The organism is Yokenella regensburgei ATCC 49455 (assembly GCF_000735455.1).
Taxonomy (GTDB): domain Bacteria; phylum Pseudomonadota; class Gammaproteobacteria; order Enterobacterales; family Enterobacteriaceae; genus Yokenella; species Yokenella regensburgei.
This window is the reverse complement of sequence record NZ_JMPS01000079.1, coordinates 1-57,157: the sequence shown is the minus strand read 5'-3', so window position 1 is coordinate 57,157 and position 57,157 is coordinate 1. Positions and strand designations below refer to the sequence as shown.

Annotated in this window: 57 protein-coding genes and 2 pseudogenes (1 of these 59 cut by a window edge); 36 read left to right on the top strand and 23 right to left on the bottom strand. The window is 56.1% G+C overall.

The window, feature by feature from the left end:
* Positions 1-573, top strand: the 3' portion of a protein-coding gene (locus tag GYRE_RS20245; protein ID WP_038257878.1) for a helix-turn-helix transcriptional regulator. 402 nt of this gene lie to the left of the window's left edge; 573 of the gene's 975 nt are visible here — the last part of the coding sequence; its start codon lies off the left edge, out of view; the stop codon is at positions 571-573.
* Here GYRE_RS20245 and cobO read toward each other — a convergent pair.
* On the bottom strand, positions 545-1,135 hold the full coding sequence (cobO, locus tag GYRE_RS20240) for a cob(I)yrinic acid a,c-diamide adenosyltransferase (protein ID WP_038257876.1): 591 nt from the start codon (positions 1,133-1,135) through the stop codon (positions 545-547). The two genes, GYRE_RS20245 and cobO, sit on opposite strands and share 29 nt — an antisense overlap.
* Positions 1,132-1,893, bottom strand: a complete 762-nt coding sequence (locus GYRE_RS20235; protein ID WP_038257873.1) for a YciK family oxidoreductase — start codon at positions 1,891-1,893, stop codon at positions 1,132-1,134. The genes cobO and GYRE_RS20235 overlap by 4 nt, the downstream gene beginning before the upstream one ends.
* Positions 1,894-2,150: 257 nt before the next feature.
* Between GYRE_RS20235 and sohB the strand changes: the two genes are divergently transcribed.
* Positions 2,151-3,197 carry a protease SohB gene (sohB, locus tag GYRE_RS20230; RefSeq protein ID WP_038257870.1) on the top strand — a complete coding sequence of 349 codons (1,047 nt, stop codon included), beginning with the start codon at positions 2,151-2,153 and terminating at the stop codon, positions 3,195-3,197.
* A 34-nt stretch (positions 3,198-3,231) separates the two neighbouring features.
* On the opposite strand, the gene GYRE_RS20225 is transcribed toward sohB, so the two are convergent.
* The gene (locus GYRE_RS20225; protein WP_006819712.1) at positions 3,232-3,483 is read right to left on the bottom strand and encodes a YciN family protein; all 252 of its coding nucleotides are present in this window, start codon (positions 3,481-3,483) and stop codon (positions 3,232-3,234) included.
* Positions 3,484-3,875: 392 nt separating this feature from the next.
* Here GYRE_RS20225 and topA point away from each other — a divergent pair, with 392 nt between their 5' ends.
* The 5 genes from topA (at position 3,876) to acnA (ending at position 11,377) form a co-directional block, all read left to right on the top strand.
* Positions 3,876-6,473: a type I DNA topoisomerase gene (gene topA / locus GYRE_RS20220; protein ID WP_038257868.1), complete on the top strand. Its 2,598-nt coding sequence runs from the start codon at positions 3,876-3,878 to the stop codon at positions 6,471-6,473.
* Between the two features lie 187 nt (positions 6,474-6,660).
* Entirely contained in the window at positions 6,661-7,635 is a 975-nt protein-coding gene (gene cysB / locus GYRE_RS20215) for an HTH-type transcriptional regulator CysB (protein ID WP_006819715.1), read from the top strand.
* 340 nt (positions 7,636-7,975) lie between these two features.
* Positions 7,976-8,125, top strand: a complete 150-nt coding sequence (locus GYRE_RS24035; protein WP_475556569.1) for a YmiA family putative membrane protein — start codon at positions 7,976-7,978, stop codon at positions 8,123-8,125.
* A 308-nt stretch (positions 8,126-8,433) separates the two neighbouring features.
* Complete coding sequence (gene ymiC / locus GYRE_RS25065) at positions 8,434-8,535, top strand: small membrane protein YmiC (RefSeq protein ID WP_237723264.1); 102 nt, start codon at positions 8,434-8,436, stop codon at positions 8,533-8,535.
* A gap of 166 nt (positions 8,536-8,701) precedes the next feature.
* Positions 8,702-11,377, top strand: coding sequence for an aconitate hydratase AcnA (gene acnA, locus GYRE_RS20210; protein WP_006819719.1), 2,676 nt, complete (start codon positions 8,702-8,704; stop codon positions 11,375-11,377).
* 55 nt (positions 11,378-11,432) lie between these two features.
* On the opposite strand, the gene ribA is transcribed toward acnA, so the two are convergent.
* Positions 11,433-12,023, bottom strand: coding sequence for a GTP cyclohydrolase II (ribA, locus tag GYRE_RS20205; protein ID WP_006819720.1), 591 nt, complete (start codon positions 12,021-12,023; stop codon positions 11,433-11,435).
* A 181-nt stretch (positions 12,024-12,204) separates the two neighbouring features.
* Between ribA and pgpB the strand changes: the two genes are divergently transcribed.
* The 5 genes from pgpB to yciH all read left to right on the top strand — a co-directional run bounded on the left by pgpB (position 12,205) and on the right by yciH (position 15,853).
* Positions 12,205-12,972 (top strand): phosphatidylglycerophosphatase B, encoded by a 768-nt coding sequence (gene pgpB / locus GYRE_RS20200; RefSeq protein WP_038257866.1) that lies wholly within the window; start codon positions 12,205-12,207, stop codon positions 12,970-12,972.
* A gap of 148 nt (positions 12,973-13,120) precedes the next feature.
* A complete protein-coding gene (locus GYRE_RS20195) occupies positions 13,121-13,429 on the top strand; it encodes a LapA family protein (RefSeq protein ID WP_006819722.1) in 309 nt (102 codons plus the stop codon).
* 6 nt (positions 13,430-13,435) lie between these two features.
* Positions 13,436-14,605, top strand: coding sequence for a lipopolysaccharide assembly protein LapB (lapB, locus tag GYRE_RS20190; protein WP_006819723.1), 1,170 nt, complete (start codon positions 13,436-13,438; stop codon positions 14,603-14,605).
* Between the two features lie 184 nt (positions 14,606-14,789).
* On the top strand, positions 14,790-15,524 hold the full coding sequence (pyrF, locus tag GYRE_RS20185) for an orotidine-5'-phosphate decarboxylase (protein WP_038257863.1): 735 nt from the start codon (positions 14,790-14,792) through the stop codon (positions 15,522-15,524).
* Between the two features lie 2 nt (positions 15,525-15,526).
* On the top strand, positions 15,527-15,853 hold the full coding sequence (gene yciH / locus GYRE_RS20180; protein WP_006819725.1) for a stress response translation initiation inhibitor YciH: 327 nt from the start codon (positions 15,527-15,529) through the stop codon (positions 15,851-15,853).
* Positions 15,854-15,980: 127 nt separating this feature from the next.
* On the opposite strand, the gene osmB is transcribed toward yciH, so the two are convergent.
* From osmB to yciZ, 3 genes are all read right to left on the bottom strand, one after another.
* The gene (gene osmB, locus GYRE_RS20175; protein WP_038257900.1) at positions 15,981-16,199 is read right to left on the bottom strand and encodes an osmotically-inducible lipoprotein OsmB; all 219 of its coding nucleotides are present in this window, start codon (positions 16,197-16,199) and stop codon (positions 15,981-15,983) included.
* A gap of 311 nt (positions 16,200-16,510) precedes the next feature.
* The gene (yciT, locus tag GYRE_RS20170) at positions 16,511-17,260 is read right to left on the bottom strand and encodes a DNA-binding transcriptional regulator YciT (RefSeq protein ID WP_006819727.1); all 750 of its coding nucleotides are present in this window, start codon (positions 17,258-17,260) and stop codon (positions 16,511-16,513) included.
* 24 nt (positions 17,261-17,284) lie between these two features.
* Positions 17,285-17,467, bottom strand: a complete 183-nt coding sequence (yciZ, locus tag GYRE_RS20165) for a protein YciZ/DeoL (protein WP_038257897.1) — start codon at positions 17,465-17,467, stop codon at positions 17,285-17,287.
* Between the two features lie 200 nt (positions 17,468-17,667).
* On the opposite strand from yciZ, the gene GYRE_RS20160 reads away from it, so the two are divergent.
* Entirely contained in the window at positions 17,668-18,537 is an 870-nt protein-coding gene (locus tag GYRE_RS20160) for a crotonase/enoyl-CoA hydratase family protein (RefSeq protein WP_006819729.1), read from the top strand.
* Here the strand turns inward: GYRE_RS20160 and pdeR are convergent.
* From pdeR to fabI, 4 genes are all read right to left on the bottom strand, one after another.
* Positions 18,534-20,525, bottom strand: a complete 1,992-nt coding sequence (gene pdeR / locus GYRE_RS20155; protein ID WP_006819730.1) for a cyclic di-GMP phosphodiesterase — start codon at positions 20,523-20,525, stop codon at positions 18,534-18,536. The genes GYRE_RS20160 and pdeR overlap by 4 nt on opposite strands.
* Positions 20,526-20,698: 173 nt before the next feature.
* On the bottom strand, positions 20,699-22,633 hold the full coding sequence (locus GYRE_RS20150) for an exoribonuclease II (RefSeq protein ID WP_038257895.1): 1,935 nt from the start codon (positions 22,631-22,633) through the stop codon (positions 20,699-20,701).
* A gap of 49 nt (positions 22,634-22,682) precedes the next feature.
* Positions 22,683-23,609 carry a CMD domain-containing protein gene (locus GYRE_RS20145; RefSeq protein WP_051861008.1) on the bottom strand — a complete coding sequence of 309 codons (927 nt, stop codon included), beginning with the start codon at positions 23,607-23,609 and terminating at the stop codon, positions 22,683-22,685.
* Between the two features lie 194 nt (positions 23,610-23,803).
* Positions 23,804-24,592: an enoyl-ACP reductase FabI gene (fabI, locus tag GYRE_RS20140; protein WP_006819733.1), complete on the bottom strand. Its 789-nt coding sequence runs from the start codon at positions 24,590-24,592 to the stop codon at positions 23,804-23,806.
* A 257-nt stretch (positions 24,593-24,849) separates the two neighbouring features.
* Between fabI and GYRE_RS20135 the strand changes: the two genes are divergently transcribed.
* On the top strand, positions 24,850-25,530 hold the full coding sequence (locus GYRE_RS20135) for a DUF1275 family protein (protein ID WP_134436951.1): 681 nt from the start codon (positions 24,850-24,852) through the stop codon (positions 25,528-25,530).
* Here the strand turns inward: GYRE_RS20135 and sapF are convergent.
* From sapF to pspF, 6 genes and pseudogenes are all read right to left on the bottom strand, one after another.
* A complete protein-coding gene (gene sapF, locus GYRE_RS20130; RefSeq protein WP_006819735.1) occupies positions 25,527-26,333 on the bottom strand; it encodes a putrescine export ABC transporter ATP-binding protein SapF in 807 nt (268 codons plus the stop codon). The two genes, GYRE_RS20135 and sapF, sit on opposite strands and share 4 nt — an antisense overlap.
* A 1-nt stretch (position 26,334) precedes the next feature.
* On the bottom strand, positions 26,335-27,327 hold the full coding sequence (sapD, locus tag GYRE_RS20125; protein WP_006819736.1) for a putrescine export ABC transporter ATP-binding protein SapD: 993 nt from the start codon (positions 27,325-27,327) through the stop codon (positions 26,335-26,337).
* Positions 27,327-28,217, bottom strand: a complete 891-nt coding sequence (gene sapC / locus GYRE_RS20120) for a putrescine export ABC transporter permease SapC (RefSeq protein WP_006819737.1) — start codon at positions 28,215-28,217, stop codon at positions 27,327-27,329. The genes sapD and sapC overlap by 1 nt, the downstream gene beginning before the upstream one ends.
* The gene (gene sapB, locus GYRE_RS20115) at positions 28,204-29,169 is read right to left on the bottom strand and encodes a putrescine export ABC transporter permease SapB (RefSeq protein ID WP_006819738.1); all 966 of its coding nucleotides are present in this window, start codon (positions 29,167-29,169) and stop codon (positions 28,204-28,206) included. The genes sapC and sapB overlap by 14 nt, the downstream gene beginning before the upstream one ends.
* Before the next feature lie 4 nt (positions 29,170-29,173).
* A pseudogene (gene sapA, locus GYRE_RS20110) lies at positions 29,174-30,820 on the bottom strand (ABC transporter substrate-binding protein SapA); the annotation flags it as partial.
* 103 nt (positions 30,821-30,923) lie between these two features.
* Positions 30,924-31,910 (bottom strand): phage shock protein operon transcriptional activator, encoded by a 987-nt coding sequence (gene pspF / locus GYRE_RS20105; RefSeq protein WP_167829705.1) that lies wholly within the window; start codon positions 31,908-31,910, stop codon positions 30,924-30,926.
* A gap of 152 nt (positions 31,911-32,062) precedes the next feature.
* On the opposite strand from pspF, the gene pspA reads away from it, so the two are divergent.
* The 7 genes from pspA (at position 32,063) to caiF (ending at position 36,829) form a co-directional block, all read left to right on the top strand.
* Positions 32,063-32,728: a phage shock protein PspA gene (pspA, locus tag GYRE_RS20100; RefSeq protein ID WP_006819742.1), complete on the top strand. Its 666-nt coding sequence runs from the start codon at positions 32,063-32,065 to the stop codon at positions 32,726-32,728.
* A 61-nt stretch (positions 32,729-32,789) separates the two neighbouring features.
* Positions 32,790-33,011 carry an envelope stress response membrane protein PspB gene (gene pspB / locus GYRE_RS20095; RefSeq protein ID WP_006819743.1) on the top strand — a complete coding sequence of 74 codons (222 nt, stop codon included), beginning with the start codon at positions 32,790-32,792 and terminating at the stop codon, positions 33,009-33,011.
* Between the two features lie 2 nt (positions 33,012-33,013).
* On the top strand, positions 33,014-33,373 hold the full coding sequence (pspC, locus tag GYRE_RS20090) for an envelope stress response membrane protein PspC (protein WP_038257855.1): 360 nt from the start codon (positions 33,014-33,016) through the stop codon (positions 33,371-33,373).
* Positions 33,374-33,402: 29 nt separating this feature from the next.
* A complete protein-coding gene (gene pspD / locus GYRE_RS20085; RefSeq protein ID WP_006819745.1) occupies positions 33,403-33,633 on the top strand; it encodes a phage shock protein PspD in 231 nt (76 codons plus the stop codon).
* A 128-nt stretch (positions 33,634-33,761) separates the two neighbouring features.
* Entirely contained in the window at positions 33,762-35,159 is a 1,398-nt protein-coding gene (locus GYRE_RS20080) for a YcjX family GTP-binding protein (RefSeq protein WP_038257891.1), read from the top strand.
* On the top strand, positions 35,156-36,205 hold the full coding sequence (locus GYRE_RS20075; RefSeq protein WP_038257853.1) for a YcjF family protein: 1,050 nt from the start codon (positions 35,156-35,158) through the stop codon (positions 36,203-36,205). The genes GYRE_RS20080 and GYRE_RS20075 overlap by 4 nt, the downstream gene beginning before the upstream one ends.
* 231 nt (positions 36,206-36,436) lie before the next feature.
* A complete protein-coding gene (gene caiF, locus GYRE_RS20070; protein WP_006819748.1) occupies positions 36,437-36,829 on the top strand; it encodes a carnitine metabolism transcriptional regulator CaiF in 393 nt (130 codons plus the stop codon).
* Between the two features lie 46 nt (positions 36,830-36,875).
* On the opposite strand, the gene caiE is transcribed toward caiF, so the two are convergent.
* The 6 genes from caiE to caiT all read right to left on the bottom strand — a co-directional run bounded on the left by caiE (position 36,876) and on the right by caiT (position 43,919).
* On the bottom strand, positions 36,876-37,472 hold the full coding sequence (gene caiE / locus GYRE_RS20065; RefSeq protein ID WP_038257850.1) for a carnitine operon protein CaiE: 597 nt from the start codon (positions 37,470-37,472) through the stop codon (positions 36,876-36,878).
* Between the two features lie 17 nt (positions 37,473-37,489).
* Positions 37,490-38,275 (bottom strand): crotonobetainyl-CoA hydratase, encoded by a 786-nt coding sequence (gene caiD / locus GYRE_RS20060; RefSeq protein ID WP_038257847.1) that lies wholly within the window; start codon positions 38,273-38,275, stop codon positions 37,490-37,492.
* Between the two features lie 25 nt (positions 38,276-38,300).
* The gene (gene caiC, locus GYRE_RS20055; protein WP_038257845.1) at positions 38,301-39,854 is read right to left on the bottom strand and encodes a crotonobetaine/carnitine-CoA ligase; all 1,554 of its coding nucleotides are present in this window, start codon (positions 39,852-39,854) and stop codon (positions 38,301-38,303) included.
* A gap of 59 nt (positions 39,855-39,913) precedes the next feature.
* Positions 39,914-41,134, bottom strand: coding sequence for an L-carnitine CoA-transferase (gene caiB / locus GYRE_RS20050; RefSeq protein ID WP_038257842.1), 1,221 nt, complete (start codon positions 41,132-41,134; stop codon positions 39,914-39,916).
* Between the two features lie 89 nt (positions 41,135-41,223).
* Positions 41,224-42,366: a crotonobetainyl-CoA dehydrogenase gene (gene caiA, locus GYRE_RS20045; RefSeq protein WP_038257840.1), complete on the bottom strand. Its 1,143-nt coding sequence runs from the start codon at positions 42,364-42,366 to the stop codon at positions 41,224-41,226.
* 38 nt (positions 42,367-42,404) lie between these two features.
* Positions 42,405-43,919, bottom strand: coding sequence for an L-carnitine/gamma-butyrobetaine antiporter (caiT, locus tag GYRE_RS20040; protein WP_006819754.1), 1,515 nt, complete (start codon positions 43,917-43,919; stop codon positions 42,405-42,407).
* 324 nt (positions 43,920-44,243) lie between these two features.
* Here caiT and GYRE_RS20035 point away from each other — a divergent pair, with 324 nt between their 5' ends.
* From GYRE_RS20035 to GYRE_RS19965, 15 genes and pseudogenes are all read left to right on the top strand, one after another.
* Positions 44,244-45,017 (top strand): electron transfer flavoprotein FixA, encoded by a 774-nt coding sequence (locus GYRE_RS20035; RefSeq protein ID WP_038257839.1) that lies wholly within the window; start codon positions 44,244-44,246, stop codon positions 45,015-45,017.
* A gap of 12 nt (positions 45,018-45,029) precedes the next feature.
* The gene (locus tag GYRE_RS20030; RefSeq protein WP_038257838.1) at positions 45,030-45,971 is read left to right on the top strand and encodes an FAD-binding protein; all 942 of its coding nucleotides are present in this window, start codon (positions 45,030-45,032) and stop codon (positions 45,969-45,971) included.
* Positions 45,972-46,012: 41 nt separating this feature from the next.
* Positions 46,013-47,299 carry an FAD-dependent oxidoreductase FixC gene (gene fixC / locus GYRE_RS20025; protein ID WP_006819757.1) on the top strand — a complete coding sequence of 429 codons (1,287 nt, stop codon included), beginning with the start codon at positions 46,013-46,015 and terminating at the stop codon, positions 47,297-47,299.
* Positions 47,296-47,583 carry a ferredoxin-like protein FixX gene (gene fixX, locus GYRE_RS20020; protein ID WP_006819758.1) on the top strand — a complete coding sequence of 96 codons (288 nt, stop codon included), beginning with the start codon at positions 47,296-47,298 and terminating at the stop codon, positions 47,581-47,583. The genes fixC and fixX overlap by 4 nt, the downstream gene beginning before the upstream one ends.
* Positions 47,584-47,674: 91 nt before the next feature.
* On the top strand, positions 47,675-49,000 hold the full coding sequence (locus GYRE_RS20015) for an MFS transporter (RefSeq protein ID WP_038257837.1): 1,326 nt from the start codon (positions 47,675-47,677) through the stop codon (positions 48,998-49,000).
* A gap of 173 nt (positions 49,001-49,173) precedes the next feature.
* Positions 49,174-50,301 (top strand): hydrogenase 2 small subunit, encoded by a 1,128-nt coding sequence (gene hybO / locus GYRE_RS20010; protein WP_038257834.1) that lies wholly within the window; start codon positions 49,174-49,176, stop codon positions 50,299-50,301.
* Positions 50,302-50,304: 3 nt separating this feature from the next.
* A complete protein-coding gene (gene hybA, locus GYRE_RS20005) occupies positions 50,305-51,324 on the top strand; it encodes a hydrogenase 2 operon protein HybA (RefSeq protein ID WP_038257832.1) in 1,020 nt (339 codons plus the stop codon).
* Positions 51,311-52,510 (top strand): Ni/Fe-hydrogenase cytochrome b subunit, encoded by a 1,200-nt coding sequence (gene hybB, locus GYRE_RS20000; RefSeq protein ID WP_038257830.1) that lies wholly within the window; start codon positions 51,311-51,313, stop codon positions 52,508-52,510. Before hybA ends, hybB begins: the two co-directional genes overlap by 14 nt.
* The gene (gene hybC / locus GYRE_RS19995; RefSeq protein WP_038257828.1) at positions 52,488-54,182 is read left to right on the top strand and encodes a hydrogenase 2 large subunit; all 1,695 of its coding nucleotides are present in this window, start codon (positions 52,488-52,490) and stop codon (positions 54,180-54,182) included. The genes hybB and hybC overlap by 23 nt, the downstream gene beginning before the upstream one ends.
* A complete protein-coding gene (locus GYRE_RS19990; RefSeq protein WP_038257826.1) occupies positions 54,182-54,682 on the top strand; it encodes a HyaD/HybD family hydrogenase maturation endopeptidase in 501 nt (166 codons plus the stop codon). The genes hybC and GYRE_RS19990 overlap by 1 nt, the downstream gene beginning before the upstream one ends.
* Positions 54,666-55,148, top strand: coding sequence for a hydrogenase-2 assembly chaperone (hybE, locus tag GYRE_RS19985; RefSeq protein ID WP_038257824.1), 483 nt, complete (start codon positions 54,666-54,668; stop codon positions 55,146-55,148). Before GYRE_RS19990 ends, hybE begins: the two co-directional genes overlap by 17 nt.
* Before the next feature lie 3 nt (positions 55,149-55,151).
* Positions 55,152-55,493 (top strand): hydrogenase maturation nickel metallochaperone HypA, encoded by a 342-nt coding sequence (hypA, locus tag GYRE_RS19980; protein WP_038257821.1) that lies wholly within the window; start codon positions 55,152-55,154, stop codon positions 55,491-55,493.
* 4 nt (positions 55,494-55,497) lie between these two features.
* A complete protein-coding gene (hypC, locus tag GYRE_RS19975) occupies positions 55,498-55,755 on the top strand; it encodes a HypC/HybG/HupF family hydrogenase formation chaperone (protein WP_038257818.1) in 258 nt (85 codons plus the stop codon).
* Between the two features lie 23 nt (positions 55,756-55,778).
* Positions 55,779-56,369: a HupE/UreJ family protein gene (locus GYRE_RS19970; RefSeq protein ID WP_038257888.1), complete on the top strand. Its 591-nt coding sequence runs from the start codon at positions 55,779-55,781 to the stop codon at positions 56,367-56,369.
* Between the two features lie 294 nt (positions 56,370-56,663).
* Positions 56,664-57,157: pseudogene (locus GYRE_RS19965) on the top strand (transcriptional regulator TyrR); the annotation flags it as partial.

The following is a 57,157-nucleotide window of genomic DNA, read 5'->3' as shown; positions in this document are numbered from 1 at the left end:
CAGCGCCTTGTGCACTTACTGGAAGCGATTATCGACTCCCATGCCCCGTTCCAGCGCATTGCTGCCATCTATCTGTTGCTTGATGCACTGACCGTGGCCGGAGAGCCAGACCAGCGCGCAGAGAGTTCGCTGCGTGAAGATGCGATGATAAAGAAGGGTATCGATTATATTAACCAGCATTTCGATCAGCCGCTCAGCCTGAGCGAGGTCGCGAACCACAGCGGCATGAGCTACTCGTGGTTCTCGCGGCTGTTCAAGAAAGTCAGCCGCTACAACTTCAAAGAGTATCTGACGCTGGTGCGGCTCAATAAGGCGCGGACGCTGCTGCGCGATACCCGCACCCCGATAACCGAAATTAGCCATAGCTGCGGCTTTCAGGAGCATAAATACCTGATAGCCGCCTTCAATAAATACTGCGGCCTGACGCCGACAGAGTACCGAAAACGCTACGTCGCGCGGCAAAACCTTCCCGATAGCGAACTGGCCTTAGGGGAAGACTGCTTGTGCCTGCCGCTGAATCAGACGCTTATTGATAAGCTAATGCCTAATAATCAATCCCCATCTGCGCCTTAACGCCGGCATCAAATGCATGCTTCACCGGGCGTAGTTCGCTGACGGTATCGGCAAGCTCGAGAATGTCGCGATGGCAACCGCGGCCGGTAATAATCACCGTTTGTTGTTCCGGGCGCTGGTTCAACGCGCCCAGAACCTCTTCGAGCGGCAGGTAGTCGTAGGCCACCATATAGGTGAGCTCATCGAGCAGGACCATATCCAGCGCCGGATCTGCCAGCATGCGCTTAGCGTGCTCCCACACTTCCAGGCAGGAGGCGGTATCGCTCTCGCGGTTCTGGGTGTCCCAGGTAAAGCCGGTGGCCATCACCTGAAACTCAACGCCGTGCGGCTCCAGTAAATTGCGCTCGCCGTTCGGCCAGGTACCTTTGATAAACTGTACGACGCCCACTTTTTTGCCATGTCCCACGGCGCGGGTAGCCGTACCAAAGGCGGCGGTGGTTTTACCTTTGCCGTTGCCGGTAAAGACGATAACAATGCCGCGCTCTTCCTGAGCTGCCGCTACGCGGGCATCCACTTTCTCTTTTACCTTCTGCTGTCGTTCGCGGTAACGTTCTTCACTCATTGCGAGATCCCCGGTTTGCGGCCCGGCTGGGCGTCAAAGGTCATGCCAGTCTTACGACGGCTGTCATCGCCCATCAGCCATAAATAGACCGGCATGATATCGGCGGGTGTTTTCAGTTTTAGCGGATCTTCCGTCGGGAACGCGCTCGCGCGCATGCCGGTGCGGGTTCCGCCCGGGTTGATACAATTGACCCGCAGATGACGGTTTTGATACTCCTCGGCAAGCACCTGCATCATCCCTTCTGTCGCAAATTTGGAGGCCGCGTAGGCTCCCCAGTTGGCGCGGCCTTCACGACCGACGCTTGATGAGGTAAACACCAGCGATCCGGATTCAGACTTCAGTAATAAAGGAAGCAGTGCCTGGGTCAGCATAAAGGTCGCGTTCACGTTCACCTGCATCACCTGTTGCCACACCTCAGGGCGCTGTTCCGCCATCGGTGCCACATCGCCTAACAGACCGGCGTTGTGCAGCACGCCGTCAAGGCGCGGAGCGTGGACGGCAACCTTCTGCGCCAGGTGCTGGCAGGACTCTGGCGTGCAGGTGAGTAAATCGAGGGTAAACCATGAGGCCGGGAGATGGCCTTCATCCTGAATCTGTTGGGCGACAGCCCGCAGTTTGTCTTCGTTACGGCCAAGCAGAATGACGCTTGCGCCGTAGCGGGCATAGGTGAGGGCTGCTTCACGGCCAATGCCGTCGCTGGCGCCGGTCACCAGAATAATACGATTTTGCAGCAAATCGCGTTGCGGTTGATAGTGCACGGGGACTCCTGTGGGGTCGCTTTTTCGACCACGCCTGGGTTCTGTTCGTCTGGCTTTCGGGCTTTATGCCCTAAACGGCGCGCTAATACAATCAGCCAGGCGGAAAGATCGTAGAGTTATTAACATTTTGCAACGGTTTCATCGGGCAGAAAAAAAACAGGAAGAGAGCTCGCAGCGTCAAATAACGCCGGAGACGGTAAGCAGGCGGTGTTGTACACTTAGCGCGAATGTTAGGTGATTTTAATCAAGGTGGAAGAGTGGAATTACTGTCTCAGTATGGGTTGTTTTTAGCAAAGATTGTCACGGTGGTGGTTGCGATTGCCATCATTGCTGCACTCATCGTTAACCTGACACAACGTAAACGACAGCGCGGAGAGCTGCGTCTGACTAACCTTAGCGAACAGTATCAGGACATGCAGGAAGATATGTCCGTCGCGATACTGGATCCCCATCAGCAGAAGCTCTGGCATAAGGCGCAAAAGAAAAAGCGCAAGCTTGAGGCGAAAGCAGCCAAAGCGAAGGCCAAACTCAACGTGACCCACGACCACGGTAAACCGCGCGTCTGGGTGCTCGATTTCAAAGGTAGTATGGATGCCCACGAGGTCAGCGGTCTGCGTGAAGAGATAACCGCCGTGCTGGCGGTGGCTAAACCGCAGGATGAAGTGTTGCTGCGTCTCGAAAGCCCCGGCGGGGTGGTCCATGGCTATGGCCTGGCCTCTTCACAGCTCCAGCGTCTGCGCGATAAGTCTATTCCACTCACCGTGGCGGTGGATAAGGTGGCGGCAAGCGGCGGCTACATGATGGCCTGCGTGGCGAATAAAATTGTCGCAGCCCCGTTCTCCATTATTGGCTCTATCGGCGTGGTGGCGCAGATCCCGAACTTTAACCGTTTTCTGAAGGGTAAAGAGATCGACGTCGAATTGCATACTGCCGGGCAATACAAACGTACCCTGACGATGCTCGGTGAAAACACCGAAGAAGGACGGCAGAAGTTCCGCGAATCGCTGAACGAAACCCACGACCTGTTTAAATCCTTCGTTAAGCAGATGCGTCCGACGCTGGATATCGATCAGGTGGCGACCGGCGAGCACTGGTACGGCGTACAGGCACTGGAGAAAGGGCTGGTTGATGAAGTACGCACCAGCGACGATCTGCTGCTCAGCCTGATTGCCGATCGTGAAGTGATAAGCGTCCGCTATCTGCAAAAGAAAAAGCTGATGGACCGCTTTACCGGCAGCGCCGCAGAGAGCGCGGATAAACTGCTGCTGCGCTGGTGGCAGCGCGGGCAAAAGCCGATGGTCTAAAAAGCAAAACGCGGGGTAAACCCCGCGTTTTTGTTTAATCAATCAGGTGATATTTTTCTGAGAGCTCGTGCGCCAGGTATTTAAACATATTGAATACCGCGGTGCTCTTCGGGGTAGGCAGCCCTTGTTCATCAAGGAAATACTCACCGCTAAAGACCAACACCCCATTACGTTGCGTGACGCCGGTGGCCTCAATGCCTGCAAGCGTATCTTCATGCTCACGAATGAGTCGGTTAGCTTCTACGAGAAGGGTTTGTTTATCGATAGGTTGGGTATTAGACATCATTCACTCCTGGAAATCTCTGCTGCTAGTTTACGCCCCAAAGGCGCACTCGGGCAAATTTTCCCTTGTCTTTACACGGACATCAAGCACGTGAGGTTGCTGGCAGGATTTGCTTTTGCATGCTAATAAAGTTGCGTAACGAATTTTATCAGGTACAGTGTGACGCTTTCGGCAATCTGGCAACAGATTTGCTTGACATTCGACCGAAAATTCTTCGTGCTATACCACCTGGCGAGAACCGTCAGTACGCTCAGCCATCTGGCACTGGCATTCTGGGGCCGTAACGCTCAGGGGTTGATATCCATTGGCGCTGCCGCAATATCAAGGCTCGTCGCCAGTGGAAGGTGAATCTGTGTGCGATGTATTCTGGAAGAATCAAATTAGGTAAGGTGAATATGGGTAAAGCTCTCGTTATCGTTGAGTCCCCGGCAAAAGCCAAAACGATCAATAAGTATCTGGGAAATGACTACGTGGTTAAGTCCAGCGTCGGTCATATCCGCGATTTGCCGACCAGTGGCTCAGCCTCCAAAAAGAGCGCTGACTCTACCTCCACCAAAACGGCTAAAAAGCCTAAAAAGGATGAACGTGGCGCGCTTGTCAACCGTATGGGCGTTGACCCATGGCATGACTGGAATGCGCACTACGAAGTGCTCCCGGGCAAAGAAAAGGTAGTTTCAGAGCTCAAACAGTTGGCGGAAAAAGCCGACCACATCTATCTCGCAACCGACCTTGACCGCGAAGGGGAAGCCATTGCATGGCACCTGCGGGAAGTGATCGGTGGTGATGAAACGCGATACAGCCGCGTGGTGTTCAACGAAATCACCAAAAACGCGATCCGCCAGGCGTTCGAAAAGCCAGGCGAGCTGAATATCGACCGAGTTAATGCCCAGCAGGCGCGCCGCTTCATGGACCGCGTGGTGGGTTATATGGTGTCTCCGCTGCTGTGGAAGAAAATCGCCCGCGGCTTGTCCGCCGGTCGCGTTCAGTCCGTTGCGGTTCGTCTGGTGGTAGAGCGCGAGCGTGAAATCAAAGCTTTCGTCCCGGAAGAGTACTGGGAAGTCGATGCCAACGTGACGACGCCGGCCGGTGAGAACCTGCCGCTGCAGGTGACACACCAGAAAGATAAGCCGTTCCGCCCGGTGACCGGTGACGAAACAATGGCTGCCGTCGCGCTGCTGGAAAAAGCGCGCTACAGCGTGCTCGATCGCGAAGATAAACCGACCAGCAGCAAACCTGGCGCGCCGTTTATCACCTCAACGCTCCAGCAGGCTGCCAGCACCCGTCTGGGCTATGGCGTGAAGAAAACCATGATGATGGCCCAGCGTCTGTATGAAGCGGGTTACATCACCTATATGCGTACTGACTCCACCAACCTGAGCCAGGACGCGGTCAGCATGGTGCGCGACTATATCAGCGACAACTTCGGCAAAAAATATCTGCCGGAGAACGCGAACCAGTACGCCAGCAAAGAAAATTCCCAGGAAGCGCACGAAGCTATTCGTCCGTCTGACGTCTCCGTTCTGGCTGAAAGCCTGAAGGATATGGAAGCCGACGCGCAGAAACTGTATCAGCTTATCTGGCGCCAGTTTGTCGCCTGCCAGATGACGCCGGCCCAGTACGACTCAACCACCCTGACGGTGGAAGCCTCTGAGTTCAAACTGAAGGCGCGCGGTCGTACCCTGCGCTTCGACGGCTGGACCAAAGTGATGCCCGCGCTGCGTAAAGGCGATGAAGATCGCACGCTGCCGGCGGTGAATAAGGGCGATACGCTGTCCCTGATTGAACTGCTGCCTGCGCAGCACTTCACCAAACCGCCAGCGCGCTTCAGCGAAGCCTCTCTGGTGAAAGAGCTGGAAAAACGCGGTATCGGTCGTCCGTCCACCTACGCGTCAATCATCTCCACCATCCAGGATCGTGGCTATGTGCGTGTGGAAAACCGTCGCTTCTATGCCGAAAAAATGGGCGAGATCGTCACCGATCGTCTGGAAGACAACTTCCGCGACCTGATGAACTACGATTTCACTGCCCAGATGGAAGATCACCTCGATGAGGTGGCTAACCATAAGGCGGAATGGAAGCAGGTACTGGATAACTTCTTCGGTGATTTTACTCGTCAGCTGGAAACGGCAGAGAAAGATCCGGAAGAGGGCGGCATGCAGCCGAACCAGATGGTGCTGACCAGCATCGACTGCCCGACCTGTGGCCGTAAGATGGGGATCCGTACCGCCAGCACCGGGGTATTCCTCGGCTGTTCAGGCTATGCGCTGCCGCCGAAAGAACGTTGCAAAACCACCATTAACCTGGTGCCGGAAAACGAAGTGCTCAACGTGCTGGAAGGCGACGACGCTGAAACCAACGCGCTGCGCGCCAAGCGTCGCTGCCTGAAATGCGGCACGGCGATGGACAGCTACCTCATCGATCCGAAGCGCAAGCTGCACGTCTGTGGTAACAACCCGACCTGCGACGGCTACGAAATCGAAGAAGGTGAATTCCGCATCAAGGGCTATGACGGTCCCGTCGTCGAGTGTGAAAAATGTGGTTCTGAAATGCACCTGAAAATGGGGCGTTTTGGTAAGTACATGGCCTGTACCAACGACGACTGTAAGAACACGCGTAAAATCCTGCGTAACGGGGATGTGGCGCCGCCGAAAGAAGATCCGGTCCCGCTGCCGGAGCTGCCGTGTGAGAAATCTGACGCCTGGTTCGTACTGCGTGACGGCGCTGCCGGGGTCTTCCTGGCTGCTAACACCTTCCCGAAATCACGTGAGACCCGCGCGCCGCTGGTGGAAGAGCTGTACCGCTTCCGCGATCGTCTGCCGGAAAAACTGCGTTATCTGGCCGATGCGCCGCAGACCGACGCAGAAGGCAACAAGACTATGGTCCGCTTCAGCCGTAAGACCAAACAGCAGTATGTCTCGTCAGAAAAAGACGGCAAGGCAACCGGCTGGTCAGCCTTCTTTGTAGACGGTAAGTGGGTGGAAGGTAAGAAGTAATTTCTGCCTGACCGGGTAGCATTTTTGTGAAAGGGCCGCTTAGCGGCCCTTTTTTTATAACAGCGTTATTATTTTTTAGTCACATCTATACAGTTCAGGTATAAATGATATAGTGGTTATAGTTAACCACCTTCTTATACTCAAATCGTCTTAAACGATGAGTCGTCAGCGCTAATCGGGTACCTGCATGAAACTACAGCAACTCCGCTATATCGTTGAGGTTGTCAATCACAATCTCAACGTTTCATCGACGGCTGAAGGGCTCTACACCTCGCAGCCTGGCATCAGCAAGCAGGTACGCATGCTGGAAGATGAGCTGGGGGTCCAGATCTTCGCCCGCAGCGGCAAGCATCTTACCCAGGTCACCCCGGCAGGGCAGGAGATCATCCGCATCGCCCGTGAGGTGCTGTCGAAGGTCGAAGCCATTAAGTCGGTTGCCGGTGAGCACACCTGGCCTGATAAAGGCTCGCTGTACGTCGCCACCACCCACACCCAGGCTCGTTATGCGCTTCCCGGCGTGATTAAGGGCTTTATCGAGCGCTATCCTCGCGTGTCTCTGCACATGCATCAGGGGTCGCCGACACAGATTGCTGAGGCGGTCTCAAAAGGCAATGCGGACTTCGCCATTGCCACCGAAGCGCTGCATCTCTATGACGATCTGGTGATGCTGCCGTGCTATCACTGGAACCGCTCGATTGTGGTGACCCCCGATCACCCCCTGGCGGCGAAATCGTCGGTCACTATTGAAGAGCTGGCGCAGTACCCGCTGGTGACCTATACCTTCGGCTTCACCGGGCGTTCAGAGCTTGATACGGCGTTCAACCGCGCTGGTCTGACGCCGCGCATCGTCTTTACCGCCACCGACGCTGACGTGATAAAAACCTATGTACGCCTCGGTCTTGGCGTTGGGGTGATCGCCAGCATGGCCGTAGATCCGGATTCAGACCCGGATCTGGTGAAACTCGATGCGCAGGGCGTTTTCAGCCACAGTACCACCAAGATTGGCTTCCGTCGCAGCACCTTCCTGAGAAGCTATATGTATGATTTTATTCAACGATTCGCCCCACACCTGACGCGCGACGTCGTCGATACCGCCGTGGCGCTCCGCTCTAATGAAGAGATAGAGGCGATGTTTAAAGATATTAAGTTGCCAGAGAAATAATACCGTCAGTGATAAATGAAATCCCCTCTTCAAGGGGGGATTTCGTGAATAAGATCACTAAAGCTAAATTAGAATTGCCTGCATTATCATTCTTTCGTGACAATTCCCCACGCCGCTTTCATTCGTAAGTTTCATCTCACATCATGCGCTGTGAGCAAAGTAGAAACTATTTCTCCGCTATGCAAATTTTGCCGTTCAATTATTTCTTCGACGTCAAAAGATTAAATAATTCCATGGAATTGATTGGCAAATTCACTGGATTTTTGACTAAATTTTAATTAGGATTTATCCCAATGACGATTAATTGCGCCAATTGTTTGGTGCTTTAGCGATAAGTGAAATCTATCATATGAGGTTAGCAATGCCATCAGGAAGCGAAGAGCCGCAAAGGGATCCGGCACTTAAGCGTAAAGCCTGGCTAGCGGTTTTTGTGGGTTCCACTGTGTTCTGGGTCGTTATCGCCGTACTTATCTGGAAATATTGGGGTTAACTATGGTTGTTTCTGGTCAATCTGTAGTCGTTAAGCCAGTGTGTCAGTCAGATGAACAGTGCGAACCATCTGAGAAGGTGGTGGCAACGTCTGTTCCGGAGTCCTGGAAGTTAACTCCGCAGCAGAAAGCTTTTATTGAAGCGTTCATCGAAGAAACTCCGGCCCAGAAAAAATAATAAATTATTAATTAACCCATCTTTTCGTCAGGATTTATTTCCCGACAGCATGGTTGTATTTACACGACAGCAATAATGTGCTTCCACTACGATGGCAGTGTTCAGGAATGAATATTATTAACGGGTGTGAATATGACTAATAATCATAGCGATATGAAATACTGGTCGTGGATGGTTGCCTTCCTGCTGTCAATTCTCTTCTGGAGCGAACTGGCACATCTCTTCATCAGTTAATCGATCGTCAAACCCGGCCCGTGCGTCGGGTTTTGTTTTTACGGCAGTTTTCACCGATTTTATCAATTCGGGTTGTTATCAAATCGTTACGACATGTTTGTGTTATCTTTAATGACAGACCCTGTGGATTATCAGGGAATCCAATCTCTGCCATTAAGGAGGAGCTATGTCGTCGACCCTACGAACAGCCAGTAAGGATACATTGCAGGTCAAAGATAAAACGTATCACTACTACAGCCTGCCGCTGGCATCTAAAACCCTCGGGGATATTTCCCGTCTTCCCAAATCTCTCAAAGTTCTGCTCGAAAACCTCCTGCGCTGGCAGGACGGGGATTCCGTAACCGAGCAAGATATCCAGGCGCTGGCCGGATGGCTTAAAAACGCCCACGCCGATCGAGAAATCGCCTATCGCCCGGCTCGCGTACTGATGCAGGACTTCACCGGCGTACCGGCGGTGGTGGATCTGGCCGCCATGCGTGAGGCCGTGAAGCGCCTGGGGGGAGATACCGCTAAAGTCAACCCGTTGTCACCGGTTGATCTGGTCATTGACCACTCGGTGACCGTAGACCACTTTGGCGATGATAGCGCTTTTGAAGAAAACGTTCGTCTGGAGATGGAGCGTAACCACGAACGCTACGTCTTTCTGCGCTGGGGCCAGCAGGCGTTTAGCCGCTTCAGCGTGGTGCCACCGGGCACCGGCATCTGCCACCAGGTGAATCTGGAATACCTTGGCAAAGCCGTCTGGAGCGAAGAACAGAACGGGGAGTGGGTGGCTTATCCGGATACCCTGGTCGGTACTGATTCCCACACGACGATGATCAACGGCCTCGGCGTGCTGGGCTGGGGCGTGGGGGGCATTGAAGCGGAAGCAGCGATGCTCGGGCAACCGGTCTCGATGCTCATTCCGGACGTCGTCGGCTTCAAGCTGACCGGCAAACTGCGCGAAGGGATCACTGCAACCGACCTCGTGCTTACCGTCACGCAGATGCTGCGTAAACACGGCGTGGTGGGTAAATTTGTTGAATTCTACGGCGATGGACTGGATTCATTGCCGCTTGCCGATCGGGCCACCATCGGTAACATGTCGCCGGAATATGGCGCGACCTGCGGCTTCTTCCCCATCGATGGCGTGACCCTCGATTACATGCGCCTCAGCGGGCGTAGCGAAGAACAGATTGCGCTGGTAGAGGCGTACGCTAAAGCGCAGGGGATGTGGCGTAATACGGGTGATGCACCGGTATTTACCAGCACGCTTGAGCTTGATATGGGCGACGTCGAGGCAAGCCTTGCCGGGCCAAAACGCCCGCAGGATCGCGTAGCGCTTGGCGATGTCCCGAAAGCCTTCAACGCCAGTAACGAGCTGGAAATCAACGCCGCGCAGAAAGACCACCGTCCGGTGGATTTTTCGCTGAACGGTCAACAGTATCAACTGCCGGAAGGCGCGGTGGTGATTGCCGCGATCACCTCCTGTACTAACACTTCTAACCCGAGCGTGCTGATGGCCGCCGGTTTGCTGGCGCGTAACGCGGTAAAACGCGGTCTGAAACCGCAGCCGTGGGTCAAAGCCTCGCTGGCGCCAGGCTCAAAAGTGGTTTCTGACTACCTGGCACACGCGAAGCTCACGCCGTTCCTGGATGAGCTGGGCTTTAACCTGGTGGGTTACGGTTGTACCACCTGTATTGGTAACTCTGGCCCGCTGCCGGAGCCCATTGAAACCGCCATCAAGCAGGGCGATCTGACGGTGGGCGCGGTGCTTTCCGGTAACCGTAACTTTGAAGGGCGTATCCATCCGCTGGTGAAAACCAACTGGCTGGCCTCACCGCCGCTGGTGGTTGCCTATGCGCTGGCCGGTAACATGAACGTTAACCTGACGACCGATCCGCTGGGCCAGGACCAGAATGGCAACCCGGTGTATCTGAAGGATATCTGGCCGAGCGGTCAGGATATTGCCCGTGCGGTAGACGAAGTCTCGACGGAGATGTTCCACAAAGAGTACGCCGAGGTATTTGAAGGTACGCCGGAGTGGAAGGCCATCAAAGTCACGCGCTCAGATACCTACGGCTGGCAGGATGATTCAACCTACATCCGCCTCTCGCCATTCTTCGATGAGATGGGCGTGAAGCCGGATCCGGTTGAAGATATTCACGGGGCGCGAGTGCTGGCGATGCTGGGAGATTCGGTCACAACAGACCACATTTCACCGGCCGGGAGCATCAAAGCCGACAGCCCGGCGGGGCGCTATCTGCAAAATCATGGCGTTGAGCGTCGGGATTTTAACTCCTACGGCTCACGTCGCGGCAACCACGAGGTTATGATGCGTGGCACCTTCGCCAACATCCGTATTCGTAACGAAATGGTCCCGGGCGTCGAAGGTGGTATGACGCGGCACCTGCCGGAAACCGAGGCTATCTCTATTTACGATGCGGCAATGAAGTACAAAGACGAGGGAACACCGCTCGCGGTTATTGCAGGTAAAGAGTATGGATCAGGCTCCAGCCGTGACTGGGCAGCTAAAGGGCCGCGTCTGCTGGGGGTGCGAGTGGTGATTGCCGAGTCCTTTGAGCGTATTCACCGCTCTAACCTGATAGGGATGGGGATCCTGCCGCTGGAATTCCCGCACGGTGAGACGCGTAAAACGTTGAAGCTGACCGGGGAAGAGCGGATTGATATCGTTAATCTTAATCAGATTAAGCCGGGGGGAGTGATTCCGGTGACGTTAACCCGCGCGGATGGTAGCAAAGAGACGCTGCAGTGCCGCTGCCGTATCGATACGGCAACGGAGCTCACCTACTACCAGAACGACGGTATTTTGCATTACGTGATACGCAATATGCTGAACTAAACGAAAAGGGCCAACTCAGCGTTGGCCCTTTCATTTTTTAGCGTTGCTTTTGAGCCTACTCGCTCAGCAGGTGGCCCATTTTTGCGGCCTTGGTATCAAGATAGTGTTCGTTTTTCGGATTACGACCGACCAGCAGCGGAACGCGCTCAATGATGTTGATGCCCGCTTCGGTCAGCACTTCCACTTTCTTCGGGTTATTGGTCAGCAGACGCACTTCATCCACGCCGAGCAGTTTGAACATATCGGCACAGAGGGTGAAATCACGCTCGTCGGCGGCAAAGCCCAGTTGATGGTTGGCTTCCACCGTGTCATAGCCCTGGTCCTGCAGCGCATAAGCGCGAATTTTATTCAGCAGGCCGATATTACGACCCTCCTGGCGGTGATACAGCAGGACGCCACGGCCTTCTTCTGCAATATGTGTCAGGGCCGCTTCCAGCTGAAAACCGCAATCACAGCGCAGGCTAAAGAGCGCGTCGCCCGTCAGGCACTCCGAATGTACGCGTGCCAGAACCGGTTGCTGCCCGGAAATATCGCCGAAGACCAGGGCCACGTGATCCTGCCCGGTTGCCAGTTCTTCAAAGCCCACCATCAGGAAATCGCCCCAGGGGGTTGGCAGTTTGGCTTCTGCCACACGTTTAAGCTGCATGTGATTCTCCAGATTACGCCAGCACGCAATGTGCTTTCTGTTTCCCTTTATTTTGCCACATTGCGACGGACTTCACCTAATTGCCTGCAAACGCTGCTGCACAAACTGCAAAATTTTACCACTTTGAGCGAAATACGCATTTTCAGTTATGATGACAGCAGAAAGGGAAAAAGGAGTGAAAATGCTGTCGATTGCCCGACGTATCGCCATCGGTACTGCTGTATTACTTATCATGCCCGCTGCGGTATGGATCTCAGGCTGGCGATGGCAGCCTGGCGCTGACAGCGGGTGGTTAAAGGCCATGTGGTGGGTCACCGAAACGGTAACGCAGCCGTGGGGTATTATCACGCACGTGCTGTTGTGCGGGTGGTTCCTTTGGTGCCTGCGGTATCGTCTGCGCGCCGCCGTGATGTTGTTTGCCATTCTTGCCGGCGCGATCCTCGTCGGGCAGGGCATGAAATCGTGGGTGAAAGAGCAGGTTCAGGAGCCGCGTCCCTTCGTTGTCTGGCTGGAAAAAACACAGCAGGTCCCAACGTCTGCGTTCTACAATTTAAAGCGTAAGGCACGCGGAGCCCTGGTGGAAAAACAGCTCACGCAACAAACAGAAATTCCTCAATTTTTACGCCTTCATTGGCAAAAAGAGACCGGATTTGCTTTTCCCTCCGGCCACACCATGTTTGCCGCGACCTGGGCGCTGTTAGGCGTTGGGCTATTATGGCCGCGCCGTCGGACGCTGACCATTGTTGTTCTGCTGCTATGGGCTACTGCGGTGATGGGGAGTCGGCTGCTGTTGGGGATGCACTGGCCGCAGGATTTAATTGTGGCGACTCTGATGTCCGGGCTGCTGGTCACCATCGCCACCTGGCTTGCACAAAAAGTCTGTGGGCCACTGACGCCACCGATAGAAGAAGTGCCGGAAATTAAAAAGCGCGAGCAGGAAGGGCCGTAAGGGTTGATTTTCTCCTGTGTTAACCGCAGATCCTGTGGGTGGAATGCGGTTAACCGTTTCGCCGGTGCAGCGAAGATGGTACTTTATAGGGCTGGAAGCGCCATGCTGCATATAATTTATTCGCACAAACCGCATAACGGGAAGTCATGTGAAATATTTACTCATTTTCTTAGTGGTGTTGGCTGTCTTTGTTATCTCAGTGACGCTGGGGGCGCAAAACGATCAGCTGGTGAACTTCAATTATCTTCTGGCGCAGGGCGAGTTCAGAGTGTCAACGCTTCTGGCAACGCTGTTTGCGGCCGGGTTTGTCATCGGTTGGCTGGTGTGCGGCATTTTCTGGCTGCGCGTCCGGGTCGGACTGATGCGCGCTGAGCGAAAAATTAAACGCCTTGAGCAGCAGATTGCACCGGCAACGGTCACCACGTCAGAACCGGCTGCTCCGGCCGTGAAGGAATAATTATCTATGCTGGAGTTGTTGTTTCTGCTTCTGCCCGTTGCGGCTGCCTACGGCTGGTATATGGGGCGCAGAAGTGCACAACAGTCTAAAGCAGACGATGCTAACCGTTTATCCCGTGACTACGTCGCGGGGGTTAACTTCCTGCTCAGCAATCAGCAAGATAAGGCGGTAGACCTGTTCCTCGATATGCTTAAAGAGGATACCGGTACCGTCGAAGCCCACCTGACGCTTGGCAACCTGTTCCGCTCCCGCGGCGAAGTTGACCGCGCCATCCGTATTCACCAGACCTTAATGGAAAGCGCTTCGCTGACCTACGAGCAGCGCCTGCTGGCCGTACAGCAACTGGGCCGTGACTACATGGCTGCCGGGATGTACGACCGCGCCGAAGATATGTTCAGCCAGCTGGTGGATGAAACCGATTTTCGCATCAGCGCACTGCAGCAGCTGCTGCAAATCTACCAGGCCACCAGCGAGTGGCAGAAAGCCATCGACGTCGCCGAACGTCTGGTGAAGCTCGGCAAAGAAAAGCACCGTGCGGAAATCGCGCACTTCTGGTGCGAGCTGGCGCTGCAGCAGATGGCAAATAACGACATGGATAAAGCCATGACGCTCCTGAAGAAAGGAGCGTCGGCAGATCGCAACAGCGCGCGTATCTCTATCATGATGGGGCGCGTGTGGATGGCGAAAGGCGACTACGCGAAAGCGGTAGAGAGCCTGCTGCGGGTTATCGATCAGGACAAAGAGCTGGTTAGTGAAACGCTCGATATGCTCCAGACCTGTTACCAGCAGCTCGGTAAAGACGACGAGTGGGAAACCTTCCTGCGCCGCTGCGTGGAAGAGAACACCGGTGCGACCGCAGAGCTGATGCTGGCTCAGGTCATGGAGCAAAAAGAGGGGGGCGACAGCGCCCAGACCTACATTACCCGTCAGCTACAGCGCCACCCGACGATGCGCGTCTTCCACAAACTGATGGATTACCACCTCAATGAAGCGGAAGAAGGGCGTGCGAAAGAGAGCCTGATGGTACTGCGCGACATGGTAGGCGAACAGGTTCGCAGTAAACCGCGTTACCGCTGCCAGAAGTGCGGGTTTACCGCCTATACCCTGTACTGGCACTGCCCGTCCTGCCGTGCCTGGTCAACGGTGAAGCCAATTCGCGGCCTCGATGGGCAGTAATTTTTAAAAAAACCTGATTTTAGTTACAACATACTACTCGTGTTTAACTGCTCATCACCTCGGCATCGTGCCACCATTGTCGGGCAGGGAATCGGACCTGTTAATTTGCTGACTTCCCCGGTAGAATGCTCGCCGTTTACCTTTTTCGCGCCTGAACTGCGCCCATCAACAAGAAGGTCCGCTCATGACGTCTACCGTTTCATCTCCTTCCTCCGTGGTTACCGCTTCTCCCGTTGTTGTTGCACTCGATTACAACAACCGTGACAAGGCGCTGGCATTTGTCGACCGTATCGACCCGCGCGATTGCCGTCTGAAAGTCGGAAAAGAGATGTTCACCCTGTTCGGGCCACAGTTTGTCCGCGAGTTGCAGCAGCGTGGGTTCGAGATTTTTCTCGATCTCAAATTCCATGATATTCCTAATACCACGGCGCATGCCGTAGCCGCCGCGGCCGATCTCGGCGTCTGGATGGTGAACGTCCATGCTTCCGGTGGGGCACGTATGATGACCGCGGCGCGTGAAGCTCTGCTACCCTTTGGTAAAGATGCGCCGTTGCTGATTGCCGTTACCGTGCTCACCAGTATGGAAGCGAGCGATCTGCAGGACCTCGGTGTGACGTTGTCACCTGCTGATTATGCCTCTCGTCTGGCGGCGCTGACCCAAAAATGCGGGCTGGATGGCGTGGTCTGCTCTGCTCAGGAAGCGGTGCGCTTCAAACAGGAGCTGGGCCAGGCGTTCAAACTGGTGACTCCGGGCATTCGTCCGGCCGGCAGCGATGCAGGCGATCAGCGTCGCATCATGACGCCAGAACAGGCGTTGAGTGCCGGAGTGGACTACATGGTCATCGGTCGTCCGGTTACCCAATCGGCGGATCCGGCGCAAACCCTGCGTGATATCAACGCGTCATTGCGTCAGGAGTAATCATGAGTGATTCCAACAGCCGCCTGGTGTATTCCACCGAAAGTGGCCGGATCGACGAACCTAAAGCCGTTGTTGAGCGTCCGAAAGGCGACGGTATTGTCCGTATTCAGCGGCAGACCAGCGGGCGCAAGGGAAAGGGCGTGTGCCTGATTACCGGTATTGACGCCGACGATGCCACCCTCACCAAACTGGCGGCTGAGCTTAAAAAGAAATGCGGTTGCGGCGGGGCGTTGAAAGATGGCGTTATCGAAATTCAGGGTGACAAGCGTGATCTGATTAAATCACTGCTCGAAGCCAAAGGCATGAAGGTCAAACTGGCGGGCGGTTAAAATATATTCTTTTTACCCGGCTGCAATAAATTGGGCCACGGGGAAAATCCCCGTGGCCCATATTTTTGGTGCGTAAGTCAGACCTGAATAACCGAATACTTTATTATCGTTATGGGGTCGTCGAGGCTTATTTACCCACCTGATGACCGATAAGACCACCTACTGCTGCGCCGCCCAGCGTGCCCAGCGCACTGCCGTCGGTTAATACAGCACCACCGATGGCACCGGCGCCTGCACCGATAGCGGTGTTACGATCACGCTTGGACATGTTAGAACATGCGCTCAGTGACATTACCAGGGTTACTGCCACTACAGCCGCGGCCATTTTTTTGCTCATTGAAGTCATCATCTTATTTTCTCCTGAATATACGATTCATGGAAAAGACACCTTTTAAGCATAGTACGTTTGGTACTCACTTAACGGAATTCCATAAAACGGGTATGCGTATTGAACAAGCCGTGTAAAAAATCACGCAGGTGATAATCACATCCTGTTATATCGCTAATATTAATTTTACGTTTTTTGGCTTGACCAGACAGGTAAAAACTCTGAATTGCCGCTTCGGAAAACTCTCATACCGATAGCGTCAGGAAGCTCGACTGAAGAAAGAAAAGCCCGGCAGCGCAGCGCTCACCGGGCCTGGAAGAGAGAAGAGGCTAACTACAACGAACGATATCGACCTTCAGACCACTCTGTTCAAGCTGCATCTGGATGGAGGTGGCAAGGTTGTTGTCGGTAATCACCCGGCTGAATTTGTTAACCGGATCTAACGTGTATGGATGGACTGCGCCAAATTTAGAGCTGTCGCTCAACACGATAGCCTCGCCGCCTTTTTCCAGCACGCCATTTACCACATCGGTGCGCATCATATCGCGGCCGGTAAAGCCGGTTTCCGGCGACCAGCCGTCAATGCCGATAAAGGCTTTGCTGAAGTGCATCTGCTGAAGGTACTGCCGGGTAAGCGGGCCGACCATGCTTTCGCTTTTCTTCTGGTAGATACCGCCAAGCAGAATCACTTCACCAGGCGTTTCTTTCAGCAGGTGAGCGATATAGCTACTGACCGTGATGATCGTAACGTCGCCACGCTCGGCGAGCGTGCGGGCAAGCAGAGCGTTGCTGCTGCCGTTCTCAATAAATACGGTTTCTCCCGGGGTGACCAGTGACGCAGCAAAGGCTGCCAGGTCGCGCTTCAGGGAGAAATTATTCATCATCCGCGTCTCCATATCCTCACTGTCGAGAGGTACGGCAAAACCGTGGGTGCGACGCAGATAGTTCTGCTTTTCCAGTAAGTTCAGGTCCTGGCGGATGGTCACTTCCGAGACGCCGGTCATTCTGGCGAGATCGGAGACGCTCATTCGGCCTTTATCGATAACCATTTGCAGGATGGATTGTTGTCGGGCGTTCATAGCAACTTCATATCAGTGAGTGAATCAAATTTCCCAGGGGGATTTCGCCGGGCCAGATTTTTGTTCCTGCGCGTCGCTCGCGCGGGAAAGCAACTCTGCTTTCAATATCTCCAGATTATTGATTGCCGAATGGGTGTCACCCCCGACAAGAATATCCAGAACGGTATCAATACGTTGGGCGACCTGGCGTGCATCGAGATCGGACATGGCATGATCCTGCAGATAAAAAGTAATGAATTCAATGATGCAAAAAATAACGACAAAAGAGAAGCGAAAAAAAATCAGACTGAAATGCAAAACGTCGAATCAATAAACATTATTAATTGCTGAGCCTGCATATCTCGGGGGCCATGGCTGGATTAGGCTAATCGTGCGCGTAATGCGCTTTTTTCTATGAGGAACCTATCATGACAGTCATTAATCAGCCTACCTGTAAACTGTTCACTGATACTGAACGTTTCACCCAGCTCTCTGCATATTATGAAGAGGAACGCCGTACCGTCTGGATGATGCTGCGTGCCCAACCACGCCCCTGTTTTAACCACGTCCTCATTGAAGAGATCATGAATCTCTCGTGGCTGGTGAAGCAGTCTGGCTTTGCGGTGGATTTTTGGGTCACAGGATCTCTGGTCTCGGGTATCTATAACACCGGAGGGGATTTGCGCTTTTTCGTCGAATGCATTCGCAGCGGTCGACGTGAAGCGCTGCGGGCTTATGCCCGTGCCTGCGTGGATTGTGTCCATGCGGCTTCCCGGGGTTTTGATACTGGCGCATTAACGTTGGCAATGGTTGAGGGCAGTGCGCTTGGCGGCGGCTTTGAGGCGGCGCTGGCGCACCACTTTGTCCTTGCGCAGCGTGATGCCCGAATGGGCTTTCCGGAAATCGCCTTTAACCTGTTCCCGGGAATGGGCGGTTATTCTCTGGTCAGCCGTCGGGCAGGGATGAAGCTTGCAGAACAGCTTATCTATCTGGGGGAGTCGCACACCGCGGAGTGGCACGAGCAGCACGGTCTGGTTGACGTTCTGTTCGAACCGCACGACGGGTATGTGGCGACAAGAACCTTCATCGATACGCTGCGGCCGAAGCTTAACGGTGTTCGCGCCATGTTGCGTGCACGCCAAAGAGTGATGCAGCTGCCGCGTAGCGAACTGATGGATATTACTGAAGACTGGGTTGATGCGGCGTTTTGCCTGCAGGATAAAGACATTGCCTACATGGAACGTCTGGTCCAGCTGCAAAATCGCCACAACTCGGTTGTTTTGCGTCAGGCCAGTTAACGGGTTTTCCGTGACTGACGACGCTTAAACCATCGCTCGAAAACGGCTGCGGGCATGGGCTTGGCAAATAAGTATCCTTGCCGTTCGTTGACGCCGTTCTTGGTAAGAAAGGCGTCTTCTTTTGCGCTTTCTACCCCTTCTGCAATCACCTGTAGGTTGAGCGCCTGCGCTACCGCCACGATCGCCCTGACCAACGACTGCGAGACCGAATGTTTGTGAATATCGCGCACAAACGACTGATCGAGCTTAATGGCATCGATGGGGAAGCGGGCCAGCTGCGACAGCGACGAATAACCGGTGCCGAAGTCATCCAGATGCACCTGCGCACCCAGCTTGCTGAACTGCTCTATCACCGACTGCGCCAGCTCACCGTTTTCAATCAGACAGCTTTCCGTCAGCTCTACATCGATAGGGCAAAACTCGAGGTTTAAATCGTGCAGCGCCTGTTTCAGGTCGCTGAAAATAGTTTGATCGGCCAACTGGCGGGCAGAAACGTTCACCGCAACCCGCAGATCGATACCTTTCTCGCGCCAGAGCGCCACCTGCCGCACGACGTCGAGCATCACCCAACGCCCAAGCGGTACAATCAGCCCCGACTCTTCCGCGTAGGAGATAAACTCCAGCGGAGGGATCAGCCCGCGCTCCGGCGATTGCCAGCGTACCAGCGCTTCGAGGCTACGCACCTCGCCACGCCAGGTCACTTTCGGCTGATAGTGAATAACCAGTTGGTCGTTTTCCAGCGCTTTGCGCAGGTTGGTGTCGAGCCACAAATACTCAAAGACGCGCTGATTCATTTCCGGGGAGAAGACGCAAAACTTGCCGCGACCGCCTTCTTTGGCGGTGTACATCGCGGTATCCGAGTTGCGGATGAGGCTCTCGCGATCGGTACCGTGCTGCGGGGCAAGTGAAATCCCCAGCGAACAGCCGGTATAGACTTCGATAAGTCCGATGCGGAAGGGGTCGCGCAAACGAGTGAGGATCCGTGACGCCATGGCCTCCAGCGAGCTCTGTGAGGAGTCGGTAGCCAGTACGATAAACTCATCACCACCCAGACGTGCCAGCGTCTGGCCCTCTTCCAGACAGCTCAAAATCGATAAGGCGACAGACTGCAGCAGCTGATCGCCAAACATATGCCCGTAGGCATCGTTCACTTTCTTGAAGTTATCGAGGTCGAGATAAACTACGCCGACCTGGGTGTCACCGCGAAGCGTAATGGCGTCGCTAATCATCTCATTGATGGCGTTACGGTTTGGCAACCCGGTAATGGTGTCGGTGTTCGCCAGCACCCGCAGTCGTTCCTGGGCGCGGCGCTCTTCGGTGATATCCGTACCCGAGCAGATAAGGAAAATTTCGTTCTTGCCGCTGCCGCTATGGACGAATTTATTGCGGAACAGGAACAGACGCTGCCCTTTGCGGGTCTTTATCCAGCGTTCCACCTCGTAGGAGCTGCCGTTACGGAAGAATCCGGTGATATTTTTTTTCGACGCCGCGGCTTCAGCACGGCTCATGAAGAGCTTAAAGACGTTCTGGCCGATAACTTCATGCTCTTTCAGGCCGGTGTATTCCTCGCAGAGGCGATTAAAGCGCTGAATATTGCCTTGTTTATCGAGAATGACGATAACCGAGTTGGCTTCGGAAACCACCTGCTCGGCAAAAGAGAGCCCCTGGACCAGATCGCGGGCCACCGAAGTGGTATCGGCCCAGGCCGATGCGGTGCCTGCCCACTGGGATTTACTGATTTTACGCCCCACCAGGTGCACGGGAACGTCGTTGCCATACAGCGATACAGACATGGTGATACTTGAGGTGATCACCGTCATCTCACGTATTGAATCCGCCTGACTCGCGTTCAGCGCCACGACCTGACGAGTATCCGTACCCTCAGTGGCGGACAAGTGCAGGGCGTTGCTGTCTGCGGATAAACGCCAGTATGGACTGGTGGTTCCCAGGTAGCGATAGAGCAAGTTTTGCTCCAGATCCTCACTCATGCTTTCTCCCAACCCGCTAAAGCGCAACAGTTAGTCATTGTTATTGATTTGCACTGAAATCACTCTTTTATTGTGAACGGTTTTACTGTTTTTTGGGGAAAAATTTTGTACAAGCTGAGACAGAAGAGAAGTGAAAACGAGAGGCTTCCGGGCGGAAGCCTCTGCGAGGGGGATCAGGCGAGCGGGCGGGCGATAACGCTACGGGTTTCCATGCGAACTTCCGCGATGGTGACATCGATAACGTCAGTCACTTTGTAAGCCACTTCTCCTTTGATCTGCACGGTGCCGTTTTCCTGGCTGCAGACCATCTCGTCACGCACGGCGTGCAGGAACGGGGCCGGAATAAAGGCCACTGCGCCGTTATCCACCAGACGAACGCGCATCCCACCACGGCTGATGTCGATGATCTCAGCAGCAAAGCGGGTGTCGGTACCGGCTTTCGGGCTCAGGAAGCGGGCGTACAGCCAGTCGGCCACATCGCGCTCGGCCATGCGGTTCAGGCGACGACGTTCGGCCATCTGTACGGTTATCTCATCCTGCGGACGAGCGATGGTTTCACCTTTCACGATAGCCTTCAGCAGACGATGGTTAACCATGTCGCCGTACTTACGGATAGGTGAAGTCCAGGTGGCGTAGGCCTCAAGCCCCAGGCCGAAATGCGGACCTGGCTCGGTACTGATCTCGGCAAATGACTGGAAGCGACGAATACGGCTATCGAGGAAGCCAGAAGGCTGAGCATCCAGCTCGCGACGCAGCTTGCAGAAGCCCGGAAGCGTCAACACTTCCTGCGGATCAACGTGTACGTCGTGAGTTTTCAGCAGGGCAGCAAGCTGCTCGCTGCTGGCCGGATCGAAGCCGGTATGCACGTTGTAGATACCAAAGCCGAGCTTATCGCGCAGCACGCGGGCGGCGCAGATGTTGGCGGCAATCATGGATTCTTCCACGATGCGATTCGCAATGCGACGCGGTTCAGCAATGATATCCAGCACGTCGCCTTTCTCGCCGAGCACGAAACGGTAGTCCGGGCGATCTTTGAACACCAGCGCATGGGTTTTACGCCATTCGCTACGTTGCTCGCAGACGCGCTTGAGCAGCGTTATCTGACCGGCAATGCGCTCGTTCTCAGGTTTCCAGTCGCCGGTATTCTCCAGCCAGTTAGACACATCGTCATAAGCGAGCTTAGCTTTCGATTCGATGGTGGCGGCGAAGAACTCGATGTCATCTTCAATGGTGCCGTCGGCGGCGATGGTCATGTGGCAGGCCAGTACCGGACGCACTTCGTTGGCGCGCAGCGAGCACAGGTCGTCAGACAGCTCGCGCGGCAGCATCGGGATGTTGAAGCCCGGCAGATAGTTGGTGAAAGCACGCACTTTCGCGCTCTCATCAAGCTTGCTGCCTTCTACAATCCACGCGGTTGGGTCAGCGATCGCAACGGTCAGATGCAGCTTGCCGTCCTGCGCATCTTCTACGTACAGCGCATCGTCCATATCTTCGGTGCTGGCGCTGTCGATGGTGACGAAATCAAGCGAGGTGAGGTCGCGGCGGACAAGCCCTTCGTCCTGCATCTCGGTGGCGACGCCGTTCGGCGCTTCTTTCTCAAGATTATGACGTGCAAGGGTGACCCACCACGGTACGAAGTGATCTTCGCCGTAGGTAATAAACTGGGTGAGCTCCGCATAGAAGCTGCGGTCGCCCTTTAGCGGATGACGGCGCATTTCTGCTACGGCCCAGTCACCCTCTTTAAAATCGTGTTCAACGCCACGGGCAGCGCGGCACTGAATGGCATCTTTCAGCAATGGATGGTCAGGAACGATAGACAGACGGTCGTCTTTTCTCTGTACACGGCCAACGAAGCGCGTCAGGAACGGCTCAACCAGCTCTTCCGGCTCTGCGCTTTCGCGGTCTTTTTCGCTGTGAATGACGGCGATAACGCGGTCGCCGTGCATGACTTTCTTCATTTGCGGCGGCGGAATAAAGTAGCTTTTTTGGGCATCAACTTCGAGGAAGCCGAAGCCTTTTTCCGTGCCTTTGACGACGCCTTCAGCACGAGGCGTCTGGGAATGCAGTTGCTGTTTTAGCTGCGCAAGCAGCGGGTTGTCCTGAAACATAGTCATGTATTTTCGTGGCCAAATAGCAGCTGACTGTTTTACGCGATTCTCACTGCCTCAGCAAGCGTTCTTTCGGCTTTGCCCCCGGATCCTCTACATTTCTCAGGGCTATTTTTAAACGGTTTAACCAGCTCTGTAATCCACTCCAGGCGAGGAGGCTAACGACCTCATGACTCGCGTAGCCCAACGCTCCCAGTCGGATGACTTCGTTCGCGCTCTCTTTAATTCCGACATCGGTAATATTTACACCATGAATATCAGGAACACGCTCCTGTAACGACGACGCCAGGGCGGTGAGCTGCGTCATTACGACCGGCTCATAAACCAGCTGCGGCGTCAGTTCCGTCAGGTTGTGAAGGCTGGCGGGCGTATTTATCGCATCTTCAAGGGCAGGCATGCCGGGGAGCCAGCGGACAGGAGAACCGAGCTGCGCCTGCAGCACGGCCAGTACTCGCGCCTGGAAACCAACAAAGCCGATAATCTGATTAATAAGCACAATATCGAACGCCGTCAGCCCAACCTCATCAAGCTGCGCGTACGCGCTGTCGTCAATCACGGACGGCGTGCCGGAGAGCTGGCGCGCATACTGGGTGATTTGTGCCAGGCGGCGGTTGCTTTCGCGCGACGAATCCGGCCCCGGCAGCGGGGTCAATCGCGCTGCGTAATGGTTGCACAAACGCTGCACGCCAAAAACCTGAGCGACGGTGAGCGCGGTGCTCAAACGGTCATAGGCGCTGAAGGTTTGCAGACGCGTGACCGTCACCCCCTCCGGGAATAACGTATCGCATAACGCTCTGGCCGGCTGCAGCCAGGCGTCGCAGGCGGTAAGAAGCGAATCGGGTACACAGAGATCCAACAAAAACCGACAATCGACGTGGGCGGCTTCCGGCACCAGGGGAAGCACCTCCAAAGGATTCGAGCGGGACTGGGTTTCATGATACCACTGGCTTTTGCCGTTAACGCGGCGCTGCTCCATGGGCATTCCTTGATCTGAAAGTGGCGATCCAGACGCAAAAAGGCCACTTCGCCGGATCGTTTATGAATGAATATCCTGGCTTATGGGGGCAAAAGGAGAAAATATTGTTCGGTGATAACAAATAGCAGAACGGAATAACGCGAAGGGAGGGGAAAGGAGAGACCCTCTTCACAGCGTGAAGAGGGTTCGGGAAATTATTTAATTTCCAGTTCGTTCATTGCTGCGATGTTGAAACCGCCGTCAACGTGAACGATTTCGCCGGAGATGCCGCCGGAGAGGTCAGAGCACAGGAATGCTGCAGTGTTGCCCACGTCTTCGATGGTCACGGTGCGACGGATCGGGGTAACCGCTTCGCAGTGTGCCAGCATTTTACGGAAATCTTTGATACCGGATGCCGCCAGGGTGCGGATCGGGCCTGCAGAGATACCGTTAACACGAACGCCTTCCGGGCCCATGGCGTTAGCCATGTAGCGCACGTTAGCTTCCAGGGAGGCTTTCGCCAGGCCCATCACGTTGTAGTTCGGAATAGCGCGCTCTGCACCCAGGTAGGACAGGGTCAGCAGGGCGGCGTTCGGGTTCAGCATTTCGCGGCAGGCTTTCGCCATCGCCACAAAGCTATAGGAGCTGATGTCGTGAGCGATTTTGAAGCCTTCACGGGTAACAGCGTTCACATAGTCGCCGTCCAGCTGATCGCCCGGTGCGAAACCGATGGAGTGCACGAAACCGTCAAATTTCGGCCAGGTTTTTGCCAGCTCACCGAACATTGCGTCGATGCTTTCGTCTTTCGCAACATCACATTCCAGCACAATGCTGGAATCCAGCTGAGCTGCAAATTCTTCTACGCGGCCTTTCAGTTTGTCGTTCTGATAGGTGAAGGCCAGTTCTGCGCCTTCGCGATGCATCGCCTGAGCGATACCGTAGGCGATGGACAGTTTACTGGCTACGCCAGTGACCAGAATGCGCTTACCGGAAAGAAAACCCATAGCATGTAATCCTTATAGTCATTACTTATTCTTTGCCTTTAGTATCAAGCAGTTAAAGGCAAAATTTCAAAGTCATTCGAAATTAGCTGGAAATTATAGCCCACGCGCTGCTTCGTGTGTCACTTAATTTTCCAGAATCTGCAAAGTATATCATCCCGACCAGGCTTCGCCTCATCCAACCAGCGCGGCAAAAAGAGTTGACGTTATTGCGGTTTCGTCTTTACTGCTCTAAGGGATGAACAGCATTGAGGGGCATAGTGAAACAGCATTCAGTGGTTTATACGTTGTGTTTTGTTGGGGGATGCATGGACTGCATCAGCTTCCTCTTGTTATTCCATACGCTACTCGGGCTCATGACCTTTAACACCATGTATGGCGTTATTGGGCTCCTGAATCCCGACAGCGGTATCCACATCGGCTTCCATCTCTATCTGGTGGGCTTCTTTATTATCTTCGTGTTTCTGTTCAAGCTTATCCACGAGCGGTATCGCCTGCGGCAGGGACTCTCGAATTACGCTTATATCAACCTCGAAGCCATCATTATCCTGGTTTACGCCTGCCTCGGAAGTTACGCCTTGCGGAATCAGTTATTAGCCGCGGACGGCTGGATTGCGTTTTCGATTGCCTGTCTGGGGATGATCCCGGTGTATCTGCAGAATTATGTCATCAGCCACAACCATAGCCTGCAAACGGGTACCGTTCTGATGACCGGGAATTACGTCAATATGGTGGGAAATCTCCTGGCACTATGGTCCGGAAAGGCCGACAAAGACGCGCTGAAGCACTATATGAAAGTACACGCCAGTTTTATTCTGGGCGTGGCGGTGATGGCACTGGCGTCGCAGTGGTTTGATTTTCTGGCGCTATTATTGCCCTGCGCGCTGCTGGCGTTACACAATGTGTGCCAGCAGCGGCAGGTCAATAAACTGACGGGCTAGCGATCTTTGCGCCAGGCATCGGCGGTTAACGCTTCGCCGAAATGACCGGCAATCAGGCGCTTGGTCAGGTCGTGAAGGGGAGAGGCCAGCACATCGGCGGTGCTACCGCGTTCAACCACTTCGCCCTGATGCATCACCAGCACCTGATCGCTAATGTGCTTCATCATACCCAGATGCTGAGTCACATAGATGTAGGAGATCCCCTGTTTTTCCTGCAACTCCAGCATCAGATTGACTAACTGCGAGCGCATCGACATATCCAGCGCCGCCAGCGCTTCGTCGCAGACAATGACCTGCGGGCGCAGGATCAGCGCACGCGCCAGGCCCAGACGCTGTTTCTGTCCCGGCGCCAGCATATGCGGGTAGTAGCTTGCATGATCGGGCAGCAAACCTACCATACGCAGCGTTTCCACGATTTGTTTCTGGCGGTCTTCGGCATCGAGATCCGTGTTAAGGCGCAGCGGGAAATCCAGAATCTGCGAAATACGCTGACGCGGGTTTAGCGACGTCGACGGATCCTGAAAAATCATGCGAATGCGCTGGCTACGAAACGAGTAATCGCCGAAGTGCAGGGGATGATCGTCAATCAGCAGCTCGCCGGTGGTGGGTTCAATCATCCCGGCCAGCATTTTGGCGAGCGTCGATTTTCCTGAACCGTTTTCACCAATGATTGCCAGCGTCTGTTTTTCACGCAGGGTAAAGCTCAGCGGTTTGACCGCTTCAACCGTCTGGCGATGAAAGAGACCCGTGCGATAGCGGAAGGTCTTACTGAGGTTATGGACTTCCAGTAGCGACTCGGCCATTTCACTCTCTCTCCATGTTTAACGGGAAGTGGCAGGCGTAGAGATGATTCTTCGCCCCTTTCAGGCGCGGTGTCTCAATACATTCGCGCTGCGCATACGGGCAGCGTGGCCCCAGGCGGCAGCCAATCGGTAACTGCTCAAGCAGTGGAATAGCGCCCGGCAGCGTATTCAGGCGGCTTTTGTGCGGCATCGCGCTGCCGAAATCCGGAATGGCGCGGATCAGCGCCTGGGTATACGGATGGTGCGGCATGGTGATCAGCTCTTCGCTGAGCGCTGTTTCCACCGTTTGCCCGCAGTACATCACGTTCACCTTATCGGCCCACTGGCTCAACATCTGCAGGTCGTGGCTAATCAGCAGAATGGTGGTGTTGTTGTTCTGATTAAGCCGCGTCAGCAGACGGAAAATCTGCGCCTGAGTCGTTGGCTCCATGGCGTTAGTGGGCTCATCGGCAATCAGCAGGCGCGGCTGGTTAGCCAGCGCAATGGCAATCATCACCTTCTGGCATTCACCGTCGGTGAGCTCGTAAGGGAAGCTGCGCATCGCGTCTTTGTGATCTTTAATGCCCACACGGTGCAAAAGCTCAATGGCGCGGCGTTTGCGCCAGCCCACGCGCTGCCACCAGCGGCCTTTGAACGTCCAGCCGGGAATGTTCTGCATCAGCTGACGGCCAATGCGTTCGGAAGGGTCAAGACAGCTCTGCGGCTCCTGGAAAATCATCGAGACGTTGTGGCCAACGAGCTTACGACGCTCGCGCGGCGACAGGCGCAGCAGATCGATATCATCGAAGCGCATACGGTCGGCGGTAACGCGCCAGTTGTCCTTGGTCACCCCGCAAATCGCTTTAGCGATAAGGCTTTTACCGGAGCCAGATTCACCGACCAGGCCGCGGATCTCGCCTTCTGCAAGCGTCATGCTGACGCGGTCGACGGCTTTAACCCAGCTGTCTCCGGCTTTAAATTCAATGGTCAGGTTGCGGATATCAAGTAACGGCATTATTGCACCCCCGCGATAATCGCGCGGCGGATGCCGTCACCGAGCAGGTTCACCAGCAGAACGCTAATCATAATCGCAGCACCTGGCAGCATGACCGTCCACGGTGCAACGTAGATAAGCTCCAGCGCATCGCCGAGCATCGCGCCCCATTCCGGCGAGGGGAGCTGAGCGCCGAGGTCGAGGAAACCCAGAGCGGCGATATCGAGGATAGCCATCGACAGCGCGCGGGTGACCTCGGTAATCAGTCCGGAGGCGATGTTCGGCAGGACCGCAAACCACAAAATATTCAGCGTTGAGGCACCGTCAAGACGGGTGGCTACCACGTACTCTTTTTCCAGTTCGTCGTGCACCATGCTGTAGACGGAGCGCACCATGCGCGGCAGCAGCGCCAGCCAGACGGCAAACATCGCGTGCGTCAGGTGCGGCCCGGCAAAGGCGACAACGATAATCGCCAGCAGCAGCGTCGGAATGGACAACAGGGTATCGAGAATATGGTTCAGCACCGCCGAGCGCAGGCCGTGAGTAGAGCCGGCAAGCACGCCCAGCAGCAAGCCGAAGAGGGTGGCCGCGAGGGTGACCACGAAGGCACCGCCGACGGTGGGCGCTGCACCGCTCAGCAGACGGCTTAGCACGTCACGGCCCAGATCGTCAGTACCGAGGAAGAATGAAACTTCCCCGTAGCGCGACCATGACGGCGGCATCAGCTGATAGCCAAGGAACTGCTGATCAATGCCGTAAGGGGCAAACCAGCTACCAAAAATGCACAGCAGCGCCAGGCCTGCGCAGCCGTACAGGCCGATCATCGCCGTGGTGTCGCCATAGAATTTACGCCACACGGTGCGCAGCGCGCCAGGCGGGCGCTTCTCTAAATAGACGCTATCGTAAGGCATACCATTCCTTATGTTTCAGCGGATTTGCCATGGCGCCCAGCACGTCGGAGAGCACGTTCACAATAATCACCAGTGAGCCAATAAGCATTACACCGGCAGAGATGGCCGCGTAATCCTGTTGGCGAATGGCGTTAATCAGCCAGCGGCCGAGCCCCGGCCAGCTAAAGACCACTTCGGTGATCATCGCCAGGGTCAGCATGGTGGAGAATTGTAGACCCAGACGCGGGATCACCGGCGGCAGCGCGTTATGCAGCACATGACGGCGTAAAATGGTCAGGCGCGACACGCCGCGCGTGGTGGCGGCCTTCACGTAGTTTGAATCGTAGACATCAATGGTGCTGATGCGCATCAGACGAATCACTTCCGTTGTCGGAGCCACGGCCAGCGTCAGCACCGGCAGCACCATGTGGCGCAGGGCACTCATGATCATCTCATCGCGCCACGGCGAATCTGAAAGCCAGGCATCAATCAGGGCGAATCCGGTGACGTTTTTCACTTCATAGAGTAAATCAAAGCGACCGGAGACCGGGAACCAGCCCAGCGTTAATGAGAAGAAGAGGGTCAGCAGCAATGCCAGCCAGAAGACCGGAATCGAAAAGCCCATCAGCGCCATGGCGCTAATAATGTTGTCCTGCCATTTGTCGCGGGTGATCCCGGCCAGCATCCCAACCGGGATCCCGACCAGCAGCGCAAATCCAAACGCCAGAACGCACAGCTCCATGGTGGCCGGGAAGACCTCTTTTAGCTGCTCGGAAATCAGCTGGCCGTTGATGCTCGAAACGCCAAAGTCCCAGTGCAGTACGCCGTCGAACCAGAACAGCCACGCGTTCCACAATGATGCGCCCTGCAGCGGGGCATGCGGGGTGAAATAGTTCAGGCTAAAGCCGATAAAGGTCAGGAAAAAGAGCGTAACCAGCAGCAACAGCAGGCGGCGCAGGGTAAAGATGATCATGGTTTTTCACCTCTTTTTCTTTTTCCCTTGAGACGCCGGCAAACGAGGCGTTACCGAACGGGCTCAGCACCAGGCCTTTGATATCATAGCGGTAGGCCTGCAGGCGCAGAGATGACGCCAGCGGCAGCACCGGCAGGTCACGGGCAAGGATCTGCTGCGCTTCGTCATAGGCATCGATGCGCGATGCCAGCTGCTGTGAGATCAGCGCCTTTTGCAGCACGCTGTCAAACTCGCGGTTGCACCAGTGGGCGAAGTTAGTCTGTGAGCCAATTGCCGCGCAGCTCAGCAGCGGGCGGAAGAAGCTGTCCGGATCGTTACTGTCGGTGGCCCAGCCGGTGAGGGTCAGATCGTGGTTCATGTCCATCAATCGCGCCTCCTGGAAACGGCCTTCTACCGGAACAATCACCACCTTCACTCCCACCTGTGCCATATCGGCCTGGATAAGCTCAGCGGTTTTCAGCGGGCTGGGGTTCCACGCCTGAGAACTGGTCGGCACCCACAGGCGCAGCGTCATGTTCTCAAGTCCCAGCGCTTTAAGCTCGGCCCGGGATTTCTCCGGGTTGTATTCGGTAATTTTAGCCTCATTATCGTAAGCCCACGACGCGCGTGGCAAAATCGAGGCGGCGGTTTCTGCCGTACCGTAGTAGATGGATTGCATCAGACGCTGGTTATTGATGGACAGCGCCAGCGCATGCCGTACCGCCGGGTTATTCAGCGGCGGCTTGTCGGTATTGAAGGCCAGATAAGCGATGTTCATCCCCGGACGCAGGGTCAGGCGCAGACGTGGATCGTCACGCAGAATGGTTAACTGGCTGGCGGCGGGCCAGGCCAGCACATCGCACTCACCGGTCAGCAGTTTAGATAAACGACCGGTACCCCCGGATCCTAAATCAACCACCACCTGCGGCATCAGCGGTTTGCCGCGCCAGAACGCATCATGGCGCTGGAGACGGATGTACTGTCCGGCGCGATACTCATTCAACTGATACGGCCCGGTGCCGACCGGCTGGCGGTCGAGCAGCTCCTGGCTGCCTTCCTGGCTCAGCTTCAGTGCGTATTCGGCGGACATGACCGAGGCATAGTGGGTTGCCAGGTGCCAGAGGAAGGAGGCATCCGGATTCTTTAAACGGAACTCGACGGTGTGGCTGTCAATTTTGCGTACGCTCTGCACGCTGTCGGAAAATTGCAGGCTGTCGAAGTAGGGGAAATTGTCGCCGTTAACGTAATGCCACGGATGATTGCGGTCGAAAATGCGCTGGAAAGTAAAGACGATATCATCGGCGTTCAGCGCCCGGGTGGGTTTAAACCACGCGGTGGTCTGGAACTGCACGTTGTTACGTAGATGGAAACGGTAGGTCGCGCCGTTGTCCAGCACTTCCCAGCTCTCTGCCAGTTCGGGTACCAGACGGTAGGTATACGGGTCGACATCCAGCAGGCGGTCGTAGAGCTGCGCCGCCAGCGTATCGACGATAAGACCGCTGCTCACCTTCTGCGGGTTGAAGGTATTGACCTGACCATTCACGCAGTAGACAAAGCCGCTGTCGCGGATGTCGGCACGTGCGGGCTCCTGCGCCACAGGGGCGGGGGCGGCGAAAACCTGACCACACAGTAATCCGGCCGTTGCCAGCAGGGATGACAATTTTAGTCGCATAATTTCTTTGCATTTTAGGCTGATCTGCAAAGTGTATCGCACTTAGGGGCGCCAGGTACAAATGTTGCGACTAACTGGCGCAAAAGTCGCCAGTGGTCGCGGTTTAAAGCTGATGTTTTTTCAGTAACGCCCGCAGCTGATGATAGGTCAGCCCCAGTAATTCAGCAGCGCGCTTCTGATTAAACTTTGCTTCCTGCAGGCTCTGCTCCAGCAGCGTTTTTTCCTGCTGATGCTGGAACTCGCGTAAATCGATGGGTAACGACTGACCCGGCGGTGCTTCAGGCGTCGCGGCAGCGGTAGCGGGGCGATGAAACGGGTCGAGGATAATCGTATCCAGTGGAAACTCGCTGGTGCCGTGACGATAAACCGAACGCTCGACCACGTTTTTCAGCTCACGGATATTTCCCGGCCAGCGGTAGCCGAGCAGGGTGGCCTGGGCGTGATCGGTGAAACCCGGGAACAGCGGCAGCTTCAGCTCGCGGCACATCTGAATGGCAAAGGTTTCCGCCAATAGCATGATGTCGCTTTGTCGCTCGCGCAGCGGCGGGAGTTGCACCACGTCGAAGGCCAGCCGGTCGAGCAGGTCGGCGCGGAAGGTGCCAGTGCTCACCATCTTTGGCAGGTCAGCGTTGGTGGCGCACACCAGGCGCACGTTAACCTGCAGCGGCTGGCTACCGCCCACGCGCTCGAGCTCCCCGTATTCAATGACGCGCAGCAGTTTTTCCTGCACCAGCATCGGTGCCGTGGCCAGCTCATCAAGAAACAGCGTACCGCCGTCGGCGCGCTCAAAGCGACCAGGGTGACGTTTTTGCGCCCCGGTAAAGGCACCGGCCTCGTGGCCAAAGAGCTCGGAATCCAGCAAATTCTCATTCAACGCCGCGCAGTTGAGCGAAATAAATGGCCCGTCCCAGCGTGACGAGAGAAAGTGCAGGCGGTTGGCAATCAGCTCTTTACCGGTGCCTCGCTCGCCGATAATCAGCACCGGTTTATCCAGCGGCGCCAGGCGCGAGACCTGTTCCAGCACCTCAATAAAACTGTTGGCTTCGCCGAGCAGGTTATCTTTGTGTTCCATCATGATGAAATTGACCACTTGTTGGTGTGATTCGCCAGATTACTGTAGTTCTCTGATGTATGAATTGCAATCAGTTCATTGAAAATCAATAAGATAAAAAGTTGGCACGATGTCTGCATTAAGAGTTCAGCAGGGCACCGCCCGATATCAGAACTGTGAGGATTTAAATTATGGGTATCTTTTCTCGTTTTGCCGACATCGTGAACGCCAACATCAACTCGCTGCTGGAGAAAGCGGAAGATCCGCAGAAGCTGGTGCGCCTGATGATTCAGGAAATGGAAGACACGCTGGTTGAAGTTCGCTCTACCTCCGCCCGTGCGCTGGCAGAGAAAAAACAGCTGTCCCGCCGCATTGAGCAGGCGACGCTCCAGCAGGCCGAATGGCAGGAGAAAGCCGAACTGGCGCTGCGTAAAGAGAAAGACGATCTGGCGCGTGCTGCGCTGATTGAAAAACAGAAGCTGACCGACGTTATCGCGACGCTTGAGCATGAAGTGACGCTGGTGGATGACACCCTGGCGCGCATGAAAAAAGAGATTGGTGAACTTGAGAACAAGCTGAATGAAACGCGCGCTCGCCAGCAGGCGCTGACGCTGCGCCACCAGGCGGCAAGTTCATCCCGCGACGTTCGTCGTCAGCTGGACAGCGGCAAGCTCGATGAAGCCATGGCGCGTTTTGAATCCTTCGAGCGCCGTATCGATCAGATGGAAGCGGAAGCGGAAAGCCACAACTTTGGCAAACAGAAGAATCTGGACCAACAGTTTGCGGAGCTGAAAGCGGATGATGAAATCAGCGCGCAGCTGGCAGAGCTGAAAGCCAAAATGAAGCAGGACAATTAATAATAATACGTTGGCGACGCGGCGTTTCGCGTCGCCAGACCATCATCTGTAAGGAGTACATATGAGCGCGCTTTTTCTTGCCATACCGCTGACGCTGTTCGTGCTATTCGTCCTGCCGGTCTGGCTGTGGCTGCACTACAACAACCGCTCAAAGCAGGGTGGATTGTCGCAGAGCGACCAGCAGCGATTACTGCAGCTGACTGACGACGCAAAACGGATGGGCGAGCGCATTCAGTCGCTGGAAGCGATTCTTGATGCCGAGCATCCGAACTGGAGAGAATAATAATGGCTGGACTGGATCTGAACAAAAAGCTGTGGCGTATCCCGCAGCAGGGTATGGTCAAAGGCGTCTGCGCCGGGATTGCCCACTATCTGGACGTGCCGGTCAAGCTGGTGCGCATTATTACCGTGCTGGCGATGATCTTTGGTCTGTTCCTGTTTGTAGTAGCGGCATACATCATTCTGACTTTCGCCCTCGACCCGATGCCGGACAGCGAGCTGCACGGCGAAAGAATTCCATCCAGCGGTGAACTGCTGGATGCCGTAGACGCCGAGCTTGCCGCCGGTGAGCAACGTCTGCGTAATATGGAACGCTATGTCACGTCGGATACCTTCACGTTGCGTAGCCGCTTCCGTCAGCTATAAACCACGGTGTTACTAACACGAGGCGAGTCATGAACAACAAATGGCAACAGGCAGGACAAAAAGTGAAACCGGGGCTGAAACTTGCCGGTAAGCTGGTACTGCTGGGCGCATTACGCTACGGCCCGGCGGGTATCGCTGGCTGGGCGGTGAAATCGGTCGCTCGTCGGCCGGTGAAAATGCTGCTCGCGGTGGCGCTTGAGCCGCTGCTGGCCCGACTGGCCCGCCGAGTATCCCGTGGGATGAACCGCGCGATGAAGTAACGCGCCGCGGCACAGCGAGGGCTGTGCCGCCGACTTTTATTTCACCCTTTACATCTTCCTTGCTCGTCCCCATGTCATATCTCTATTAAAATCAACCTACAAACTCCTTCAGGCATAACAGGATGGCGATGAAGCGACTGAAATCCGAATTAAACGCGCTGGTGAACCGTGGGGTAGACCGTCACCTGCGACTGGCGGTGACCGGGCTGAGCCGCAGCGGCAAAACCGCGTTTATCACCGCGATGGTTAATCAACTGCTGAACGTACACGGTGGGGCACGTTTGCCGCTGCTGAGCGCGGTAAGGGAAGAGCGTCTGCTCGGCGTGAAGCGCGTCCCGCAGCGCGATTTTGGCATCCCGCGTTTTACTTATGACGAAGGGATTGCCCAACTGTACGGCACGCCACCCGTGTGGCCGACGCCGACCCGCGGCGTGAGCGAGATCCGTCTGGCGCTGCGTTTTCGCTCCAACGATTCGCTGCTGCGTCATTTCAAAGACACCTCAACGCTGTATCTGGAAATCGTCGACTACCCCGGTGAATGGCTGCTCGACCTGCCGATGCTGGCGCAGGATTACCTGAGCTGGTCGCGGCAGATGGTCGGGCTGCTGCAGGGGCAGCGTGGCGAATGGTCGGCGCAGTGGCGCAAACTCTGCGAGGGTCTGGATCCGCTGGCACCTGCCGATGAAAACCGGCTGGCGGAAATCTCTGCCGCGTGGACCGACTACCTGCATACCTGTAAACAGCAGGGCATGCACTTCATTCAGCCCGGGCGCTTCGTGCTGCCGGGCGACATGGCCGGAGCCCCGGCGCTGCAGTTCTTCCCGTGGCCGGATGTGGATGCGGTGGGTGAAGCGAAGCTGGCTCAGGCTGATAAACACACCAACGCCGGGATGCTGCGCGAACGCTTTAATTACTACTGCGAGAAAGTGGTGAAAGGGTTTTATCGCAACCACTTCCTGCGTTTTGACCGCCAGATTGTGCTGGTGGACTGTCTGCAACCGCTGAACAGCGGCCCGCAGGCGTTTAACGATATGCGGCTCGCGCTGACGCAGCTGATGCAAAGTTTTCACTACGGACAGCGCACGCTGTTCCGCCGCCTGTTTTCCCCGGTTATCGATAAGCTGCTGTTTGCCGCGACCAAAGCCGATCACGTCACCGTCGATCAGCATGCCAACATGGTGTCGTTGCTCCAGCAGCTGATTCAGGATGCGTGGCAGAACGCGGCATTTGAAGGGATTGCGATGGACTGCCTGGGGCTTGCCTCGGTGCAGGCGACGCAAAGCGGGCTGATTGAAGTGAACGGCGAGAAGATCCCGGCGCTGCGCGGTCATCGCCTGAGCGACGGCCAGCCGCTGACGGTTTACCCGGGAGAAGTCCCGGCGCGTCTGCCCGGCCAGGCATTCTGGGAAACGCAGGGGTTCCAGTTTGAGAACTTCCGCCCGCAGGTCATGGATGTCGATAAACCGCTGCCGCATATTCGCGTTGATGCGGCGCTGGAGTTTTTGCTTGGAGATAAATTGCGATGAACGAACCGTTAAAACCGCGGATCGATTTCGCCGGTCCGCTGGATGTGGAAAAGCACGAGCAGTTTAAAACGGCGCAGACCTTTGCCGCTGAACAGGCTGAAACTTTTGCTCCGGCGCTCAGCGAAGAGGTGTTGCCGGAAGAGGGAGCCGCCGAGGCGGTGGTTGAGGCCGCGCTACGTCCGAAGCGCAGCCTGTGGCGGCGGATGGTCACCGCCGGACTGGGGCTGTTCGGTATCAGCGTGGTTGCTCAGGGCGTTCAGTGGACGGTTAACGCCTGGCAGACGAACGACTGGGTGGCGCTGGGGGGCTGTGCCGCCGGGGCGCTGATCATCGGTGCCGGGGTAGGTTCCGTCGCAACGGAATTGCGCCGGCTGTGGCGTCTGCGCCAGCGCGCGGAAGAGCGCGATGAAGCCCGCGACCTGATGCACAGCCATGGCACCGGTAAAGGCCGGGCGTTCTGCGAAAAGCTTGCTCAACAGGCGGGAATTGACCAGTCGCATCCGGCGCTGCAGCGCTGGTATGCCGCCATCCACGAAACGCAAAACGACAGGGAAGTGGTGAGCCTGTACGCCCATCTGGTCCAGCCGGTGCTGGACGCCCAGGCGCGACGTGAAATCAGTCGTTCGGCGGCGGAATCGGCGCTGATGATCGCCGTCAGCCCGCTGGCGCTGGTGGATATGGCGTTCATCGCCTGGCGTAACCTGCGTCTTATCAATCGTATCGCCACGCTGTACGGCATTGAGCTGGGCTACTACAGCCGCCTGCGCCTGTTCCGCCTGGTGCTGCTCAATATCGCCTTTGCGGGAGCCAGCGAACTGGTGCGTGAAATTGGGATGGACTGGATGTCGCAGGATCTGGCGGCGCGTCTTTCCGCCCGCGCTGCACAGGGCATTGGGGCGGGGCTGCTGACCGCGCGTCTCGGCATTAAAGCAATGGAGCTCTGCCGCCCGCTGCCGTGGATAGACAATGACAAACCGAAGCTCGGCGATTTCCGCCGGGAGATTGTCGGTCAGTTGAAAGCAACCGTGAGTAAGAAACCGTCCTGACAGGCGTTTTCCCTACCTGTTTTACCCCTTTCCCTGGTCGACAGGGAAAGGGCGCTCAGCGGATGACGCTGTGCGATTTTGATATTGAACAATGAGCCCGCCGTTTTGCTTACCCTCCCTGTTTTTTCTGTTTTATATTACCTCTAAATAACCATTCATATTGTGCGGGTAATTTGTCTAATGACCCGTTTACCACCACAGAATCATTAGCTTGAAATACAGGGAGTGGGTATGCACGAAAAAGATGTCGATAAACCGCTTTATTTGTTAATCGCTGACTGGGTGATGGCGGAAAATCGCTGGGTCACCGCCAAAGAAATCGCCCGGCAATTCGAGATTGACCACTGTAAAGCCATTAATACCGTCTCCTACATTCTTGCCGAAGTGGGGGAGATTGAATGTGAAACCAAAACGATTCCTAACCAGCTGGAAGGCCGGGGATGTCAGTGCCAGCGGTTGGTGCGCGTGAATGGAATAAGCAAACTGTTGTACGACCGTCTTAAGTCTCCGGCGTCGGTGAAAAGTACGCTATGTTCTGGTACGCCGGGCAGTGCTGTACCGCCGGGTGAACTCAACCGGGAGCAAAAGTGGCAGTGGATGCTGTCCAAAACCCAGCGTCGTTAAACGGCGGGCTGGAAGGAGAAACAGGCGCCTGGCGCCTGTTTTTTTGTTAGCGCAGGTGCTTTGGTTGCACCGCTGTCGTACCGCGCAGCCGTGGGCGATGGGGTTCTGCCTCAGCAAGCGGTGTCGTTTCTTGTAACCCGTGGCGACAGCGCCCGACGAGACTCTGGTACTCACGGGTGTTCAGGCGCTTCCAGTGCAACTCGTCGTCGGAGACATTCCGCAGATAGCGGGCGGGAGACCCCACCAGCAGCTGTCCGGGAGCCCCTGAAAAACCCGCTTTAACGAAGCTCATCGCCGCGACAATACTCCCGGCGCCAATCTGCGCGCCGTCCATCACCACGCTGTTCATACCGACCAGAGCGTCCCGTCCGATGATACAGCCGTGCAACACCGCGCCGTGGCCGATATGCCCGCACTCCTGCACCACGGTATCGGTGTCACAATATCCGTGCATAATGCAGCCATCCTGGATATTTGCTCCGGCCTCAACGATAAGCCGCCCGTAGTCACCCCGCAGCGACGCATGTGGCCCAATGTAAACACCTGCACCGATGATGACATCACCAATCAAGACTGCGGATGGGTGAACCCAGGCGCTGGGGTGAACGACCGGCACCAGGCCTTCAAACGCATAATAGCTCACGAAATGACTCCTCTGGATTAACGTCCCTGCCAGCGCGGTGCGCGTTTCTCGGCAAAGGCCAGCGGGCCTTCCGTTGCGTCCGCAGAGTGCAGCACCGCCGGATAGTGCCTGAGCGCGCCGCTGCGCATCAGCCGGTAGCCTTCCTCAACGGAGAGTTCTGCGGTAGCGCGGCCAATCTCTTTTAGCGCCGCCACCGCCAGCGGGGCGCTGTTGACGATATCAGCGGCAAGCTGGCGGGCACACGCCATCAGCTCACCGGCGCTGACCACACGATTGACTATCCCCCAGCGCAGCGCTTCTTCTGCGTCCATGCGCCGCCCGGTCATCACCATGTCATTGACGATAGCCGGGGGCAGGATTTTAGGCAGCCGTAGTATGCCGCCGCTGTCCGGGACGATGCCAAGGCTTGCCTCCGGCAGGGCAAAGCTTGCGTTGTCGCTGCACACAATCATGTCGGCGGCCAGCGCCAGCTCAAAGCCACCGCCGAAGGCATAGCCGTTCACGGCGGCAATCACCGGTTTATCGAGAGTGAAAATTTCGGTGAGGCCAGCAAAACCGCCGGGACCGAAATCGGCGTCGGGCGCCTCGCCTCCGGCGGCTGATTTTAAATCCCAGCCCGCGGAGAAAAAACGCTCCCCCGCGCCGGTAATAATGGCAACGCGCAGAGCAGGATCATCCCGGAACTGCAGAAAAACCTCGCCCATCTCAATGCTGGTTCTGGCATCTATCGCGTTAGCTTTTGGCCTGTCGAGCACGATTTCCAGAATGCCGCTGTTGCGGGTCAGATGTAATGATTCGCTCATGTTTTTATCCCTTTAAATAAAGACGTTATTGCAAATATTTTTTAATCACTTTTCCTGAGCAGTTGCGCGGCAGGTCCGGGCAAATCTGCACAAACGACGGCACTTTGAATTTCGCCATATTTCGTTCGCAATAGCGGAAGAACTCCTCTTCGCTGAGGGTTTCGCCTTCGAAAAGCACAACAAATGCTTTGATCGCCTGATCGCGAATAGCATCCGGAATACCAACGATGGCCACGTCCTGAATTTTGGGATGTGAGGAGAGGATGTTTTCAATTTCGCTACAGGAGACATTCTCCCCGCCGCGTTTGAGGATATTGCAGCTGCGATCGACGAAATAAAAATAGCCTTCAGCGTCGTGATAGCCGTAGTCGCCGGTATGCAGCCAGCCGTTGTCCCATACCCTGGCGGTGGCTTCCGGTTGGTTGTAATAGGCCTTAAACAGCGTTTTTCCCGGGATGCCTCTGACGCAGATTTCACCAATCTCTCCGTCCCCCAGCACCTGATTCTGGCTATCGCGGATCTGTGCTTCATAACAAAACCCGGGACGTCCAATGGAGGGCCAGCGCCGCTTGTCGCCGGGGCGGTCGCCTATCAGGCCGACGATGGTTTCCGTCATGCCATAAGAGGTCAGCAGCCTGACGCCGAAACGTGCGATAAAGCGGTCTTTTTCCTCAACGGAGAGATTGAGGTAGAAAAGCACCTCGCGCAGGCGATGCTGTTTTTCGTTATCGGCGAGGGGTTGCGCCATCAGTGTGCGGATCATCATGGGAATGCATTCGGTGACCGTCGCCTGGTACTTCAGGATCTGTCCCCAGAATGCCCGGGCACTGTACTTCTCGAGCAACACAAACGTGGCCCCCGCCGAGAAAGCTGCCATGGCGGCAGTACACTGGCAGTCAATATGAAATGCCGGCATGACGGTGAGGTAGACATCGTCGCTGCGAAGCTGACATTGCCAGGCGGTGTAGTACCCGGCAAAGCGCAGGTTGTAGTGGGTAATGACCACCCCTTTGGGCCTTGAGGTGGTGCCCGAGGTGAACAGAATTTCTGCCGTATCCTCCACGCTTAGCGCAACGGCGTGGAGGAGTTCCGCAGGCTGTCGGGACTGCTCATGCCGAAAATCGAGGGTGCGCGCGCAGGTCGCAATAGGTGTTTGCCTGATAAGCAGAATCTGTTCCAGCAACGTGCCGTTCTGCGCCAGGATCTGCTGATAGGCAGGATAAAAATGGCTGGTGGTCACCACCATCCTGGCCTGGCTCTCTTGTAAAAGCCAGGTGCACTCTTCGCCGAGCAGTCGGGCATTCACCGGCACCATCACCGCGCCAATTTTCGCGAGCCCAAACCAGCAGAAAATAAACTCCGGACAGTTGTCCAGGTGCAGGGCAACCTTATCGCCTTTCTGGATCCCAAGCGATGAGAACAGGTTGGCGGTACGGTTTATTTCCTGATTCAGACCCGTGTAGCTGAAGTGCTCTGTTTCACCCTGAGCGGACTCATAAATGAGTGCCGTTTTATCGCCGTAAACATCAGCTAAATCGTCCCACATCTGACCTAAATGTTGTCCACCAATGACATCCATTGCGCGCGTATCCTGTCAAATCGCTAAATATTCAGGTCTGGCCTGAACCCTTCGGGCGATTACTCCTCAATTTTAGCCAGCCCCTTGTCGACCAGCCCCCTGATATCGGCACTGCTGTAACCGAGATTTTGTAAAATAGCGGCGGTATCCATGCCGTGAGAGGGCATACCACGCCAGATCTGTCCTGGGTTATTCTTAAATTTCGGCATCACGTTGGGGCCTTTGCAGGTGCGACCCTCCAGGTTTTGCCATTGGGTGATGGATTCGCGGGCGAGATACTGCGGGTTGTGCTCAAGCTCCGGGATCGTCAACACTTTGGCGCAGGCAATATTTAGCTCGGCGAAGCGCTTCAGCACCTGTTCGATGGTATGCGCCGCCAGCCATTCATCGAGTTTGTCCTCCACCAGCTCACCGAAGGGGCATTCAACCCGATGAATGAGCTGCGTCCCTTCGGGGATCTCTTTGCTCCCGAGTAAATGGGCGAGGCCGATATCGGCAAAACACTCCTGAATCTGGCTGATGCCGACCAGCTCCATCACGATGTAGCCATCGCTGCAGCGGTATAGTCCGCATCCGGCGTAGTACGGATCTTTACCTTTGGTCATGCGCGGGCAGATTTCCCCGCCGTTGAAGTAGTCCATCATGAAGTACTGGCCCATCCGCAGCATGACCTCGTACATCGCGATATCAATGCTTTCCCCTTTGCCGGTCTGGCGGGCTTTATACAAGGCGGCAAGCGCAGAGGTAGTCGCGGTCATGCCGGAGAAGTAGTCGGCGGTGTAGGGGAATGCGGGCATCGGCTGATCTTTATCACCGTTCTGGATCAAATAGCCGCTGAAGGCCTGGGCTATGGTGTTGTAGGCTGGTAAATGAGTGTATTGCGGGTCGCCGTACTGCCCAAAACCGGAAAGGTGGGCGATAACGAGTTTAGGGTTGTGCTGCCACAGCAGGTCGTCGGTAATACCGCGACGGGCAAAGGCGGGGCCTTTGCTGGCTTCGATGAAGATATCGGTGGTTTCCATCAGCTTCAGGAACGCCTCGCGGCCTTCATCTTTGAAAATGTTAAGCGACAGTGCCCGCAGGTTACGGCGTGAAAGCTGCGGGTAATGGGGCTGGACACGGATAGTGTCGGCCCAGGCGACGTTCTCTATCCAGATAACTTCGGCACCCCATTCGGCAAACATTTGTCCGGCAAACGGCCCGGCGATTTCAATTCCGGAAAAGACAACCCGCAGCCCGGAAAGCGGGCCGAACTCTGGCATAGGTAGTTGAGCAGTCATGCTTCACCTCATCAATGGCGTTATGCAGTTGTAGGCCGGATAAGGCATAGCCGCATCCGGCAGTCGCTACAGGGCAAAGTGCCAGCCTGTTAGCGATACTGTTTCAGGACCGAACGACCGAGCGTCAGGATCTGCATTTCATCCGAACCGCCGGAGACACGATCCACGCGCAGATCGCGCCAGAAGCGGGTAATGCGGTGATTACCGGCAATGCCGATACCGCCGAGCACCTGCATTGCGCTATCGACAACCTCAAAGGCCGCGTTGGCGCAGAAGTATTTACACATCGCCGCATCCCCGGAGGTGATCGTGCCGTTGTCGCTTTTCCAGGCCGCTTCGTAGAGCATGTTTTTCATCGCGTTGAGCTTGATGGCCATATGGGCGAACTTCTCCTGAATAAGCTGGTAGCGGCCGATAGTTTCACCAAACTGAACGCGCTGATTGGCGTAGCGCGCCGCGTCTTCAAAGGCGCACATCGCGGTGCCGTAGTTGGTGAGCGCCACGAGGAAACGCTCATGGTCAAACTCCTCTTTTACCCGGTTAAAACCGTTGCCTTCCCGGCCAAACATATCCGTTTCATCAAGTTCAACGTTGTCGAAGACCAGTTCGCAGCAGCTGTCCATGCGCAGACCTAGCTTTTCGAGCTTGTTGATTTTGACGCCCGGCTTGCTCATGTCGACGCACCACTCGGTGAAAATGGCTTTATCCGGTGAGGCGGCATCGCGCGCCATGACCACCACATACGGGGTATAAGCGCTGCTGGTGATGAAGCATTTGCTGCCATTAAGATAAACCTTACCATTCTTACGGGTATAGTTGCTCTGTAAACTCCCCACGTCAGAGCCCGCGCCCGGTTCAGTAATCGCCGAGTTCCACATCTGTTTACCGGTGCCGCGAAACGCCATAATGCGGTCAATCTGCTCCGGCGTGCCTTCGCGCAGGAAGGTGTTGAATCCGCCTGGCAACTGGTACAGCACATAGGTTGGGGCGCCCAGACGACCCAGCTCCATCCACACCGCCGCCACGGTCACAAAACCGGCATCCAGCCCGCCGTGCTCTTCCGGGATAAGCAGGCTGTCGATGCCCATTTCCGCCAGTGCTTTAACGAAACGCTCAGGATAAACGCTGTCGCGATCGCACTCGGCAAAATAGGCTTCCCAGTTTTCACTTGCCATCAGCTCACGGATACCCGCGACAAACAGTTCCTGCTCATCATTCAGTTGAAAATCCATCGTAATAACCTCTTAGCATGTCGTTTTTTAAAAAAGCGTCAGTCTTTCCAGTGCACTTTGGCGTCTTTGATGAAGGAGAGCGTGACCATAATGTTGACGAAGAACAGCGGGCAGCCCCCGGCGATAATCGCGGTCTGAATCGGCTTCAGACCGCCGAGCGCCAGCAGGATAATGCCGATGATGCCCACCAGAACGGACCAGCCGATGCGCACCAGCAGCGGAGGCTCTTCACCGTCTTTCACCGCCCGGCAGGTGGACATCGCCAGGGTGTAAGAGCAGGCGTTAATCAGCGTGACGGTGGCGATAAAGCACAGGATGAAGAAGCCCCACATGGTGGCCGTCCGCAGCGGCAGCGCGGCCCAGGTTTCGATAATGGCGCGCGGTACGCCGTGCTGGCTGATGAGCTGCGGAATGTTGATGATGTTGTTATCAATCAGCTGCAGCGTATTGCTACCGAGAATGGTCCACAGCAGCCAGGTTGCCGCCGTCAGCCCGGCAACCATGCCAAGACACAGTTCACGCACGGTGCGGCCTTTGGAGATGCGGGCGAGGAAGATGCTCATCTGAATGGCGTAAATCACCCACCAGGCCCAGTAGAAAACGGTCCAGCCCTGCGGGAAACCGCTTTTACCGATAGGGTCGGTGTAGAACAGCATCCGTGGCAGGTACATCAGCAGCGTGCCGACGGAATCGGTGAAGTAGTTCATGATGAAGCTGGCGCCGCTGACAATAAAGACCCAACCGAGGATCAGAAAGCTCAGATAGCTACGCACATCGCTGGCGATTTTTACCCCTTTCTGCAGACCACAGGCAACGCAGATGGCGTTCAGCACTATCCAGCAGGCAATGATGATGGCATCCAGCTCCAGGGTGTGCGGAATACCAAACAGGTATTGAATACACTCGGTCACCAGCGGCGTGGCGAGCCCGAGGCTGGTTCCCATGGCGAAGATCAGCGCCACCAGATAGAAGTTGTCGATAATCGTACCGAGCAGCCCGTTAGCGCGCTTTTCGCCGACCAGCGGGGCCAGCGTACTGCTGGGACGAATAACGTCCATCTTGCGCACAAAGAAGAAGTAGGCAAACGCCACCGACAGAAAGCTGTACGTTGCCCACGGAAGCGGGCCCCAGTGCAGCAGGCTGTAGGCGAGCCCCAACTCTTTAGCCTGCAGCGAGTAGGGCGCAAGACCGAACGGCGGGCTGGAGATGTAGTAGAAGATCTCAATCGATCCCCAGAACAGCACGGCCGCAGAGGTGCAGGAGGCGAACATCATGAAAATCCAGCTGGCGGTGCTGAACTCCGGCGGTTCATCGCCCAGGCGTTTTTTTGCGTAGCGGCCGAATACCAGCCAGAACCAGCCGCCGAACATGATGACCATGTACCATTCAAACGCCCAGCCCCAGACGTTAGTGACATAACTAAAGACCGCATTAATTACCGTATTCGCCGCATCCAGATCGCGAACGGTTAACCAACAAAGAATGCCAACCACAATTAAAGGCGGGAAAAATACTTTAGGCTCTATTCCCGATTTCTTATTTTCTTTGCTCATAGATAAAGTCCAGTTTATTTAGGCGTATTACGAGAAGGTATGCGTAATTCCCTTTTGTGTTATCTTTTTGTTAATTTAAGTAGCGTGCGGACCATTTCCTTGTTGTTGCTATGGCGGTGAAAACCATAATGAATACTGATACTGCGGAGTCAAGGCGACGTTCAATATTGGTGAGGGAGATAGCAATATTGAACGTTGTTATTATTTAAAAATCCATGTGTTCAATATTGGTGACCCAGGTTTTATTTTTGCCTGTTTTGCTGTGTTACTCATATATTCCATTGCATAGCCAATAACGTATTTATTGATATACCAGGAGAGGTAATGAATATTATTACTTGTTATAAATGTGTGCCTGACGAACAGGATATTACGGTAAATAGTGCGGATGGCTCGCTCGATTTCTCCCGTGCGGATGGCAAAATCAGCCAGTACGATCTCAACGCCATTGAGGCTGCCGTTCAGCTTAAGTCTCAGCTGCCGGAAGCCAACATCATCGCGCTGAGCGTGGGCGGTGCCGCGCTCAACAATGTCAAAGGGCGCAAAGACGTACTCTCCCGGGGGCCAGACGAGCTGGTTGTGGTCGTGGACGAGCAGCTGGAGCATGCGCTGCCGCACCAGACGGCGGCAACGCTTGCGAAAGCGGCCGATAAAATTGGCTTCTCGTTAATGCTCTGCGGTGACGGCTCTGCCGATCTCTACGCCCAGCAGGTGGGCCTGCTGGTGGGAGAAGCCCTGGGGCTTCCGGCGCTTAACGGCATCAAAAAAATCCTCTCTCTGACCCCTGAAACGATAACCATCGAGCGTGAGCTGGAAGACGAAAGCGAAACGCTGACGGTGCCACTGCCGGCGGTAATTGCCGTTTCGACCGATATCAACGTGCCGCAGATCCCCTCGATGAAGGCCATTCTCAGTGCGGCAAAAAAACCGGTGCAGGCCTGGAGCACCACCGATCTGGCCGTTGGTGACGTTACCGCGCTTTCACAACAGCGAGTTGCGGCACCAAAACAGAAAGTACGCCAGCGGATCATCATTGAAGGTGACGGTGACGACCAGATTGCCGAGTTTGCGGATCATCTGCGCAAAATCATTAACTAAGGGGGAAAGGTTATGAGTCAGTTTTCATCAGTATGGGTTTTTAGCGATACCTTATCCCGCCTGCCGGAGCTCATGGGGGGCGCCAGCGCGCTGGGGGACAACGTACAGGTATTCACGCTGAATGCGCAGCAGAGCAGCAGCGCTTTCCAGCTTGGCGCGCAGCAGGTCTGGCAACTGGAAGGGAAACCGGATGACCGGATAATGGAAGACTACGCCGACACGATGGTGGCGGTGATGCAGGCGCAAAGTTCTGGCGGGCTGGTGCTGTTGCCCAACGGTCGGCGCGGCAAGCTACTGGCAGCGCGGCTGGGAGCAAGGCTCAACGCCGCCATCGCCAACGATGTAACGGCGCTTGCCATCGACGGTGATGCACCGGTCGCAAAGCATATGGTCTACGGCGGTCTGGCGTTTGGCGATGAAACGCTGCACAGCCCTTACTGCGTGGTCACCCTCAGCGCCGGTACGTTTGACGCCGCGCAGGCGGATACCGCACTCAGCGGTACCGCGCAGCCGGCGGCATGGATGGCACCAAAGCAGGCGGTTATCCGCAGCCACGTTGAGGCTCGGGAAAGCCACGCGGTGAGTCTGGATAAAGCCCGGCTGGTGGTGAGCGTTGGGCGCGGGATTGGCAGCCAGGAGAATATCGCGCTTGCCGATGCGCTGTGCCGCGCTATTGGCGCAGAGCTCGCCTGTTCCCGCCCGGTGGCGGAGAACGAAAAATGGATGGCGCACGAGCGTTATGTCGGGATCTCTAACCTGATGCTGAAGCCGGAACTCTATCTGGCGGTCGGGATCTCCGGGCAAATCCAGCACATGGTCGGAGCCAACGGCGCGCAGACTATTGTGGCGGTGAATAAAGATAAAAATGCGCCAATTTTCCAGTACGCGGATTACGGTATCGTGGGCGATCTCTTTAAGATCCTGCCGGCAATAACCCGTCAGCTGGCAAATTAATTCCCGTTTTCATCCATCAAACGACAAGTTGTGGAGTGGTTATGTCCGAAGATGTCTTCGATGCCATTATCGTGGGGGCGGGGCTGGCGGGTTCCGTTGCGGCGCTGGTGTTGGCCCGGGAAGGGGCACAGGTCTTACTGATTGAACGTGGCAATACGGCGGGGGGAAAAAACGTCACCGGTGGGCGGATGTATGCGCACAGCCTTGAGCGGATAATCCCTGGATTCGCCGAACATGCTCCGGTCGAGCGGGTCATCACCCGGGAGCGATTGTCGTTTCTGACCGCCACAAGGGCGATGACCGTAGATTACCAGAACGGCGACGAGCAGGTTGCAGGCGAAGTGTCATGGTCGGTACTGCGCAGCAAATTTGATGCCTGGCTTGCGGAGCAGGCGGAAAACGCCGGCGCGCAGTGCATCACCGGGATCCGCGTTGACCGGCTGGTAGAGAAAGACGGCAAAGTGATTGGCGTGGAGGCCGACGGCGACGTGCTGGAAGCCAGAACCGTTATTCTCGCCGACGGCGTGAACTCATTGCTTGCCGAGCAGCTGGGAATGACAAAACCGGTTGCGGCGGAAAACGTCGCCGTGGGGGTGAAGGAGCTTATCGAACTGCCGAAAACGGTGCTGCAGGACCGCTTTAACCTGACGGGCAATGAGGGCGTGGCGTGGCTCTTTGCCGGAGCGCCGACCGACGGTCTGATGGGCGGTGGTTTCCTCTACACCAACGATACCACCGTCTCGCTGGGGCTGGTGTGCGGCCTGCATCACCTGAAAGAGGCGAAGAAATCAGTGCCGCAGATGCTGGAGGATTTCAAACAGCATCCCGCCGTCGCACCGCTTATCGCCGGGGGCAAAATGCTGGAATACGCTGCGCACGTGGTGCCGGAGGCCGGGTTACGCATGCAGACGGAGCTGGTCCGTGACGGCGTGCTGGTGGCCGGTGATGCCGCAGGAATGTGTATGAATCTCGGCTTCACTATTCGTGGGATGGATCTGGCTATTTCCTCGGGCGAAGCGGCGGCAAAAGCGGTGCTGGCGGCGATGCAGAAAGCCGATTTCAGCAAGCAGAGCCTCAGCGAATACCTGCGCCTGCTGGAAGCGGGGGCGCTACGGGACATGAAAATGTACCAGAAAATGCCCGCGTTTCTCGACAACCCGCGGATGTTCACCCGCTACCCGGAGATGGCGGTCGGTATTGCCGGCGAGTTGTTCACGGTCAGCGGCAGAGCACCGGTGCCGCTGCGTAAAACGCTTTTACGTTATGGCAAAAGCGTCGGCTTTATCAACCTGTTAAAAGATGGCCTGAAAGGAGTCACCGCGCTATGAGTACGCCTGTCAACGTGGACGTCAAACTCGGCATCAACAAATTTAACGTCGATGAACAGTATCCGCATATCGTTGTTAAATCAGTGCCAGATCGGCAGGTGCTGGAATTATTAACCAAAGCCTGCCCGGCCGGATTATATAAAAAACAGGACGATGGCTCCGTGCGGTTTGATTATGCCGGTTGCCTGGAGTGCGGCACCTGCCGGATCCTCGGGCTCGGCAGCGCACTGGAAAAATGGGAATACCCACGCGGTACCTTCGGCGTGGAATATCGTTACGGATAATGGCTGTTCTTAGCGTTCTCCCGCGATCGTTTGATCTGCGGGAGTTTTTTATTGCAGGGATATGTTTGCAGGCATAAATGAGAAATAAAAAATGCAAGCCAGAAATTTTGATGACATACAATTTACCTCAATACACCGGCGGATAATGTTGTGGGGTAGCGGGGGACCGTTTCTTGATGGCTACGTGCTGGTGATAATTGGCGTGGCACTTGAACAGTTAACCCCTTTATTACATCTTGATGCTGAATGGATTGGCCTACTCGGCGCCGCGACGCTGGTTGGGCTTTTTATTGGTACGTCGCTCTTCGGTTATATTTCAGACCGGGTAGGGCGGCGAAAGATGTTTCTTATTGACATTATTCTTATCGGTCTGATTTCTCTTGCCACCATGTGGGTGTCGTCGCCAATGGAATTGCTGGTAATGCGGGTGCTTATCGGCATTGTGATTGGGGCCGACTATCCCATTGCCACCTCGATGATTACCGAGTTTTCCAATACCCGCCAGCGGGCGTTCGCCGTCGGATTTATTGCGGCGATGTGGTACGTCGGTGCAACCTGCGCCAATCTGGTGGGCTATCTGCTGTACGACGTGGCAGACGGCTGGCGCTGGATGCTCGGCAGCGCGTTTATCCCCTGTGTGCTTATTCTGGTGGGGCGCTTTGACCTACCGGAATCCCCGCGCTGGCTGCTGCGTAAAGGACGGGTGCAGGAATGTGAGCAGATGATGCTGAAACTGTTCGGGGAACCGGTTGTTTTTGATGAAGAGCCGGCCCAGGAAACGCGGTTTCTGCAGCTGTTTACCCGGCGACATTTCTCATTCGTACTGTTTGTCGCCGCCATCTGGACCTGTCAGGTGATCCCAATGTTCGCGCTCTACACCTTCGGGCCGCAGATTGTCGGCCTGCTCGGCTGGGATCAGGGACGCACCGCGGCGCTGGGAAACGTCGTCATCAGCCTGTTTTTTATGCTCGGCTGCCTGCCGGCCATGTACTGGCTTAACAAAATTGGCCGTCGACCGTTGCTTATCGGCAGTTTCGCCATGATGACGCTGGCGCTGGCGGTATTGGGGCTGGTTTCGAGCCTCGACATCTGGCTGGTGATTGTCGCGTTTGCGGTGTACGCCTTTTTCTCCGGTGGGCCGGGGATCCTGCAGTGGCTCTATCCCAATGAGCTGTTTCCTACCGATATCCGCGCATCGGCGGTGGGGGTGATTATGTCGATAAGCCGTATCGGAACGGTGATTTCTACCTGGGCGCTGCCGGTGTTTATCACCCGTTACGGCATCAGTACGGTCATGCTGACAGGAGCCTTAATATCGTTAATCGGCTGGCTGGTCTCTATTTTCTTCGCTCCGGAGACGCGCGGGCTCTCCTTATCACAAACCGGAAAAATGACCATTATGAAAAAATATGGATGAATGGCTGAAAAAATAAATTTGCTGAAGCGATTTCATTCATATTATCCGCAATGAAATTTCCTCGGTTAAATAAAACTTGATGAAAATCAATTCATCTTTGTTGAAAAGCCTCACCCTATACAGGCATATGCGGTGCTTGCCACAGGTTATGTAACCAGGAATTATTATTAATAATGGACAATCAGTCGATTTTTCCTCAGGGCGTCAATCGCCGTGATTTTCTGAAACTGTGCACCGCTCTGGCGGCCACAATGGGATTAACACCAGGGGCAGCGGCTGAAATGGCAAATGCGGTAACGTCCCCGCAACGCCCGCCGGTAATATGGATTGGTGCACAAGAATGCACCGGCTGTACTGAATCGCTGCTGCGCGCAACACATCCTACCATTGAGAATTTACTGCTCAACGTTATTTCCATGGAGTACCACGAGGTGCTCTCGGCCGCATTTGGTGAACAGGCGGAAGAAAATAAACATCGGGCAATTGAGCAATATAAGGGCAAATACGTACTGGTGGTCGACGGCTCTATTCCCGTGAAGGATGGCGGCATTTACTGCATGGTCGCCGGGAAGCCTATTGTTGAGCATATTCGCGATGCGGCAGAGCATGCCGCCGCCGTTATCGCGATCGGCTCCTGCGCCGCCTGGGGTGGGGTACCGGCAAGCGGCGCTAACCCGACCGGTGCGGTCAGCCTGCAGGACGTACTGCCGGGGAAAACGGTGATTAATATTCCTGGTTGCCCGCCAAACCCGCACAACTTCCTCGCCACCGTGGCGCATATCATCACTTATCAGCGAGCGCCTGCGCTCGATGACAAAAACCGACCGCAGTTCGCCTACGCGCGTCTTATCCACGAAAACTGCGAACGTCGCCCGCATTTTGACGCCGGACGTTTTGCTAAACAGTTCGGCGACGAAGGTCATCGCCAGGGCTGGTGTCTGTATCACCTCGGTTGCAAAGGTCCGGAAACCTACGGCAACTGTCCGACGCTGGAGTTCTGCGATATCGGCGGCGGTATCTGGCCGGTCGGTATTGGTCATCCCTGCTATGGCTGCAACGAAAAGGGGATTGGCTTCACGAAAGGTATTGCCCAACTGGCGAACGTTGAGAACCCTACGCCGCGCAGCGCCAAGCCGGAAGTCACGAGCCAGGAGGGCGGGCACGTTAGCCCAACGGCCATCGGACTACTGGGGGGCGTCGTGGGGCTGGTGGCGGGCGTCAGCCTGATGACGGTGAGAGAGCTGGGACGGCAGCAAAAAACGCCGCGTAAAGATGACGAGAAGCCATCGCACAAGGAGTAAGCCGTGAACAGACGTCACTTTTTGAAACTGGCCTCCACGGGTGCGATGCTGGCAGGCGTTGCGCCGTCTGCCCGGGCCGCGGCAGAGAACAGACCGCCGATCCCGGGTTCGCTCGGCATGTTGTATGACTCCACCCTGTGCGTTGGCTGTCAGGCCTGCGTCAGCGAGTGCCAGCGCATTAATCACGCCGATGAACCGCACGGTGAAACCTACGCCTACGCCGGAACCGAAAATACCTGGTCGAACAACGACAAGCTCAGCCCGTACACCAACAACATCATCCAGGTCTGGCGCAGCGGAAAGGGCATCCACAAAGATACGCTTGACGACGGCTACGCCTATATCAAAAAGCAGTGTATGCACTGCGTGGATCCGAACTGCGTCTCCGTCTGCCCGGTGCAGGCGCTGAAGAAAGACCCGAAGACCGGCATTGTTCACTACAACCCCGATGTCTGTACCGGCTGCCGCTACTGCATGGTGGGCTGCCCGTTCAACGTGCCGAAATACGACTACGACAACCCTTTCGGCAAAATCCATAAGTGTGAGCTCTGCAACCAGAAAGGCGTGGAGCGGCTCGACAAAGGCGGCCTGCCGGGCTGCGTGGACGTTTGCCCGACCGGGGCGGTTATCTTCGGTACCCGCGAAGCCTTAATGGCCGAAGCCCATCAGCGGCTTAACGCGAAGGCAGGGGAAATGTACCGCTACCCGCGCCAGACGCTGAAAAATGATGTTTATGAGCACCCGCTGGCGCACTACGAGCCGCATCTGTATGGCGAAAAAGAGGGCGGTGGCACGCAGGTGCTGGTACTGGCTGGCGTACCGTTCGACAAGCTTGGCCTGCCTGCGCTTGACGAGCTTTCTACGGGGGCGCGCTCAGAGCACGTGCAGCATTCGCTGTACAAAGGCATGGTGCTGCCGCTGGCGGCGCTGGCGGGGATCACCTTCCTGGTGCAGCGCAATATGCGCCGCAAGCCTGACGATAAGCCTGAAGACAAAAAGGATGATGATCATGGCGACGCATAAAATGAGCCCGCTCGGCGGCCGCCTGGTGAGCTGGCCGGTGATGCTGCTGGCGCCGTTTGTCATGCTGTGCCTGCTGCTTATCGTTAAGCGTCTGGTGTTCGGCATTGGCGATGTCTCGGATCTGAACGGGGGCTACCCGTGGGGGATCTGGATTGCCTTCGACCTGCTGGTCGGGACGGGCCTTGCCTGCGGTGGCTGGGCGCTGGCCTGGGCGGTCTACGTTTTTAACCGTGGTGAATACCATCCGCTGGTGCGTCCGGCGCTGCTCGCCAGCATGTTTGGTTATTCGCTGGGCGGCTTGTCGATCACCATCGACGTGGGCCGCTACTGGAACCTGCCATATTTCTACATTCCGGGGCATTTCAACACCAACTCGGTGCTGTTTGAAACCGCCGTCTGCATGACGATTTACATCGGCGTGGTGGCGCTGGAGTTTGCCCCGGCGCTGTGCGAACGACTCGGCTGGAAGAAACCGCTGCGCCTGCTTAACAAAGCGATGTTCCTGATTATCGCCCTCGGCGCACTGCTGCCATCGATGCACCAGTCGTCGATGGGATCGCTGATGATCGCCGCCGGGTACAAGGTGCATCCGCTGTGGCAGAGCTATGAAATGCTGCCGCTGTTTTCACTGCTCACCGCCTTTATCCTCGGCTTTTCGATTGTGATTTTTGAAGGTTCGCTGGTGCAGTCCGGGCTACGCGGCAAAGGGCCTGATGAAACGCCGCTGTTTACCCGTCTGACGCGGCTGATTGAGGTCTTTCTGCTGCTGTTTATCGTGCTGCGCTTCGGCGAGCTTATCGTTCGCCATAAAACAGGTTACCTGTGGCACCTCGATCGTTTTGCCATTTCCTTCTGGGTGGAAACGCTGTTGATGTTTGCGCCGCTGCTGATTTTTCGCTTCAAGCGAAACCGTCAAGACTCGCGGTGGCTGTTTGTCGGCGCGCTGTGCATGGTGGGTGGTGCGGCGTTCTGGCGACTCAACTATGCGCTGCTGGCCTACGATCCGGGTAACGGCTACGGCTACTTCCCAACCCCCAGTGAATTACTGATTTCCATTGGCTTTGTTGCCATAGAGGTGTGTGCGTACATCCTGCTGGTCCGGCTGCTGCCGGTTCTGCCCGCGCACGAACGCCAGAGTGAAAATAAAAAACCAGAGGTAGAGCATGAGCCAACGCATCACCATTGATCCCGTCACCCGCATTGAGGGGCATTTGCGAATCGACTGTGAAATTGAAGCGGGAAAAGTCGTGAAGGCCTGGTCTTCCGGGACGATGTGGCGTGGAATGGAAGAGATTGTGCAGGGTAACGATCCGCGCGATGCGTGGATGATTGTGCAGCGAATCTGCGGAGTATGTACCACCATTCACGCGCTGGCCTCGGTGCGTGCGGTGGAAAATGCGCTGGGGATGGAAGTGCCGGTGAACGCCCAGTACATCCGCAATATTATTGCCGCCGCCCACAGCATTCACGACCATATCGTGCATTTTTATCAGCTCTCGGCGCTGGACTGGGTGGACGTCACGTCGGCGCTGAAAGCCGATCCGCAAAAAGCCGCCGATCTGCTGCGTGGTCTCTCCACCTGGTCGCTCAACAGCGCCGCCGAATTCAGTAAGGTACAGCAGAAAATTCAGGCGCTGGTAGACAGCGGTCAGCTGGGGATTTTCGCCAATGGCTACTGGGGGCACCCGGCAATGGCGCTGCCGCCGGAGGTTAACCTGATTGCCGTGGCGCATTATCTGCAGGCGCTTGAATGCCAGCGCGACGCTAACCGAATTGTCGCGGTCCTTGGCGGCAAAACGCCGCATATTCAGAACCTGGCGGTCGGCGGGGTGGCAAACCCAATAAACCTCGACTCGCCCGGGGTGCTGAACCTTGAGCGTCTGATGTACCTGAAAAGCTTCATCGACAAGCTGGGGGATTTTATCGAGCAGGTGTACCTGGTCGACAGCGCGGTGATTGCCGCGCACTACCCGCAGTGGCTGGAGATGGGCAAAGGTGCTGACTGCTATCTGTGCGTACCGGAACTGCCGGTTGACCGTAAAGGCGACAACTTCCTGCTGCCGGGTGGCTACATGGAAAAAGGCGTTTTCCGCCCGATTATCAACCAGCGTGACGAATACCTGCTGAAAGGGATTGAGGAGAGCGGCAAGCATGCCTGGTATCAGGATGACCAGCCGCTGGCGCCGTGGGAAGGGCTGACCCGTCCGAACTACACCGGCTGGCAGGAAGACGGTAAATATTCGTGGGTGAAAGCCCCGACGTTTTACGGTAACCCGGTGGAGATGGGGCCGCTCGTCTGGCTGCTGTGTAGTCTGCAGGCCGGGCATCAGCCAACGCAGGCAACCTTTGCGCGGGTCAACGCCGCGTACGAAGCGCTGAGCGGTAAGGCGCTGACTCACGAGCAGCTGCCATCAACGCTTGGCCGGGTGGTCGGGCGTGCGGTACACGCCAGCGTGCTGCACCAGACGCTGGGTGAACAGTGGCAGGCGCTTGTCAGCAATATTGGTAAAGGCGATCACGAGACCTTCATTCCACCGAACATCCCTCTGCAAGGCGAAGTTCGCGGCGTTGGTTTTATCGAAGCACCGCGCGGAGCGCTGTCGCATTGGGTGGTTATTCGCGATGGTAAAATCGCTAACTACCAGGCGGTGGTTCCTTCAACCTGGAACGCCGGGCCGCGCAACTTCAACGATGAGCCGGGGCCCTACGAGCGTTCGCTGGTGGGGACGCCGGTTGCCGACCCGGCGAAGCCGCTGGAAGTGGTGCGCACCATCCACTCTTTCGATCCCTGCATGTCCTGCGCGGTGCACATTGTTGATGCTACCGGTGGCGAAGTCACCCGGGTGAAGGTGCTGTGATGCGTATTCTGGTGCTCGGGATTGGTAATTTACTGCTCGGCGATGAGGCGGTGGGGGTGCGCATCGTAGAAGCCCTCGAAGAACGCTATACGTTACCCTGTCACGTCGAGGTGCTGGACGGCGGAACCTCCGGTATGGAACTGCTGGATGTGATGGCGGCAAGAGATCACCTGATTGTCGCCGACGCGGTGCTGACCGGCGCGGCGCCGGGCAGCGTAGCGGTACTGCACGATGAAGAGATCCCGGCATTTTTCTCCCGCAAAGTATCGCCGCATCAGCTGGGTTTGTGTGACGTACTGATGGCGCTGAAGCTTACCGATGAGTTTCCTCGCCGTCTGACGCTGGTGGGCGTGGTGCCGTCGTCGCTTGAGCCGGGGATCCGCTTAACGCCGGTGGTGAGTGCGGCGATAGAACCGGCGCTGGCCGAGGTGCTGACCGCGCTCGCGGAGAGCGGTGTTAAGGCTTCGCGCAAAGAGGTGGCCGATGTCGGATGTGATTAATGGCTTCGTGGCGGATCCCTCGCCACGGCTGGAGGCGGCCTTTCAGGCCGTCGCGCAGCAGGAGATGTGCGGGCTGCCGTTCTTTCGGGCACACATCCCGGTGCGCGCCTGCGGTTTTCAGCTTTTTGAACAGCAGTGGATTGGCGGCATGCTAACGCCCTGGATGCTGAGCCTGCTGGTGCTGCCGGGGCCGGGAGAAGTGTGGCAGTTACGTACCGTGGGCGACAAACTGGCGCTGCGTCTGCCGTGCGGCGACGTGCGCTTTACCGTCGGTGAGATGGCGGGCTGCGGGCAGTACCTGGCGTCATCGCTGATGTCACCGCTTGAAAACCACCTGACGGCGCAGCAGATGCTGGAGCTGACCCACAGCAGCGTGCGTATGGCGCTCTCACTGCCGGTGGTCAACGACAATGCCCCGGTTAATCCTGGCCGTCGGGCGCTGTTCCGTATGGCGCAGAGAGGCTGACTCGTGCATGAGATGAGCCTGTGTCTGAACATGATGGATCTGATTGAAGAGCACGCCCACAAGCACCACGCCCGGCGGGTCACTGCCGTATGGCTGGAGGTGGGGGCGCTTTCCTGCGTCGAGGAGCACGCGCTGCGCTTTGGTTTTGAGGTTGCCTGTCGGAGCACGGTGGCGGAGGGCTGCAGGCTGTGGCTTGACTACAAGCTGGCACCGGCCTGGTGCTGGGACTGTTGTGTCAGCGTGGAGGTTGACCGCCACGACGCGGCCTGCCCGCAGTGCGGCGGACACGCGCTGAAAATCGACGGTGGCGACAGTCTGCGGATAACGCAAATGGAAGTGGAGTAGCCTGATGTGTATTGGTATTCCCGGCAAAGTGACCGCCGTGGGCCGCGACAGCCTGCAGCTGGCGACGGCGGATGTGGGCGGTATTGCGGTAAAAATCAATATCTCCCTGATTGATGAGGATGACCCGCAGGCGCTTATCGGCCAGTGGGTGCTCATCCACGTGGGATTTGCGATGAGCCTGATTGATGAAGAAGCGGCGCTGGAAACGCTGGCGGCGCTTGAGAATATGCGCACCGTGGGGAGTGCGGGCGCAGAGTATTAAATGAAATAACATTGGAGATGATTATGCGTATTAATGGTAAAGCAGTGGTGGTGTCCCTGGTGGCACTGTTCCCGATGATGGCGATGGCGCACGTTGGCCATGACGGCGGGGCGCACCACGCTTTAGGCTTCACGGAGGGGTTCATTCACCCGCTGACCGGGATGGACCATCTGGTGATGATGCTGCTGGTGGGGGTATGGAGTGCGATGAACACCCGTCAGTGGTGGCTGGCACCGCTGGCCTTCGCCGGACTACTGCTGACCGGGGCGTTGATCGGCATGGCAGGCGTGACCATTAGCGCTACCGAGACGCTGGTGGCGGCGTCGCTGCTCGGCATTGGTGTGATGGTGGCACTGCAGATGAAACTGCGGGCGGTGAGCGGGGCGCTGATTATCGGGGCCTTCGCGATTTTCCACGGTCTGGCCCACGGCGCTGAGCTGTCACACTCCTTCCCGGCGCTGAGCGGCATGGTGCTCGCGACGGCGATGCTGCACATGATCGGTCTGCTGATTGGTTATCTGGTGATCCGCTCGGCGGCAAACGTCTGGCTGTCTCGCGCGTTTGGCGGTTGTGCTTCGCTGATGGGGATCGGGCTGCTCACCGGCATTCTCTGAGCTATCCCGCGCCTTAAATGGGTATTTATACTCTAAATAATTCGAGTTGTATGAAGGCGGCAAGTTTGCGAGTCCCCAGGAGCATAGATAACTATGTGACTGGGGGGAGCGGACGCAGCCAACGCACATGCAGCTTGAAGTATGACGAGTATATTTGCACCCTGAACGTAGATCTTTACGGCAGGGTGCCTGATTTTCCGCCATACTGTCAATAATTGTTGACAGCTATCTTCCCGCCGGACGATATCTGACATATCATCGTTAAGTCATTGGCCTGGAATGGTGAAAAATCCCATGCGTCTTGAAGTCTTTTGCGAGGACCGCCTCGGTCTTACTCGTGAGTTGCTTGACCTGCTGGTGCTGCGCAGTATCGACCTGCGCGGTATCGATATCGACCCGATTGGCCGAATCTACCTCAATTTTGCAGAGCTGGAGTTTAATACCTTCAGCAGTCTGATGGCGGAAATCCGCCGTATTTCTGGCGTGACGGACGTGCGTACCGTCGCCTGGATGCCGTCCGAACGTGAACACCTGGCGCTGAGCGCGCTGCTGGTTGCCATGCCGGAACCGGTGCTCTCGCTCGATACCAAAAGCAAAGTCGAACTCGCCAACCCGGCGAGCTGTCAGCTGTTTGCTCAGGATCCGGAACGTTTACGTCAGCATACCGCCGGGCAGCTGATCCCCGGTTTTAACTTCCTGCGCTGGCTCGAAGGGATGCCGCTGGAGTCGCACGCTGAACACGTGGTGATTAACGGGCAAAACTTCCTTCTGGAAATCACCCCGGTGTA

Bases quoted from the DNA above. Each gene is read 5' to 3' on its own strand.
- yciT (WP_006819727.1), bottom strand. From the start codon at position 17,260: ATGAACGCCCGACAACAATCCATCCTGCAAATGGTTATCGATAAAGGC.
- osmB (WP_038257900.1), bottom strand. From the start codon at position 16,199: ATGACTTCAATGAGCAAAAAAATGGCCGCGGCTGTAGTGGCAGTAACC.
- pdeR (WP_006819730.1), bottom strand. From the start codon at position 20,525: ATGAGTGAGGATCTGGAGCAAAACTTGCTCTATCGCTACCTGGGAACC.
- GYRE_RS20015 (WP_038257837.1), top strand. From the start codon at position 47,675: ATGCAAGCCAGAAATTTTGATGACATACAATTTACCTCAATACACCGG.
- GYRE_RS20225 (WP_006819712.1), bottom strand. From the start codon at position 3,483: ATGATGTCTAATACCCAACCTATCGATAAACAAACCCTTCTCGTAGAA.
- caiT (WP_006819754.1), bottom strand. From the start codon at position 43,919: ATGAGCAAAGAAAATAAGAAATCGGGAATAGAGCCTAAAGTATTTTTC.
- hypC (WP_038257818.1), top strand. From the start codon at position 55,498: ATGTGTATTGGTATTCCCGGCAAAGTGACCGCCGTGGGCCGCGACAGC.
- GYRE_RS20030 (WP_038257838.1), top strand. From the start codon at position 45,030: ATGAGTCAGTTTTCATCAGTATGGGTTTTTAGCGATACCTTATCCCGC.
- GYRE_RS20080 (WP_038257891.1), top strand. From the start codon at position 33,762: ATGAAGCGACTGAAATCCGAATTAAACGCGCTGGTGAACCGTGGGGTA.
- fabI (WP_006819733.1), bottom strand. From the start codon at position 24,592: ATGGGTTTTCTTTCCGGTAAGCGCATTCTGGTCACTGGCGTAGCCAGT.
- hybC (WP_038257828.1), top strand. From the start codon at position 52,488: ATGAGCCAACGCATCACCATTGATCCCGTCACCCGCATTGAGGGGCAT.
- GYRE_RS20145 (WP_051861008.1), bottom strand. From the start codon at position 23,609: ATGGAGCAGCGCCGCGTTAACGGCAAAAGCCAGTGGTATCATGAAACC.
- hybB (WP_038257830.1), top strand. From the start codon at position 51,311: ATGGCGACGCATAAAATGAGCCCGCTCGGCGGCCGCCTGGTGAGCTGG.
- GYRE_RS19990 (WP_038257826.1), top strand. From the start codon at position 54,182: ATGCGTATTCTGGTGCTCGGGATTGGTAATTTACTGCTCGGCGATGAG.
- caiC (WP_038257845.1), bottom strand. From the start codon at position 39,854: ATGGATGTCATTGGTGGACAACATTTAGGTCAGATGTGGGACGATTTA.
- fixC (WP_006819757.1), top strand. From the start codon at position 46,013: ATGTCCGAAGATGTCTTCGATGCCATTATCGTGGGGGCGGGGCTGGCG.
- fixX (WP_006819758.1), top strand. From the start codon at position 47,296: ATGAGTACGCCTGTCAACGTGGACGTCAAACTCGGCATCAACAAATTT.
- caiD (WP_038257847.1), bottom strand. From the start codon at position 38,275: ATGAGCGAATCATTACATCTGACCCGCAACAGCGGCATTCTGGAAATC.
- GYRE_RS20035 (WP_038257839.1), top strand. From the start codon at position 44,244: ATGAATATTATTACTTGTTATAAATGTGTGCCTGACGAACAGGATATT.
- sapD (WP_006819736.1), bottom strand. From the start codon at position 27,327: ATGCCGTTACTTGATATCCGCAACCTGACCATTGAATTTAAAGCCGGA.
- caiA (WP_038257840.1), bottom strand. From the start codon at position 42,366: ATGGATTTTCAACTGAATGATGAGCAGGAACTGTTTGTCGCGGGTATC.
- sapF (WP_006819735.1), bottom strand. From the start codon at position 26,333: ATGGCCGAGTCGCTACTGGAAGTCCATAACCTCAGTAAGACCTTCCGC.
- pyrF (WP_038257863.1), top strand. From the start codon at position 14,790: ATGACGTCTACCGTTTCATCTCCTTCCTCCGTGGTTACCGCTTCTCCC.
- GYRE_RS20160 (WP_006819729.1), top strand. From the start codon at position 17,668: ATGACAGTCATTAATCAGCCTACCTGTAAACTGTTCACTGATACTGAA.
- topA (WP_038257868.1), top strand. From the start codon at position 3,876: ATGGGTAAAGCTCTCGTTATCGTTGAGTCCCCGGCAAAAGCCAAAACG.
- sapC (WP_006819737.1), bottom strand. From the start codon at position 28,217: ATGCCTTACGATAGCGTCTATTTAGAGAAGCGCCCGCCTGGCGCGCTG.
- caiF (WP_006819748.1), top strand. From the start codon at position 36,437: ATGCACGAAAAAGATGTCGATAAACCGCTTTATTTGTTAATCGCTGAC.
- cobO (WP_038257876.1), bottom strand. From the start codon at position 1,135: ATGAGTGAAGAACGTTACCGCGAACGACAGCAGAAGGTAAAAGAGAAA.
- pspA (WP_006819742.1), top strand. From the start codon at position 32,063: ATGGGTATCTTTTCTCGTTTTGCCGACATCGTGAACGCCAACATCAAC.
- sapB (WP_006819738.1), bottom strand. From the start codon at position 29,169: ATGATCATCTTTACCCTGCGCCGCCTGCTGTTGCTGCTGGTTACGCTC.
- caiB (WP_038257842.1), bottom strand. From the start codon at position 41,134: ATGACTGCTCAACTACCTATGCCAGAGTTCGGCCCGCTTTCCGGGCTG.
- yciH (WP_006819725.1), top strand. From the start codon at position 15,527: ATGAGTGATTCCAACAGCCGCCTGGTGTATTCCACCGAAAGTGGCCGG.
- GYRE_RS20150 (WP_038257895.1), bottom strand. From the start codon at position 22,633: ATGTTTCAGGACAACCCGCTGCTTGCGCAGCTAAAACAGCAACTGCAT.
- lapB (WP_006819723.1), top strand. From the start codon at position 13,436: ATGCTGGAGTTGTTGTTTCTGCTTCTGCCCGTTGCGGCTGCCTACGGC.
- pspD (WP_006819745.1), top strand. From the start codon at position 33,403: ATGAACAACAAATGGCAACAGGCAGGACAAAAAGTGAAACCGGGGCTG.
- ribA (WP_006819720.1), bottom strand. From the start codon at position 12,023: ATGCAGCTTAAACGTGTGGCAGAAGCCAAACTGCCAACCCCCTGGGGC.
- pgpB (WP_038257866.1), top strand. From the start codon at position 12,205: ATGCTGTCGATTGCCCGACGTATCGCCATCGGTACTGCTGTATTACTT.
- GYRE_RS19970 (WP_038257888.1), top strand. From the start codon at position 55,779: ATGCGTATTAATGGTAAAGCAGTGGTGGTGTCCCTGGTGGCACTGTTC.
- pspB (WP_006819743.1), top strand. From the start codon at position 32,790: ATGAGCGCGCTTTTTCTTGCCATACCGCTGACGCTGTTCGTGCTATTC.
- ymiC (WP_237723264.1), top strand. From the start codon at position 8,434: ATGACTAATAATCATAGCGATATGAAATACTGGTCGTGGATGGTTGCC.
- hybO (WP_038257834.1), top strand. From the start codon at position 49,174: ATGGACAATCAGTCGATTTTTCCTCAGGGCGTCAATCGCCGTGATTTT.
- pspC (WP_038257855.1), top strand. From the start codon at position 33,014: ATGGCTGGACTGGATCTGAACAAAAAGCTGTGGCGTATCCCGCAGCAG.
- acnA (WP_006819719.1), top strand. From the start codon at position 8,702: ATGTCGTCGACCCTACGAACAGCCAGTAAGGATACATTGCAGGTCAAA.
- hybE (WP_038257824.1), top strand. From the start codon at position 54,666: ATGTCGGATGTGATTAATGGCTTCGTGGCGGATCCCTCGCCACGGCTG.
- GYRE_RS20075 (WP_038257853.1), top strand. From the start codon at position 35,156: ATGAACGAACCGTTAAAACCGCGGATCGATTTCGCCGGTCCGCTGGAT.
- yciZ (WP_038257897.1), bottom strand. From the start codon at position 17,467: ATGTCCGATCTCGATGCACGCCAGGTCGCCCAACGTATTGATACCGTT.
- cysB (WP_006819715.1), top strand. From the start codon at position 6,661: ATGAAACTACAGCAACTCCGCTATATCGTTGAGGTTGTCAATCACAAT.